Annotated in this window: 45 protein-coding genes, 1 tRNA gene, 1 other RNA gene and 1 pseudogene (1 of these 48 only partly in view); 43 read left to right on the forward strand and 5 right to left on the reverse strand. The window is 48.1% G+C overall.

What is annotated here, in order from left to right; translation table 11 throughout:
• The 4 genes in view from ACFO8Q_RS13310 to ACFO8Q_RS13325 are tightly spaced (each overlapping or abutting the next) and all read left to right on the forward strand, a layout consistent with a single transcriptional unit that may run on beyond the window.
• Nucleotides 1-2500: the 3' portion of a sigma-54-dependent transcriptional regulator gene (locus ACFO8Q_RS13310; RefSeq protein ID WP_380026300.1), read on the forward strand. 356 nt of this gene lie to the left of the window's left edge; only the last 2500 of its 2856 coding nucleotides appear in the window; its start codon lies off the left edge, out of view; it ends in the stop codon at nucleotides 2498-2500.
• The gene (locus tag ACFO8Q_RS13315; protein WP_380026301.1) at nucleotides 2490-2804 is read left to right on the forward strand and encodes a PTS sugar transporter subunit IIB; all 315 of its coding nucleotides are present in this window, start codon (nucleotides 2490-2492) and stop codon (nucleotides 2802-2804) included. Before ACFO8Q_RS13310 ends, ACFO8Q_RS13315 begins: the two co-directional genes overlap by 11 nt.
• Nucleotides 2801-4156 (forward strand): PTS sugar transporter subunit IIC, encoded by a 1356-nt coding sequence (locus ACFO8Q_RS13320; protein ID WP_380026302.1) that lies wholly within the window; start codon nucleotides 2801-2803, stop codon nucleotides 4154-4156. The genes ACFO8Q_RS13315 and ACFO8Q_RS13320 overlap by 4 nt, the downstream gene beginning before the upstream one ends.
• On the forward strand, nucleotides 4149-4475 hold the full coding sequence (locus ACFO8Q_RS13325; RefSeq protein WP_380026303.1) for a PTS sugar transporter subunit IIA: 327 nt from the start codon (nucleotides 4149-4151) through the stop codon (nucleotides 4473-4475). The genes ACFO8Q_RS13320 and ACFO8Q_RS13325 overlap by 8 nt, the downstream gene beginning before the upstream one ends.
• On the opposite strand, the gene ACFO8Q_RS13330 is transcribed toward ACFO8Q_RS13325, so the two are convergent.
• A complete protein-coding gene (locus ACFO8Q_RS13330; RefSeq protein ID WP_380026304.1) occupies nucleotides 4470-4934 on the reverse strand; it encodes a hypothetical protein in 465 nt (154 codons plus the stop codon). The genes ACFO8Q_RS13325 and ACFO8Q_RS13330 overlap by 6 nt on opposite strands.
• A gap of 188 nt (nucleotides 4935-5122) precedes the next feature.
• Between ACFO8Q_RS13330 and ACFO8Q_RS13335 the strand changes: the two genes are divergently transcribed.
• From ACFO8Q_RS13335 to ACFO8Q_RS13400, 14 genes are all read left to right on the forward strand, one after another.
• Nucleotides 5123-6775, forward strand: a complete 1653-nt coding sequence (locus tag ACFO8Q_RS13335) for a tetratricopeptide repeat protein (protein ID WP_380026305.1) — start codon at nucleotides 5123-5125, stop codon at nucleotides 6773-6775.
• A 206-nt stretch (nucleotides 6776-6981) separates the two neighbouring features.
• Nucleotides 6982-7932, forward strand: a complete 951-nt coding sequence (trxB, locus tag ACFO8Q_RS13340; protein ID WP_380026306.1) for a thioredoxin-disulfide reductase — start codon at nucleotides 6982-6984, stop codon at nucleotides 7930-7932.
• 29 nt (nucleotides 7933-7961) lie between these two features.
• Nucleotides 7962-9878: a selenocysteine-specific translation elongation factor gene (gene selB, locus ACFO8Q_RS13345; protein ID WP_380026307.1), complete on the forward strand. Its 1917-nt coding sequence runs from the start codon at nucleotides 7962-7964 to the stop codon at nucleotides 9876-9878.
• A 197-nt stretch (nucleotides 9879-10075) separates the two neighbouring features.
• Nucleotides 10076-10549, forward strand: coding sequence for an NUDIX hydrolase (locus ACFO8Q_RS13350; protein WP_380026308.1), 474 nt, complete (start codon nucleotides 10076-10078; stop codon nucleotides 10547-10549).
• A gap of 111 nt (nucleotides 10550-10660) precedes the next feature.
• Nucleotides 10661-11602 (forward strand): ROK family glucokinase, encoded by a 942-nt coding sequence (locus ACFO8Q_RS13355; RefSeq protein ID WP_380026309.1) that lies wholly within the window; start codon nucleotides 10661-10663, stop codon nucleotides 11600-11602.
• Between the two features lie 82 nt (nucleotides 11603-11684).
• On the forward strand, nucleotides 11685-12554 hold the full coding sequence (gene rapZ, locus ACFO8Q_RS13360; protein WP_380026310.1) for an RNase adapter RapZ: 870 nt from the start codon (nucleotides 11685-11687) through the stop codon (nucleotides 12552-12554).
• 3 nt (nucleotides 12555-12557) lie between these two features.
• Nucleotides 12558-13787 carry a gluconeogenesis factor YvcK family protein gene (locus ACFO8Q_RS13365; protein WP_380026311.1) on the forward strand — a complete coding sequence of 410 codons (1230 nt, stop codon included), beginning with the start codon at nucleotides 12558-12560 and terminating at the stop codon, nucleotides 13785-13787.
• The gene (whiA, locus tag ACFO8Q_RS13370) at nucleotides 13738-14691 is read left to right on the forward strand and encodes a DNA-binding protein WhiA (protein ID WP_380026312.1); all 954 of its coding nucleotides are present in this window, start codon (nucleotides 13738-13740) and stop codon (nucleotides 14689-14691) included. Before ACFO8Q_RS13365 ends, whiA begins: the two co-directional genes overlap by 50 nt.
• Nucleotides 14670-14927, forward strand: a complete 258-nt coding sequence (locus ACFO8Q_RS13375; protein WP_380026313.1) for an HPr family phosphocarrier protein — start codon at nucleotides 14670-14672, stop codon at nucleotides 14925-14927. Before whiA ends, ACFO8Q_RS13375 begins: the two co-directional genes overlap by 22 nt.
• Nucleotides 14928-14932: 5 nt before the next feature.
• Nucleotides 14933-15232: a hypothetical protein gene (locus ACFO8Q_RS13380; protein ID WP_380026314.1), complete on the forward strand. Its 300-nt coding sequence runs from the start codon at nucleotides 14933-14935 to the stop codon at nucleotides 15230-15232.
• A gap of 352 nt (nucleotides 15233-15584) precedes the next feature.
• Nucleotides 15585-17513 carry a glycoside hydrolase family 15 protein gene (locus tag ACFO8Q_RS13385; RefSeq protein ID WP_380026315.1) on the forward strand — a complete coding sequence of 643 codons (1929 nt, stop codon included), beginning with the start codon at nucleotides 15585-15587 and terminating at the stop codon, nucleotides 17511-17513.
• Between the two features lie 208 nt (nucleotides 17514-17721).
• Nucleotides 17722-18288, forward strand: a complete 567-nt coding sequence (locus ACFO8Q_RS13390; protein ID WP_380026316.1) for a PadR family transcriptional regulator — start codon at nucleotides 17722-17724, stop codon at nucleotides 18286-18288.
• 4 nt (nucleotides 18289-18292) lie between these two features.
• Nucleotides 18293-19141 (forward strand): SDR family oxidoreductase, encoded by an 849-nt coding sequence (locus ACFO8Q_RS13395; protein WP_380026317.1) that lies wholly within the window; start codon nucleotides 18293-18295, stop codon nucleotides 19139-19141.
• A gap of 128 nt (nucleotides 19142-19269) precedes the next feature.
• Nucleotides 19270-19575 carry a hypothetical protein gene (locus tag ACFO8Q_RS13400; RefSeq protein WP_380026318.1) on the forward strand — a complete coding sequence of 102 codons (306 nt, stop codon included), beginning with the start codon at nucleotides 19270-19272 and terminating at the stop codon, nucleotides 19573-19575.
• Between the two features lie 239 nt (nucleotides 19576-19814).
• Here ACFO8Q_RS13400 and ACFO8Q_RS13405 read toward each other — a convergent pair whose 3' ends face one another.
• The 3 genes from ACFO8Q_RS13405 to ACFO8Q_RS13415 all read right to left on the reverse strand — a co-directional run bounded on the left by ACFO8Q_RS13405 (nucleotide 19815) and on the right by ACFO8Q_RS13415 (nucleotide 21096).
• The gene (locus tag ACFO8Q_RS13405) at nucleotides 19815-20273 is read right to left on the reverse strand and encodes a TlpA family protein disulfide reductase (RefSeq protein ID WP_380026319.1); all 459 of its coding nucleotides are present in this window, start codon (nucleotides 20271-20273) and stop codon (nucleotides 19815-19817) included.
• Between the two features lie 32 nt (nucleotides 20274-20305).
• Entirely contained in the window at nucleotides 20306-20839 is a 534-nt protein-coding gene (locus ACFO8Q_RS13410) for a peroxiredoxin (protein ID WP_380026320.1), read from the reverse strand.
• Between the two features lie 182 nt (nucleotides 20840-21021).
• Nucleotides 21022-21096: transfer RNA gene (locus tag ACFO8Q_RS13415), tRNA-Arg, on the reverse strand.
• Between the two features lie 229 nt (nucleotides 21097-21325).
• Between ACFO8Q_RS13415 and thiD the strand changes: the two genes are divergently transcribed.
• A complete protein-coding gene (thiD, locus tag ACFO8Q_RS13420; protein WP_380026321.1) occupies nucleotides 21326-22126 on the forward strand; it encodes a bifunctional hydroxymethylpyrimidine kinase/phosphomethylpyrimidine kinase in 801 nt (266 codons plus the stop codon).
• 49 nt (nucleotides 22127-22175) lie between these two features.
• On the opposite strand, the gene ACFO8Q_RS13425 is transcribed toward thiD, so the two are convergent.
• Nucleotides 22176-22976 (reverse strand): pyrroline-5-carboxylate reductase dimerization domain-containing protein, encoded by an 801-nt coding sequence (locus ACFO8Q_RS13425; RefSeq protein ID WP_380026322.1) that lies wholly within the window; start codon nucleotides 22974-22976, stop codon nucleotides 22176-22178.
• A 104-nt stretch (nucleotides 22977-23080) separates the two neighbouring features.
• Here ACFO8Q_RS13425 and ACFO8Q_RS13430 point away from each other — a divergent pair, with 104 nt between their 5' ends.
• The 24 genes and pseudogenes from ACFO8Q_RS13430 (at nucleotide 23081) to ACFO8Q_RS13545 (ending at nucleotide 45313) form a co-directional block, all read left to right on the forward strand.
• A complete protein-coding gene (locus ACFO8Q_RS13430; protein ID WP_380026323.1) occupies nucleotides 23081-23269 on the forward strand; it encodes a YetF domain-containing protein in 189 nt (62 codons plus the stop codon).
• 68 nt (nucleotides 23270-23337) lie between these two features.
• Nucleotides 23338-24669 carry an RNA polymerase factor sigma-54 gene (rpoN, locus tag ACFO8Q_RS13435; protein ID WP_380026324.1) on the forward strand — a complete coding sequence of 444 codons (1332 nt, stop codon included), beginning with the start codon at nucleotides 23338-23340 and terminating at the stop codon, nucleotides 24667-24669.
• Between the two features lie 193 nt (nucleotides 24670-24862).
• Nucleotides 24863-25831: pseudogene (locus tag ACFO8Q_RS13440) on the forward strand (sugar-binding transcriptional regulator).
• 27 nt (nucleotides 25832-25858) lie between these two features.
• Nucleotides 25859-26869, forward strand: coding sequence for a type I glyceraldehyde-3-phosphate dehydrogenase (gene gap, locus ACFO8Q_RS13445; protein ID WP_380026325.1), 1011 nt, complete (start codon nucleotides 25859-25861; stop codon nucleotides 26867-26869).
• A 169-nt stretch (nucleotides 26870-27038) separates the two neighbouring features.
• Complete coding sequence (locus tag ACFO8Q_RS13450) at nucleotides 27039-28220, forward strand: phosphoglycerate kinase (RefSeq protein ID WP_380026326.1); 1182 nt, start codon at nucleotides 27039-27041, stop codon at nucleotides 28218-28220.
• A gap of 33 nt (nucleotides 28221-28253) precedes the next feature.
• Nucleotides 28254-29015 carry a triose-phosphate isomerase gene (tpiA, locus tag ACFO8Q_RS13455; protein WP_380026327.1) on the forward strand — a complete coding sequence of 254 codons (762 nt, stop codon included), beginning with the start codon at nucleotides 28254-28256 and terminating at the stop codon, nucleotides 29013-29015.
• Between the two features lie 13 nt (nucleotides 29016-29028).
• Complete coding sequence (gpmI, locus tag ACFO8Q_RS13460; RefSeq protein ID WP_380026328.1) at nucleotides 29029-30570, forward strand: 2,3-bisphosphoglycerate-independent phosphoglycerate mutase; 1542 nt, start codon at nucleotides 29029-29031, stop codon at nucleotides 30568-30570.
• 40 nt (nucleotides 30571-30610) lie between these two features.
• Nucleotides 30611-31897 (forward strand): phosphopyruvate hydratase, encoded by a 1287-nt coding sequence (gene eno / locus ACFO8Q_RS13465; protein ID WP_380026329.1) that lies wholly within the window; start codon nucleotides 30611-30613, stop codon nucleotides 31895-31897.
• A gap of 57 nt (nucleotides 31898-31954) precedes the next feature.
• Nucleotides 31955-32191 carry a preprotein translocase subunit SecG gene (secG, locus tag ACFO8Q_RS13470; protein WP_380026330.1) on the forward strand — a complete coding sequence of 79 codons (237 nt, stop codon included), beginning with the start codon at nucleotides 31955-31957 and terminating at the stop codon, nucleotides 32189-32191.
• Between the two features lie 158 nt (nucleotides 32192-32349).
• Nucleotides 32350-33096 carry an alpha/beta hydrolase gene (locus tag ACFO8Q_RS13475; RefSeq protein WP_380026331.1) on the forward strand — a complete coding sequence of 249 codons (747 nt, stop codon included), beginning with the start codon at nucleotides 32350-32352 and terminating at the stop codon, nucleotides 33094-33096.
• Nucleotides 33097-33190: 94 nt separating this feature from the next.
• Nucleotides 33191-35530, forward strand: a complete 2340-nt coding sequence (gene rnr, locus ACFO8Q_RS13480) for a ribonuclease R (protein ID WP_380026348.1) — start codon at nucleotides 33191-33193, stop codon at nucleotides 35528-35530.
• Nucleotides 35531-35665: 135 nt separating this feature from the next.
• Nucleotides 35666-36928 (forward strand): tetratricopeptide repeat protein, encoded by a 1263-nt coding sequence (locus ACFO8Q_RS13485; protein ID WP_380026332.1) that lies wholly within the window; start codon nucleotides 35666-35668, stop codon nucleotides 36926-36928.
• 14 nt (nucleotides 36929-36942) lie between these two features.
• A complete protein-coding gene (locus ACFO8Q_RS13490; protein WP_380026333.1) occupies nucleotides 36943-37128 on the forward strand; it encodes a hypothetical protein in 186 nt (61 codons plus the stop codon).
• A 139-nt stretch (nucleotides 37129-37267) separates the two neighbouring features.
• Nucleotides 37268-37741: an SsrA-binding protein SmpB gene (smpB, locus tag ACFO8Q_RS13495; RefSeq protein WP_380026334.1), complete on the forward strand. Its 474-nt coding sequence runs from the start codon at nucleotides 37268-37270 to the stop codon at nucleotides 37739-37741.
• 187 nt (nucleotides 37742-37928) lie between these two features.
• Nucleotides 37929-38290, forward strand: a transfer-messenger RNA (tmRNA) gene (ssrA, locus tag ACFO8Q_RS13500).
• Between the two features lie 183 nt (nucleotides 38291-38473).
• A complete protein-coding gene (locus ACFO8Q_RS13505; RefSeq protein ID WP_380026335.1) occupies nucleotides 38474-38731 on the forward strand; it encodes a hypothetical protein in 258 nt (85 codons plus the stop codon).
• Nucleotides 38718-39251: a Fic/DOC family protein gene (locus tag ACFO8Q_RS13510; protein ID WP_380026336.1), complete on the forward strand. Its 534-nt coding sequence runs from the start codon at nucleotides 38718-38720 to the stop codon at nucleotides 39249-39251. The genes ACFO8Q_RS13505 and ACFO8Q_RS13510 overlap by 14 nt, the downstream gene beginning before the upstream one ends.
• 286 nt (nucleotides 39252-39537) lie before the next feature.
• Nucleotides 39538-39678, forward strand: coding sequence for a hypothetical protein (locus tag ACFO8Q_RS13515; RefSeq protein ID WP_380026337.1), 141 nt, complete (start codon nucleotides 39538-39540; stop codon nucleotides 39676-39678).
• Between the two features lie 140 nt (nucleotides 39679-39818).
• Nucleotides 39819-40238, forward strand: a complete 420-nt coding sequence (locus tag ACFO8Q_RS13520; protein ID WP_380026338.1) for a MerR family transcriptional regulator — start codon at nucleotides 39819-39821, stop codon at nucleotides 40236-40238.
• Between the two features lie 56 nt (nucleotides 40239-40294).
• The gene (locus ACFO8Q_RS13525) at nucleotides 40295-41638 is read left to right on the forward strand and encodes a hemolysin family protein (protein ID WP_380026339.1); all 1344 of its coding nucleotides are present in this window, start codon (nucleotides 40295-40297) and stop codon (nucleotides 41636-41638) included.
• A gap of 148 nt (nucleotides 41639-41786) precedes the next feature.
• Entirely contained in the window at nucleotides 41787-42851 is a 1065-nt protein-coding gene (locus ACFO8Q_RS13530; protein WP_380026340.1) for a TolB-like translocation protein, read from the forward strand.
• Nucleotides 42852-43161: 310 nt separating this feature from the next.
• On the forward strand, nucleotides 43162-43614 hold the full coding sequence (locus ACFO8Q_RS13535) for a cupin domain-containing protein (RefSeq protein WP_380026341.1): 453 nt from the start codon (nucleotides 43162-43164) through the stop codon (nucleotides 43612-43614).
• Between the two features lie 130 nt (nucleotides 43615-43744).
• A complete protein-coding gene (locus ACFO8Q_RS13540) occupies nucleotides 43745-44830 on the forward strand; it encodes a tetraprenyl-beta-curcumene synthase family protein (protein WP_380026342.1) in 1086 nt (361 codons plus the stop codon).
• Between the two features lie 63 nt (nucleotides 44831-44893).
• Nucleotides 44894-45313 (forward strand): acyl-CoA thioesterase, encoded by a 420-nt coding sequence (locus ACFO8Q_RS13545; protein ID WP_380026343.1) that lies wholly within the window; start codon nucleotides 44894-44896, stop codon nucleotides 45311-45313.
• Nucleotides 45314-45683: the final 370 nt, after the last annotated feature.

Raw genomic sequence — 45683 nt, forward strand, 5'->3', positions numbered from 1 at the left:
CGCAGCTTCTGCTTTTGACTCGCTTCAAGGGAAAAGCCGGTCATTAAAAAAGCCGATCGAACTGGCAAAGGCGGCTATTTTATACCCGCCAAACGGACTTCATACACTGTTAGTGGGCCCGACCGGAGTTGGTAAGACCTTATTTGCGGACAGTATGTATCAATTTGCTGTGGAAACGGGGCAGTTGCCGCCGAATGCGCCATTTATTTCTTTCAATTGCGCCGATTACTCCAATAATCCGCAATTGCTGCTTGCCCAATTGTTTGGCGTCGAAAAAGGGGCCTACACAGGGGCAGAACGGGATCGTGTCGGAATGGTGGAAAAGGCAAACGGCGGAATTCTCTTTTTGGATGAGGTTCATCGTCTTCCTCCGGAAGGCCAGGAAATGTTATTTCAGCTTTTGGATAAAGGAATTTTCCGAAGACTTGGCGAGACGGATTCACAACGAACCGCGACCATCCGGTTGATTGCGGCTACTACCGAGAATCCGAAATCCAGCCTTCTCATGACATTTGTTCGCCGATTGCCAATGTTGATTCCGATTCCTTCCATAGCCGAAAGGACTCTGCAGGAACGGTTTTGCTTGATAGAGTATTTCTTTTCGGAGGAAAGTGCACGTGTTCAACGTCCTTTCCGGATTGCTCCGGAAGTTTTGAAAGCGCTTTTGTTGTTTGATTGTCCAGCCAACGTAGGGCAGCTAAAGAGTGAAATTCAATTGCTCTCAGCACGTGCGTTTCTGTCGCAAATTCACGATACTCATACGAATCGTCTTAAGGTAACGCTCGATCATGCCTCCGATCATGTACGTCAGGGACTGATGAGAATCCCCGAAAGGCGAAAGGAACTGGACCAGGTGCTGGAAAATCTTTCGACTGGACTGGATCTGAACAGAGAAGAGACAGAAGCGGCCCGCACGGAAGATCAGAGCTTGTACGAAATCCTGGAGCAGCAGGCCCAAGAGTTAAGGAAACGCGGGTTAAGCGAAGAAGAGATTACGAATGTGCTGTCAGTCGATATTGATGTTTACTTCCGCAAGTTTTTGCAGCGAGTCTCTGATCAATTTGAATCACGCAGGCAGGATATAATTCGGATCGTCGGGGAACAGTTCCTGGATACAATTGAAGAAATGTTTGATTTTGCTTCCCGGTACCTCCAACGGGTGTTTCCGTCACAAACAGTGTTTGGATGTGCTCTGCACATGCATGCCGCTGTGGATCGCATCCGGGCAGGAACTGCAATTCCGAATCCGGGACTGGCTGCCATTCAAAGACAGGCATCTTTGGAATACGAAACCGCACAGGAAATGGCGTCAATGTTTGCACAACGAACCAATGTGACACTTCCGGAAAATGAAATCGGGTTCCTCGCGACGATTTTGCTGTCTGTTCTAAATACCACTCCCTCTCCAAAAGTGGGAATCCTTGTGATCGCCCATGGGAGTTCGACCGCATCCTCCATGTTGGAGGTGGCTCATCAATTGCTTGGGACGGCCCATGGTCGGGCCCTGGACATGCCGTTGGACACGGACCCGGACCTGGTCTTGGAACAAGCAGTGTCAACAGCAGGCGAGTTGGATGAAGGGAAAGGGATTTTACTGTTGGTTGACATGGGTTCCCTCGTTTCGTTTGGGCAGCTGATACAGGAACGAACCGGCATCCAAGTTCGAACGATTCCCAATGTCACGACACTCGTTGTGATGGAAGCGGTTCGCAAAGCAGCGCTAAGTTCTTCTACACTTGAAATGGTTTATGAATCGGTTTTGAAGGGAAGCGCCTTCACGCAATCGAGGCGGCCGTATCCCCCCGTTCGAACAGGTGTACTTCCGGTTGTGTGCGTAACAGGACAAGGGTCTGCCATTCAACTCAAATCCATCTTGGAAGAAAGGTTGCAGTTGCCGGATGATTACGAACTCAATATAGTTCCGGTATCCATTTCCTCATTCGAGGAAACGCCGGAATGTCTGGAAAAATTGCTTGGCGGTGTAAAGCCGTTGGCAATAGCCGGGACATTAAATCCGCATATGGAAGGGATACCTTTTGTAAGCGCTCAAGAAATCCTGTCGGGAGAAGGAATTCACAGGATAGCACACTTGATACAAGCTTCCCTGGTTCCCGTTCATCGATCGGAGGAATCAAACTCCGTCTGGGATTCTTTATCCGGCACTCTCCGGAATTCGGTAAAAAGGGTGAACCCGTATTATGCGGTTCCGGCAATTATCAAAGCGTTTGATCGTCTTGAGGAAAAATTGGATATTCGGGTCGATACCGATATCCGTATCGGATTGACAATGCATCTGGTCCTGGCAATGGAAAAACGGCTGGTTACCGGGAGTTGGCCGACCGAAGCGGCTGGTGAAAACGCTTCCGCCTGTTTTTCGGGGGAATGTGGGGTAGTAGCAGACATTTTCAATGCTGTAATGGCTGATTTTGGACTTGCGATTCCGGAAAGTGAATCCAGCCATATCCTCAGGTTGCTGGGAGGTGTTCGGGTTGGCTCGTAAACAAATTGCATTAGTGTGCAGTTTTGGGCTTTCCACAAGTTTATTGGTGCAGGCGATGGAACGTTCGGCGATTGATAAAGCAGCGGATGTTGAGATAAGCGCAATCGGGACGAGCGAATTGGCGGAAAAAGCCGAATCTGTGGATGTATTTCTATTAGCGCCTCAGGTAAGATACATGCTTCCGACAGTCGCCAAATACGGGAAACCGGTCGGTGTGGTGGACGGTCTGGTCTATGCCACGGCTGACGGATCCAAAGTGCTGGAACAGGCGTTACGTCTTGGCGCGGAAGAGGAGATCAAATGAACAGGTTGCTGGAATGGTTGGAACGAATCCTGCTGCCTGCCACAATGCGCATCGTCGAAAATCGCTATATGCAAGCAATTCGTAACGCGTTTATCGGAAGTGCTTTGCCGATGATTATTGTAGGTTCCGTATTTTTGTTATTTGCGATCCCGCCCATTCCGGCTGACATAACGGAAGGCATAATCGGAGAAATTAACCGCTGGCTGACTGAATATCGTCAGATTCTGTTCATTCCTTATCAGTTTACCTTTGGCTTGATCGCCCTGTGGGTCTGCTACGGAATTGCCTATCATCTTTCACAATTTTACAAGCTTGATGCAAGCAGATTGGGCTTGACGGCTGTGTCCGCTCTGCTCGTGTTCTCCGTTCCGATCGGAATCCCTTCAGCCAGCGGAATGCTCGGATTGGAAGCAATCCGCGTGGATCAGTTAATGGAAAATCTCGGAGCATCGGGATTGTTTGTGGCGATTCTAACCGGAATCTGGGTAGTGGAACTGAATCGCTTCCTGTTTCGTTACGGGATTGTGATCAAACTTCCTCCATCCGTTCCGGGGAACGTGGCACGGTCTTTTGAAATGATGATCCCGACGTTCCTCGTGGTGGCAACCGCTTTCCTTATCGAGTGGTGGGTGACGAGGACATTTTCACCGCATCCGTTAAACCCGGACAATGCTTTGACTCTTCCAAAGCTGATAATGTTGAAGCTCAGTTTTCTGGTTCAGGCGTCCGACACTCTGCCATCTGCAATTTTGCAGATTGTACTGATGATGCTTTTATGGGCGGTGGGGATTCACGGAATGAATGTGGTATCCTCTGTCGCTTATCCATTGTGGCAGACCAACCTGCAGTCAAACATCGCAAGTTACAGTGCGGGGCAACCGGCTACACATATTGTTTCAGAACCTTTTTTCCATATGTACTCCCATTTGGGCGGTTCCGGTGCAACCTTGCCGTTAGTGATCATGCTATTGTGGTCGAGGTCGCAACAATTGAAGAGTGTCGGTCGTGTTTCCCTTATGCCGGGAATCTTCAACATCAACGAGCCGGTTACGTTTGGGGTCCCGATTGCGTTAAATCCTATTATGGTGATTCCGTTTCTGATAGCGCCAACCGTGATTGTAACGATTAATTATTTGGTGATGAAAATGGGCCTGGTGCCGGTGCCTGCCATTCAGCCGCCGTTGACGATGCCCGTATTCCTCGGCGGATTTCTTGCCAACGGAAGTTGGCGTGGGGCCGCCTTACAGGGGTTCGATTTGGTTGTCTCGGCTCTCATTTATTATCCGTTTTTCAAAATGTGGGAAAAACGGCTGCTGAATGATGCGGAAGGAGTGGCTAAGAACAATGTCTGAGATGGAGCAATTGCAATTTAAAATCATCCTTCATGCGGGACAGGCCAAAAACGAAGCAATGGAAGCGGTGGATCTGGCCATGAATGGCCGGATCGAAGAAGCGGAAGCAAAGCTGGTGACGGCACGAACTGAACTGGCCGCTGCACACAGTTTGCATAAAGAACTGCTTGGACAAGAGGCACGCGGGGAGCTGCAATTGCCTCCGTCTTTGCTGTTGGTCCATGCGGAGAATCATCTGATGAGCGGGGTTACGGAACTCCAATTAAGCAATACGATTGTAAAATTGTGCGGGAAGCTGGTGGCGAAGGGGAGCTTATAAAGGATCGGCCACGAGCCTATTGTCAGTCGATCGCAGAAAAGAAAGATGCCAGCGCAGAAAGAGAAAGATCAGCACATAGGCCGGCGCCGAATACCAAAGTGACCATCCTTTGTATGTTAACCAGTGAACACGTACCGACAGCCATTCAAATAGTACGGAAGAAGCTGCCCAGAACAGCAAATAGGCAAAAAAACGAGTCCGTTTTTCCGGCATGAAATTCAGAAATATCACACCAGCAGCAGGTGGCAGTGTAGAAAGGATAACTATATCGGACAATTGGATTCCAGGGGCTGGTCCAATATCAATCCAGTCCACTACATCCCCTAATATCAAGTCCGTTACGATTCCGAGACCGGATAAGGTGGTCCAAGTGACGTATATTTCTTTTCTGGTCAGCCGTTTCTTCATAAACAAGGCGACCAGAAGGGCAATTATTGTAGCGGCCGTCATAAATACCATGAAGGAACCCCTCTTTTCAAAAGTGTTGGATTTAACTAAAGTATTTCACAAAAAATGTTTGAAATATGCAAATTGATGGGAACCGGACAAGTTGATAAGATTTGCTTTTTTTTGTCAGCGAGGAGATCTATGCTATACTGAGACTTAAGGGAACATAATGTTCTCACCGACAGCGGGAGGTGACCTGATTGGACCAGCAACAGCAAATGAAGCGTCGACGCCCGGACAGCAATGTGATTCCGTTTCGTTTGGATGCCGCTTTTTTCTTTGAACGTGCTGTAAAACATTTGGACCGTCACAACCTGCAGAATGCCCTTAAGTATTTTCGCAAGGCGATGGAATACGAACCTGATAATCCTGTAAATCACTGCAATTTGGCGGGGGTTTTATCAGAGTTGGGGAAGTTCGAAGAGTCGAATGAGATTTTGGAGAATGTTCTTGAATCGATCGACCCGCAGATGTACGAGTGTTATTTTTACATGGCGAATAACTGGGCCAATATGGGCTTTTACGATAAAGCGGAAGAGTATGCCGCCCGTTACCTGGACTTGGAGCCGCAGGGCGAATTTGCGAAAGATGCGGAAGAAATGCTCGAAATTCTCATCGAAGAGTTTGGCGGGGGTGAAGTTCTTCGTCAGCGAGTGGAGGAAAAGGAGGCGGAGCGGAAAGAGCAGGATCTGGCCAGAAAACTGCTGGAACAAGGGAAGTTCATGGAGGCCACCACCTATCTTCAAAAAACGATAGATCAGCATCCGGATTTGATTGCGCCTCGCAATAACTTGTCTCTCGCATACTATTACCTCGGTCATCTTGAGACTGCAGTGGACATTGCACAGGAAGTGCTGGTTAAAGACCCAAACAATATTCATGCAAGATGCAACCTGGCTGTTTTTTATCAGCACCTGGGACGCAAAGAAGAGCTCGACAGTTTGTTGAACGGTCTGCGTAAGGTATATCCGCTGAATTTTGACCAAAGTTACAAGCTGGCCACCACAATGGGGATTTTGGGAGAACACCAGACGGCTTACCGGTTGTTTTTGCAGCTCTCGCGCTGGACGGAAAATCCGGATCCTTCGCTGCTGCATTGTGTGGCTGCCTCTGCTTGCAATACAGGTAATTTCCCGTTTGCCAGACGGATTTGGCAGGATATCCAGATTCTTGACCCGAAGGGTGAAGTGGCCCCCTTTTATTTGAAATTGCTGGATGAAGCTGAATCCGGTGGCACCTCGATCAGTCCGGTTTCTTACCACTATCAGATTCCGTTTCACGAACAGTTTAAGCAAATGCAGGAACAAATGAAAACAGGCAAAACAGGCAACTGGCGGAATGATCCATTGATCCGTTCTTCCCTGTTCTGGGCCCTTCAGCATGGAGAGATTGAAACCAAGATCCAAGTGATTCAAACGTTCGCCTTAATCGCGGATCAGGAAGTGGAACAAGCTCTTAGGGAATTTATTAACCGGCCTGACGAAATCGAGCAGCTGAAAATGCTGGCCGTGTACGTCCTACGCCACATTGGAGCTGAAGGAACATACACGGATATGGCCGGATTGAAGCAGGATTGGAAAGAGATTTTGGACACTGCCTGGACCGTGCTTGCAGTTCATGGCCATGAGCTGTACGATGTAACGCGGAGGATTTGGTCCGATTTTCTGGTGAAAAGCCTGGAACAGCCGCCGCGGATGACACAACCCAATACGTGGGCGGCCGGATTGGCTTATCTGGTTCTTCGACAGCAAGGAATTACGGTTACACAAAGTGAAGTTGCTGAGCAGTTTGGGGTATCGGTGGGTACCGTGTCCAAGATCTCGCGGCAAATTGCACAAAAGATTCGATCGTGATATGAATTACAGATTAATTGAATCGTTTCCTGTATACTGTAGAGCAGGGCCATTTGATCCTGCTCTTTTCCACATACTATCCAAGAAGAGCATATGTTTAGTCGATAGGAAATTGTGAATTTTATCCTATCGACATAAGGGCAACTAAGGCTCCACCTGCGCCAGAGTCTTGGTGAAGCCCAAGTTTTCTTTATGAGGTGATCTGAATGTACGACTTAATCATTATCGGAGCCGGCCCGGCTGGTCTTTCGGCAGCGGTTTACGCAGCACGTGCGAATTTGAAAGTTCTTCTGCTGGAGAAAGGACTGCCTGGCGGGCAGATGCAAAATACTACCGAAGTGGAAAACTATACAGGCTTCAAAATGATTATGGGGCCGGAATTATCTGAAGTTATGCATGAACATGCTCTGCATCTTGGCGTTGAATATAAAAACGGCGATGTGGAAAAAGTCGAACTGGAAGGCAGAATCAAGAAAATCTATACGGACAAAGAAGTGCTTGAAGGAAAAGCCGTTCTCATAGCAACAGGGGCGGAGCCGAAGATGCTCGGAGCAAAAGGGGAGGTTGAATTCCGCGGACGAGGGGTCAGCTACTGCGCTACCTGTGACGGGGCCTTCTTCAATGAAAAGAGGCCGGGAATGGACAAGGGACTTATTGTGGTCGGAGGCGGAGACTCCGCTGTGGAAGAGGGAGCCTTTCTTACACGATTCAACAAGGTTACATTGATTCATCGCCGGGATAAGCTGCGTGCACAACCGATTTTGCAAAAACGGGCGTTTGATAACCCGCGCATGAATTTCATCTGGGACAGCACCGTTGAAGAGATCATTGGGGAAGGTGCAGTGACCAAGGTTCGGGTGAAGAACCTGAAAACGGGTGAAATATCGGAGCTCCCGGCCAACGGTGTGTTTATCTATGTGGGCATGAAGCCGAACACCGATTTTCTCGCAGGATCGAAGATCTTGAACGAAGGTGGATATATCCCGACCGATGAGAATATGAAGACTTCAATTCCGGGAGTGTTTGCCGCAGGAGACGTAAGGGACAAAGGTCTTCGGCAAATTATTACGGCTGCATCAGACGGTGCGATTGCCGCGATGACTGCGTATCATTACATTGAGTCACTTGAAGATGCGGCGGAAGACGTGACGGTGTAAACAATGAGAAGAGTTTAGGGTGGTTGCTTGTGAAACAAGACCAATTTATTATTGTGGGAACGGCCGGGCATATTGATCACGGGAAAACAACATTGGTCAAGGCGTTAACCGGTCTTGACACGGATACACATAAGGAAGAAAAGGAGCGGGGCATCTCGATCGATATCGGGTTTGCTCCTTTAACCCTCCCCGATGGCAGGCGCATCGGGGTTATTGATGTTCCCGGGCACGAGCGTTTTATCAAAAACATGCTCGCAGGGGCTGCCGGGATCGATCTGATTCTGCTCGTAATTGATGCGAATGAAGGGATTATGCCCCAAACAAGGGAGCACCTGCATATTGTAGAGATGCTGCATGTTCAAAAAGGGATTGTAGTGCTTACAAAGATTGATACAGTGGATGAGGAGTGGCTGTCCCTCGTTACAGAAGAGGTCCGTGAGGGGTTGGGCAAAACCGTGTTGGCTGACGCTCCGATTGTCCCTGTATCCGCATACAGCGGACAAGGCATTGAAGAACTGCGAACCTTGATTTCGGATATGGCCAAAGAAGTGAAACCGCGGGAAATCAATGCGCCATTTCGGATGCCGGTGGACCGGGTGTTTTCAGTGCCCGGATTCGGGACCGTTGCGACAGGTACCATTTTAGCGGGAAATGTAAAGATTGGAGATGCAGTTGAAATTCAGCCAACCGGGGAAGCCGTCCGTGTCCGGTCGATACAGGTCCATGGCGAAACAACAGATAGAGCCCAGGCGGGGCAGCGAACCGCACTCAACCTGGTGGGTGTGGAAAGAAGTGAACTGTCGCGCGGATATGTTGTGGCAGCACCCAAAGTATTTAAAGCCTCCCGCTTGATTGATGCCCGTTTTCGACTATTGTCGGACAGTCCGAAAACATTGACCAATCGAATGCGTGTCCGTCTTTATGTTGGAACAAGTGAAGTTTTGGGACGTGTCATTTTGCTCGACCGGGATGAAATGGAGCCGGGAGAGGATGCTTTGATTCAAATCGACTTGGAGACACCTGTTGTGTGTGAGGCGAACGACCATTTTATCCTCCGGACCTATTCTCCGATGTACACGATCGGCGGAGGTGTGGTGATTGACCCGCACCCGAACCGCCTTTATCGCCGAAATCGTCAACATATCCTGGAGGATCTTGAAGCTCGGGAAAAAGGCGGACCACACGCCCGGGTCATTCAAATCTTGGAGGACGAAATCGGTTTGACTCTTTCGGAATTGGCGACCCGAATGAAAGCGACACAAGATCAAACAAAAATTTGGCTCGATGAATTGTCTCAAAAAGGGGAAGTGGTTCAACTCCCAACCTCCGGCGGATTCGTCACCCGTCAATCCCTGCACGATCTTTTGGATGAAATTGAGGAAAAAATTCGGGCTCACTATTCCCGTGAGCGCTATCATAGTTATGCAGCGAAGGCGCAGGTGCTTTCGCAATTATCCAAGAAACTCAAACCCAAAATCTATGATGCAATCCTGGAACTTGGCGCACGAATGAATCGAATTGAAGTGCAGCAGGATCGAATCAAGATTGCAGGATATGAAGTTTCGCTTTCTCTTAAGGAAAAACAAATGATGCAGGAGATTGTGAAAAAGTTTCGGGATCAGGCGTTTCAGCCGCCTACCTTGCAAGAGCTTACAGCCGCTTACAAAGGACAAGAAAAGATGCTGCAGGGGGTCATCGGTCTCTTGAAGGAACAGAATACCTTGGTGGAAGCAGAGGAAGGAATCCTGTTTTCGAGTGAGATTATAAACAAGACCCCTGCGATTCTCGCCGAACTGTCAGGAGAAGAAGGGTTTACAGTCGCGGAGTTCCGCGATCGTGTGGGTACCTCACGCAAATTTGCACTCGCTCTTCTTGAATATTTGGACCGCATCAAGTGGACCAAACGGATTGAAGACCGGCGTGTGGTAATTGTCACAAATTTTTAACCTGATCGTAATATAAACGCAATAATTTCTGGTTAGACTGAAGATGTAACACATTTGACCCCCTTTTTTTGATATACTTTTTCTTGGCGTGAGTGGAGAGACACGCCTCTTTTTTTTGCCTTTTTTTGCTTGAAAGCATTACATATTGTGTTGGGACACCCTGCATGATATTCTTATGACGGCAGGAGTTGATTTACATGCAAATAGTCGCAAACTGTATCTTGCGTAAGGGTGACCAGCTGCTGATGCTGCAAAAACCGCGGCGAGGTTGGTGGGTGGCCCCTGGAGGAAAAGTAGAAATCGGGGAATCACTGTTGGAAGCGGTTGTGAGGGAGTTTCAGGAAGAAACGGGGCTCGCACTGATCCGGCCTGAACTGCGTGGTGTCTTTACTGTACTGCTGCAGGAAGGTGAAGAACTTGTGGATCATTGGATGCTGTTCACTTTTTATACAGAATCTTTTACGGGTCAGCTTAATACAATTTGCGAAGAAGGCAACCTGGAATGGATCGGAATTGATACGCTTGAACATCGTCCGATGGCCGAAGGAGATCGGATTTTCCTGAAGCATATTGTGCATCATCCGACTGTTCTGACAGGCAAATTCACATATACACCAGACTATGAACTGCTTGGTTGGAAACCGGAAAGTATATTGCGCGCTCTAAGGTAAAGTGTTTTTAAACAGGACTGGCTGTCAAAAAGCTTCCTCTGCATCCCGGGAAATCTTCCCGCAGATGCTTCAGCTAGAAGCTTTTTTTACTCTATTGGGAGGACGAGGACAATGGATCGAAAAGTTGTTGCGATTGATGTCGGGGGAACGTTTTTGAAAGCGGCTGCGATCACGGAAGCAGGGGAGATTGTCGCCAAGGAAGAGTGGCCGACAGCTGTGGAACAGGGAACATCTGCCGTGCTTGACCGAATTGCCGCTGTTGCGAAAGCGGTTGCTGAAAAAGCCTGCTGGAACTGGGGAGAAGTGGCAGGTGTCGGATTGGGCGTTCCAGGATTTCATGATTTTGACAACCATCTGTGCGAAGAGTCGGTGAATCTCGGGTGGAAAAATGTTTACATCGTAAAGGAAATGGAAAGCCGATTGGGAGTACCGGTTCGATTCGACAACGATGCAAATGCTGCGGCTCTGGGGGAAACCTGGATAGGCGGCGGCAAAGGCCATCGTCATACGGTTATGGTAACTCTCGGCACGGGGATTGGCGGCGGAATTGTGATCGACAATAAAATTTACCGCGGTGCAAACGGCATGGGTGGAGAGATTGGCCATATGGTGATGGAACCGGTCCGGGGAGAACGCTGCAATTGCGGACAAATCGGCTGTTTGGAAACGATCGCCTCAGCGACCGGCATCCTGCGGGCGGCCCAGAAACGGGTTGCCGAAGGGCAAGAAACGTCCCTCCGAAATGTGGCGAATCTTACAACGAAAGACGTGTTCGAACATGCTGCAAATGGAGACCGGGTGGCCGCTGAAGTAATCGATTACGCAGTTCATAAACTTGGACTTGCTCTTGCATTGATTGGAAATACCTTAAATCCGGAAGTGATTGTGATCGGCGGGGGACCTTCAAGAGCTGGTGATGTTTTATACAAGCCGTTAAATGATTATTTTCGGAAATACGCTTTAAAACGGGTGGCGAAGGCAGCGAAAATCCGTCCTGCCGAACTCGGTAATGATGCAGGAGTGCTAGGGGCCGCAAAATTGGTACTATCCTAATAACCGTCGTCAATTCCACGGGTCGGGGATTTCGCTTTTCTGGTATAATGGAGGAAATGTATTCTAGCGGGATGTGGTACCTATGCATGGAGCTGTCAAAGTACTGATTTTGACAGGTTTATCCGGGGCAGGGAAGTCGGTTGCCCTTCAAAGTCTCGAAGATCTCGGATATTTTTGTATCGACAATTTGCCTCCTGCTTTGATTCCGAAGCTGGGAGAATTGGTTCTGCAGTCTGACGGGAAAGTCTCCAAGGTCGCTTTGGTTTGCGACTTGCGGGCCCGAGCTTTTGACAAAGAACTGTTTGAAGCTGTCAAGGAGCTGGAAGAACGGAGCGAACTGACCTGTCAGGTTCTTTATATGGAAGCTGATGACGAGACACTTGTCAATCGATATAAAGAAACCAGAAGACGCCATCCCTTGGCTCCTGAGGGCCGAATTACGGAAGGGATTGCAAAGGAACGTAAAAAGCTCGAGGAGATTCGCGGGCGAGCGGATTGGATCTTTAATACCAGCAAAATGAAGCCCTCCGAACTGCGAGCACAGATCATGGATCGATTCACCGACTTGGACGAACGAAAACTGCAGATTCATATCATCTCCTTTGGGTTCAAGCATGGAATGCCAATTGATGCCGATCTGGTTTTCGATGTTCGGTTCCTGCCAAATCCTCATTATGTGGAGTCGCTTAGACCGCTTACCGGCAAAAATCAGGAAGTATATGACTATGTGATGAAGTGGCCCGTAACTCAGCAGTTTGCAGAAAAGTTAATCGACATGGTGGATTTCCTGATCCCTCATTTTGAGAAAGAAGGCAAGCAGCAGGTTGTCATAGCAATTGGTTGTACAGGTGGCCAACATCGTTCCGTATCGATCGCAGAATTGCTTCGTCAACACCTGCAGCAGAACGAATCAGTCGTTGTTACCCATCGCGACTGTGCAAAGGAACGATAAACCATGGTGAAAAAATGGTGGTTGCTCGCCTGGACATTATGCGTGTTTGGACTTGGCCTGATTACGTCGGGAGCAGGTCTTCATTCGGTCACCGGGCAGGCGTCTGTTATCGGGCTGGCGTGTCTGCTTGTGGGATCCGGTCTGCTGGCACTTGGCTGGTGGCGGGACGAACAGATCGGACGGAAGGAGATGCTTGCGAAATTCGGGCGGCCGAAGCTTGTGGTGATCGGGGGTGGAACGGGCCTGTCGGTTCTGCTTCGGGGCCTTAAAGAATATGATGTGGATATTACAGCGGTTGTAACAGTTGCGGATGATGGCGGATCTTCCGGTCGTCTGCGATCCGATTTTGATATGCCGCCACCAGGTGACATTCGAAACTGCTTGGTAGCCTTGGCGGATACGGAACCGCTGTTGGAAAAATTGTGGCAGCACCGTTTCAAAACGGGAGAAGGGCTTGCGGGACACAGCTTTGGGAATCTGTTTATTGCAGCCATGACCGACGTTACAGGGGACTTTGAAACTGCAATTCGGGAAACATCGCGTGTTCTGGCGGTTCGGGGCCGTGTTCTGCCGGCGGTCGGCCGGGCGGTCATTCTGAAAGCTCATATGACTGACGGATCCGTTGTGGCGGGGGAGTCGCAGATTCCCAATGTCGGCAAGAAAATACGCCGGGTTGAGATCGAGCCTTCCGATGTCTCTCCGCTGCCGGAAGTCATTCAAGCGCTTCAGGAAGCAGACGGTATCATTATCGGACCGGGGAGCCTTTATACAAGCATTTTGCCGAATTTGCTAGTTCCCGGCATTGCAGATGCGATTCGGGCTTCTCAGGCCAAGAAGATCTATGTCTGCAATGTGATGACCCAACCGGGTGAAACGGACAATTACTCCGCATCGCAGCACGTGAAAGCGATCTATGATCACGTGGGGTTGGGATTGTTTCAGTACGTGCTGGTGAATTCCGCTTCGATTCCGCCGGCCGTGATTGAACAGTACAGGGAAAAGAAAGCGTCTCCCGTTGTAGCCGATACATGGAATTTGCAGCAAATGGGTCTTAACGTGATCGCCAGAAACTTTCTGCATTATGCCATTTATGCACGACATGATGCAAAGCGTATCAGCGAGCAGATTCTTTCCATTCTCGCAAAAGATCTGTCGAAAAGAAAAAGTTTCCAGGAGGCTGCCAATGTCATTCGCGTCACAGACGAAAAAAGAATTGACTCAACTGGAGACTAAGGGATGTTGTCAGAAAGCGGAATTATCCGGAATGGTCCGCATAAACGGTACTGTGGTGGAGGTGAATAATCGGCCGATTCTCGACGTTGCGACCGAGAATGCCGCGATCGCCCGAAGAATGTATTCGCTGCTTCGCAAGATATTTGGCGTTCATGCCGAGGTTCTTGTCAGAAAGAAAATGCGCCTGAAGAAAAACAATGTCTACATGGTGAGAGTGCCGTTTCAGGTTCCTGAGATTCTCACCCAATTGAAAATCGTGGAAATCGGTGTACAATATAAGCAGGGAATTGATTCGGAACTTGTTGCAAAATCATGCTGCAAAAGGGCTTACCTGAGGGGAGCTTTTCTTGCGGCAGGTTCGGTAAACGATCCGGAAAGCAATTCTTATCATCTGGAGATTGCGGTAAATTCAGACGAAATGGCGAAATCTTTACTGCTTCTTCTGAATGAGTTTTATCTGAATGCGAAACTTATTGAGAGAAAAAAAGTATTTGTCGTCTATTTGAAAGAAGGCGATAAAATAATCGAATTCTTGAACATCATCGGAGCTCATCAGGCTTTGCTCCATTTTGAGGATGTTCGCATTCTGAAGGGCATGCGCAATCAGGTGAACCGGTTAGTGAATTGTGAAACCGCTAACTTGAATAAAACCATTCATGCGGCTGTTCGGCAGATTGAAAATATCCGACTGGTGGAACAAATTGTCGGATTGGAAAACTTGCCGCCCCATTTGAAGGAAGTAGCGGAGCTTCGGTTGAAATATCCCGAAATCAACCTGAAAGAATTGGGGTCGATGTTAACAGGCAACGTCTCCAAATCGGGAGTCAATCACAGGCTGCGAAAGTTAGAAGAAATGGCTGACAAACTCAGGGAGGGAATCGTATGGCCGAAAAAACAATTGTAGTAAACCTGCGTTCGGGTCTGCATGCGCGCCCGGCAGCATTGTTTGTTCAACAAGCGAACAAATTTACAAGTGAGATTTTTGTTGAAAAAGCCGGTAAAACGGTAAATGCAAAAAGTATCATGGGCATCATGTCATTGGCAATCTCGAAAGGGTCTGAAATCACCATTAAGGCTGAAGGATCCGATGCTGAAAAAGCGGTGGAAACTCTGGCCGACATGGTTACACGGGAAGAATAGGATTTATGAATCCGTTAGATTGGACCCATCAATGGGATCAGTTTGAAATGATGATGTATGTAGGCAAGGATGACACCGGGCAGGAGAAAATTTTTATGCAGGTGTCAAAAGTGATTCGAATCGAACAGGCTACCGAGCAGGAAATTTTGTATGACCGCGAGATCGGACTCTTGAATCCGGAAATTATCCGCGGCGTAGATCGGGATGCCTGGGAGGAAAAGCAATTGAAATGGTTTTTGGATACACATCCCGATCTTGTTGAACGGGAGAAAGCATATGTGAAAGATTGGGAAAAGAGTCGGTAGACTCTTTTCTTTGTTTGTAGATCAACTGCCAACCATGTGTTTAGCAAAAAAGCGAAAAATGAAGAAATTCAGAGAGGAAAGGGGTAAATGCCGGAGAAGGAACTCTAGGACAAAATGCAAACGCTTGCATCAATAAATTTTGTGATTCTATAATTAATTTATTAATGAATGCATGTCTAATTTTTTCTTTTGTAGTGCAAACGATTGCATCATGTTCAATTCCGCACCTGATTGGCATCACATGTCCGCAGGTGCCATATGAATTACTTTGCCTGTTTTGATTTTCTTCATTTTTGCTCAACGCTGGCTGATTTCCGGTCTGACGGCGGGCGGAACGAAAGGTTGATGATTCATGACGCAAATGCAAAAACCGTATCTGGTCGATTCGATTATTGGAAATGGACGTATACTTGCTTCATTAACCAAAAACGGGGAACTGGTTCGAGCGTTTTGGCCAACAATCGACTATGCCCAACATGTAAACCAAACTCTTGCCGGGATCCGTGTCAATGGGGGACCCATCATCTGGATCAGCGGAGTGGATTTTACCCACGAACAGAATTATCTTCCCGACACCAATATTGTTGTGACTCGGTCCATAGGTCGGAATGTTCCGGTGGAAGTGGTGGGTACCGACTATGCAGTGCCTGATGTTGACGTGATCGTCCGTCATTACCAGGTAACAAATACAGGAAATCAAGAAATTGAAATAGATGTTATCTATTTTACAGATTTCCATATGGAAGAGAGTCCTATCTATCAATCGGTATTGTTTGATGATTCTGCGGAAGCGATCGGTCATTACCGGCGTTCCTATTGGGCATTTATCGGGGGGCAAACGAAACCGTTCGGATTTCAGGTTGCCAACGTAAAAGATCATTTGCACGAACGCCGATTCCAGGGCGGTGACATTTCGTTGGGGTCTGATGGAGCACAAGTTTGGACCTCGCCGGTTGCACCGGGTGCCGCTGCCGAATTTACGATTTTTATCGCGTTTGGCAAGAACCGGGATGAAGTCTTCGCGAATCTTGCACAAGTCAGACAGGCCGGACACGACCAGCTGTTGGCCCAAACCAGGCAGTATGCGCAAGAGTACCTGGCCACAGGCCGCAAAATTGAAACCGGGGATGAGCGCCTCGACACTCTGTATCGCCGGTCACTTCTGATGTTCAATCTGATGGCGGATGCGGTTTATGGCGGATTGATCGCCGCACCGGAATTTGACCCCTTTTATTCGCGATGCGGAGGATACGGGTATTGTTGGGGCCGGGACGCGGCCTATATCACAACTGCAATCGACAAAGCAGGCTATACGGATGTTGGCCGGAATTTCTATCGGTGGGCGATGCGGGTTCAGGAGGCCGATGGCTCATGGGATCACCGCCACTATATGAATGGCGATCTGGCTCCGGCCTGGGGGTATCAGGCGGATGAACCGGCGTCCATTCTCTGGGGAATGTGGCAGCACTATCTGATTTCCAAGGACGAAGAGTTTTTGCGGGAATGTTGGCCTTCCATGCAAAAAGGGGCCGATCATCTGGTTGCAACAATTGATCCGGATACCGATTGCCCCAAGCCCAGCAGGGACCTTTGGGAAGAAAGATTTGCTCAGCATACGTATTCGTCTGCTGCGGTAGCGGCTGCATTGCTTGCGGCAGCGGACGCCGCCCGACATCTGGACAAAGAGGAACAGGCCAAAGTTTACGCTGCAGCAGGGGAGAGAATCCGCAAGGCTGTCGAGAAGCTCTACAACCCCGAGAAGAAAAGCTGGTATCGAGGCATCAACCTTTATGTTCGAGAAGAAATCTACGAGATGAAAAAAGCGGCCGGCCAACGTGTCCACACGATTGTGGATGACCACGGATATGAACGTCATGTGGTCGATTATGATCCGATTGTGGACGCTTCGCTGCTCGGAATTTCCTATCCGTTTGAATTGTTTGAGGCGAACCATCCGGCGGTAGTCAGCACATCCGATGCCGTCAAGGAGTTGTGCACCCAGCCGGGCATCGGTGGGATTCGTCGGTATGAAGATGACCATTATGCGGGAGGAAATCCGTGGGTACTCTGCACATTATGGCATGGACTTGAAGCCAACCGCCGCGGGGAATCGCATAAAGTGAAGGAAGCGTTGGAGTGGGTGCTGCAGCATCAGACATCGACAGGGCTGCTTCCTGAGCAGGTTGACAAAGAGAAAGGCGGACCCGGATGGGTGGTGCCGCTCACGTGGTCGCACGCGATGTTTGTGCTTTTGATACTTGAATACTATGGAAAAGAGTGAAAGAAATGCGGTGTGTCTCGGTAACGAGACACACCGTTTTTTGGCTCTGTTAACGTGCACAGTGGAAAATTTGAGTAGCTCGGTTAACCACAAAAAGGGATGCTGACGAACATCAGAAAAAATCAACACTTTTAAATTGACACTTGCAGATCCGATGATTAAACTATATCTAAAAGATATATATGTATAACATATAGGAGGCGTTTAGGTGCCGAGGGAAAACAAAAGCAGATATGCTGTGCTGGGAATGTTAAGCCTCGAACCAATGTCGGGTTATGACATCAAGAAAAAAATCCATCGGGGAATCGGGGAATTCTGGAGTGAAAGCTTTGCACAGATTTACCCGATTTTAAAACAGCTTGTGGAAGAGGGATACGCGGTCTGTCAGATTGAAGACCAGGAAGGAAAACCGGATCGAAAAGTTTACAGCATCACGGAAGCCGGGCGTGATGAGTTGATGAAATGGCTGTCAGAGCCGGTCACTTATTATCCGCTGCGCATCGAGTTGTTGTTAAAGCTGTTTTTTGCGCACAATGCCTCCCCTGACGTCAGTATTCACCATGTAGAACAGTTTCAAAAGCGAATGCAGGACGTACTCGAAGAATATAAAAACGTGGAAGAACGAATGGTATCCGCGATGAAAAGTCGCGGGAACTGGTTGAGATATCGTTTGATGACGCTTCGGTATGGCATCTATTCCGTGGAAGCCGCTTTGAAATGGTGTGAAGAAACCCTGCAAGAATTGAATGGAATCAAATCTGGAAAAGGGGTGTAAGTATATGTTTGAAAAGGATTTGCTCAAGGACAAGGTAGTTCTTATTACAGGGGGCGGTACAGGACTTGGCCGCGCGATGGGGGAAAGGTTTCTGGAGTTGGGAGCCAAATTGGCCATCACCGGTCGACGTGAGGAAGTTTTGCAAACGGCCGCGCAAGAAATGAGCGGTGAAGGAAAAGAAGTATTCTATAAAAGCTGTGATGTGCGTGATCCTGCGCAAATACAAGAATTGGTCGATGCGGTGGAACAACGCTTCGGTCATATTGACGTTCTGGTCAATAACGCGGCAGGAAACTTTATCAGTCCTACTGAACGTCTTTCTCCGCGGGCGGTGGATGCCGTATTGAACATCGTGTTGCATGGAACGTTCTATGCAACCTTAGAGGTAGGAAAGAGGTGGATTAAACAGGGCAAGGGCGGGACGATGTTAAATATCGTAACTTCCTACGCATCCACCGGGTCGGGGTTTGTAGTGCCGTCAGCGGCGGCCAAAGCGGGAGTGTTGGCAATGACCCGCTCTCTTGCGGTTGAATGGGCGAGATACGGCATCCGTCAGGTAGCCATCGCACCCGGACCTTTTCCCACAGAAGGTGCATGGTCTAGGCTTTCACCAACGCCTGAACTGGCGGAACATGCAATCAAACGGGTTCCCTTGCGTCGTGCAGGCGATAAACAGGAGCTTGCGAATCTTGCTTCCTATCTGATTTCCGATTATGCGGGTTACATCAATGGCGAAGTCGTAACCATTGACGGAGGAGAATGGCTGCAGGGGGCCGGCGAATTTAACAATCTGACTGAAGTTACGGAAGAGCAATGGGATATGCTGGCCGAGATGACACGCAAAGGGAAGTAATGAAGGAGTGAGAGCCCTTTTCCATTGCCGTTATTGTAGTAGGGGCTGGGATTGGGCCAGTTTCATATTTTGTGGGCATCTACAGGAATTGGAAGGAGTTTAAACGAAGTATGTAATAGAAAGGAGCGATGGGATTGAAAACGTCCAAACTTTTGAAGTGGATTTCGGGCGGGCTGGAAGCCCTCTTGGGAATTCCGGTTATCGGCGGCACAATTGTGATCGGGATGTTGTGGACTCCGCTGGTTGTTATGTTGGCCTTACATATTGTGACTCTCATTTTCAGCAACAAAGAAGGGGGCGCAAAGCACGGCAGCATTCTCGGAATTATCACCTCTTGTATAGCATGGATTCCTTTTGTGGGAATGATCATGCATATTCTAACGGCGATTTTCCTTTTGCTCGACGCCGCAAAAAAAGAACAGGAACTTGCGTGACAACTCGCTTCTGCATGTGGATTTTCCTTCAAAGAGGGCGCATCTTAATCAAGGGATTAAGAGCGTCTTTTGATTTTTCAAACGCTGGATTGTGACATATCCCAGATGCCAAACGGTATCTGCAGATCAACGGCGTTTGGGAGGACCACAACATCTTTGCGATTACCCGAGAGGAATGGGGGGCTTAAACAACAATGACCACTCAAAGGTGGCCGTTGCTGTTTTTTATGTAGTTGTCGTCAGCCTTGAGTGATTCCCAACAGCTGCTCAATCTTCGGTTTCAGGTTTTGAAAGCCTTTATCGCCTGCGGCCCGGTAATAGAGTTTTCCTTCTGCATCGAACAGGAAGAAAGCGGGCACAAACTGGTTTTGAAAGGCTTCAGTGATTTTGTGCAAGTTATCGATAGCCATAGGTTGCGTGATGCCGTAATCCGAGATGTCTTTCTTCACTTTCTCGAGATCGGTATCACTTTCCTGTTTCGGCATGTGTACACCTACCAACTGCAAATCGTATTCCTTGTACTGATCCCGATAGGATACAACTTCCGGCATGACTTCATGGCAAATGTGACAGGAGACAGCCCAGAAATGCACAAGTAAGGGGCGATTTTTCAAATCATTGGGACTAACCCCTTCTCCGTTTACCCATTCAGTTGCCCCTTCCAATGAAGGTAGCGGAGTGCCAAGTCGCATTGGCATAAAACCGCCTCCATTTCGAATGCCGAGTGATCTTAGAGGGTTTTCTGACCGGGTTTCCAATCGGCTGGGCAGAGTCCGCCAGCTTGCAGAGCTTCCAAGGTGCGCAGGGTTTCATCTACGCTGCGGCCAATGTTATTGTCATTGACTACCTGGTAGCGAACGATTCCTTCGGGGTCGATAATAAAGAGACCGCGCAGGGCAATGCCTTTGTCTTCAATCAGCACGTCATAAGCACGGGCTACTTCCTTGGTGATGTCGGAAGCCAGCGGGTAGTTAATCTCGCCCAATCCGTTTTTCTCACGTGGTGTGTTAATCCATGCACGGTGGGTGTACACACTGTCAACGGAGACACCCAGAATTTCCGCATCAAGGTCGAAGAACTCTTGAGCCCGGTCACTGATCGCCGTAATTTCCGTTGGGCATACGAATGTAAAGTCAAGCGGATAGAAGAACAGGACCAGCCATTTTCCTGCATAATCTTGAAGGGTTACAGTGTGATCAAGTGTTTCCAGATTTTTTGTAGTCAGCATTTTGAAGTCCGGTGCTTTTTGTCCAACAAATGGCATGTGAATACCTCCTCTTTAAGATAACCCGAGAGGCGCAGGAACAGGCACCGCTCCTGCGCTTGGGTATTAGCGTAGACATTTCGAATCATATCACTATAACAATAAATAATCAATACGATAACTAAAAGTTTACAGAAGACAATAAAAAAATCTCTCACCGAATGAGAGACCGCTTATCTATATGGTGCACCCGAAGAGGATCGAACTCCTACCTCAGGCTCCGGAGGCCTGCGTCCTATCCATTGGACCACGGGTGCATATCGAATATTTTCAGAAGCGACGTTTCTTATCTTACACGAACACGAATGTTTTTGCAACCGCCAAAATTAGGCTGGATTCCCGGGTTTTTTGCACTTGTAAGAAAATGCTGCCCGTTGACCGGCCATTTTTTGCGGCTTACAATGGAACAGTAGCAGATTAACACAGCCTTGGAGTGGCACCCAAAGGTGCCGGGTCGTGCTGCGAGGGCTTAGGAGGAAATCGGGTATGACAATCGCACGGGCGTTAACGATCGCCGGATCTGACAGCGGCGGCGGAGCGGGGATCCAGGCTGACCTGAAAACCTTTACGGTACTCGGTGTTTACGGCATGTCTGCTCTCACCGCGATTACGGTGCAAAATACATTAGGCGTGCACGGCATCTACAATCTTCCGTTAGAAGCAATTGAAAAGCAAATTGACGCAGTGGTAACCGATATTGGCGTCGATGCGGTCAAAACAGGCATGTTATCTCAGGTTCCGATTATCGAACTTGCGGCAGCAAAAATTCGACAGCACCGGATCCGAAATCTCGTTGTGGACCCGGTCATGGTCGCAAAGGGCGGAGCCCGTTTATTGGAAGCGTCCGCGCAAAATGCTTTGATTGAACATCTGCTTCCGGTTGCGCAAGTGGTTACACCGAATTTGCCGGAAACGGAAGTCCTGATCGAACGGGAGATCCGAACTGTTGATGACATGCGGGAAGCCGCCAAGCGGATTCTTGAGTTCGGACCGAGAACGGTGGTTGTAAAAGGCGGTCATCTTGCAGGCGATGCGGTCGATATTGTTTATGACGGTGAGAATTTTTATGAACTTGCCTCGCCGCGGATTGAAACACGTCATACACATGGTACCGGATGCACTTTTTCTGCGGCTGTTACCGCGGAGTTGGCAAAAGGCAAGAACGTGTTGGAGGCAGTATCAGTCGCCAAAGAGTTCATCACATGTGCGATTTCGGATTCCCTGGAGCTTGGAGGAGGTCATGGACCGACCAACCACTGGGCATACGGGAAAAGAAAACAAATGTAAACTTCAAAAAAGCCCCTTGCAGAAGATGACTGCAAAGGGCTGTTCTTTATCACTTGTCTTTTGTGTGTTGGCCTTGGAAATGTTTCGTTGTCGTAAGAACGTCATCGAACACGCCTTCCATAGCGGGTTTCAGTACTTTGAGTCCTGCCTCCGTCACTCCGCCCGGAAGCGACACCCGCGAGATGATTTCTTCAAACTCATATCCTTCTTTCACAAATAGTTTGCCTAACCCATAAATCATATATTTAACCAATTGATCCGCTTGCTGCGGCGGAATGCCGCCTTGACGAACAGCAGCGGAAGCGAAGGACTGCAAAACAAATGCGAGAAATGCGGGACCGCAGCTTGTGAGATCCGAACAAACGCGAACATCGTTTTCTTTGATCACGACCGGGAAGGAGATTCCCCGGCAGGTGGCCTCAAACAATTGCCTGTCAGTCGGGGTTGCTCGAGATCCATACATGGTTAACATCACGCCTGATAACGCTTCTTGCGTGATGGAAGGAATGATTTTGATCACTTTCGATGAGACTTCGGATTCCAGTTCCGATAAAGACCAAGCCGAATTAATGGAGATCAAAAATTTGTCGGGAGACATCGAGGTGCGAATCTCCTTTAACACGGTCAGTACATCAGCCGGTTTGACACAGAGAAATATAAAATCGCTGAACTTTGCAAGTGAGGAGGCACTGTCCATCTTGCGGACGTTTGGATTTTCCACTATGATCCGATCGAGTTTCCATGCGGTCCGATTATAGGCTGCGACCTCAACATCCGGCAGGCCTGAACGAACGAACGCCCTGACCAGCATACCCCCCATGCTTCCCGTGCCGACAAATCCCAAACGCAAGGCAGTCTCCTCCCTCTCTCGGTACCTAATTGCAGTGTATTCTTCATCTGGGAAGGGCATGACTAAAAAAAGAAAATCATGTGCAGCAAAAGGGGAGAAATGCAATGGATTCCTCATCGCCGTTATATCTGATCAGGCGTGGAGAAATTTTACACGAGAATTTGATCCGGATCGGCCGAAATGAACCTTGGATGCGGGAACGACTGCAGGATCTGGAGGTTTACGACATGCGGCAAGTGCGTTATGCCCACCTGGATCACAAAGGGGATTTGCATGTTCATTTGAAGGTATAGTGACGGAGTGGGGGCGGATGAGGTAAGATAAGAGAAACATCTGACCCATGGCCGAGGGGGGTGCTCGCATGAAAATGGGGTATGGCCTATGGCAGGAACAAACTCAAAAACTTGTGATGACGCCTGAGCTTCGACAGGCTATCACCGTACTGCAATTTTCTTCGCATGAATTGCTTGAATATCTGGAATCTGAAGTTTCGCAAAATCCGGTCATGGAGTTGGAAGTTCCCGATTGGACCCAAGTGGCCCGGGAACTCCGGGATGATAAACACAGAAAAATCAACCGTGAGCAAAAGGAATTTCCGATCGAATCGGTAGTTCGAACCAATCATTCGTTAGAGGAGCATTTAAAGCGCCAATTGAATTTGGTCAAAGCTTCGAACAAGGAAAGGCAACTGGCCTCCTTTATTATCGGGAACCTGGATCCAAACGGGTATCTTTCTTTGCCCGTAGAGGAAATTGCCTCAATGAAAAAATGCACTGTTGAGGAAGCCGAAATGGCATTGCGATTGGTGCAATCACTGGAACCGGCAGGGGTGGGCGCACGAACGCTTGAAGAATGTCTCCTGCTGCAAGCTCTGGAAATTAAGGGTGTCAGCGCGGCGGTGTGTGATATTATCGAGCAGTATCTTCCGGACGTGGCTCAAGGACGTATCAGCAGGATCGCTTCAGCCCTTGGCATCACAACGAAGCAAACCCAGGAAGCGATCGATTTCATTCGGACACTGGATCCAAAACCGGGACGTTGGTATACCAATGAACGCCCCGCTTATATCGTTCCTGATGTAATTGTCGAACGGGTCGCGGGCGACTATGTGGTGATTGTAAACGATCGCTCCATGCCGCGTCTTCACATTAACGATTTTTACAGAAAAGTTTTGGAGCAAAATGAAGACGGAGTTTCCAAAGAAGCAAAGGAATATATCTCAGGCAAACTGAATTCGGCGCTCTGGCTGTTGAAAAGCATCGAGCAGCGTCGTCAGACTCTTTATAAGGTGACAGAGGCAATTGTTGAATTCCAAAAGGATTTTCTGGATCATGGGGTACGCAGGCTGCGACCGCTCACCTTGAAACAAGTGGCGGAAAAAATTGGCATGCACGAATCAACAGTCTCTCGTGCAACCGCCGGTAAATATGTTCAAACTCCAAGGGGAGTGTATGAATTAAAATATTTCTTTACCTCCGGTTTGTCCACGTCGGTGGGCGAAAGCGCTTCCGCGGAAAGCATCAAAGCGAAACTGAAATCGTTAATTGAAGGAGAAGATCCCAAGCAACCGCTCAGCGATCAGAGAATCAGCGAATTGTTGCAAGAAGATGGGATCCAAATTTCTCGTCGGACAGTCGCAAAGTACCGGGAGGAGATCGGGATTCAATCCTCCATGCAGCGTAAGAGATATTAACATTTGGTTCTTGCGTTTTCAATCGACATCCCATACAATTAAGAAGATGGCATTGTGCCATTTTCTTTTGGAGTAGATGGGACAAAAAAAGTATTAGTGGGACGAATTGAGTCCCTTCATCTGGGAGGTCCCCTTTGAAATGAAGGAGTTAATTAAGATTCAGCAAAAGCTCGTCCCGGATCTGCTGCAGGAGATGAAGCGCAGGTACCGCATCCTTCAACAGATCAACCTGACGCAGCCGATAGGCAGGCGCAGTCTGGCTCAGAACCTTGCCACAACCGAGCGGATTTTGCGGGGAGAGGTTGAGTTTTTGAAAGATCAGGGCTTGATTTACGCAGAAACGATTGGTATGAGCCTAACTGATGCGGGCCGACAGATCCTGAACAGCTTGGACGAAGTCATTCGGGAAATTGAAGGGTTTCAGGAACTGGAAGAACAACTGTCGAAGGCTTTGCAGATTCCTCAAGTCTTTATCGTTCCCGGTGATTCGCAAAACGATTCGCTGGTGAAGCGGGAAATGGGGTATCTGGCCGCTCGGTTGATCAAGGATCGGCTGACGAATGGAGTCCTGGCTGTTACCGGTGGAAGCACCATTGCGATTGTGGCGGAAATGATGCCGCAGCTGCAGAACGCGCATTCTGTAGAAGTGCTTCCGGCACGGGGGGGAGTAGGGGAGAACGTGGAAGTGCAAGCGAACACGATTGCCTCCAAGTTTGCCTCCAAACTGGGTGGAACTTATCGGATGCTGCATGTCCCGGACAATCTTTCGGAAGATGCGTATCACTTACTGCTTGAAGAACCGCATGCGCAGGATTATCTCCACCGTATTCAGAAAACTCGGATGTTGGTTCACGGAATCGGGCAAGCTATCGTTATGGCAAAAAGGCGCGGAGCATCAGATGAGATTCTGTCCCTCCTTGCAAGAGAATCGGCAATGGGTGAAGCTCTCGGGTACTACTTCGACGGTGATGGACGCATCGTTTACGGAATGAATTCGATTGGACTGCGAATGAAAGACTTGGATCAAGTCTAAACCATTATTGCTGTAGCGGGCGGAGCTGACAAAGCGGCAGCGGTAACCGCAGTTGCACGGGGCAGCAGGCAGGACATTTTGGTGACTGATGAGGCTTGTGCAGAAGCAATATTGGCTTCGTTGAAATAAAAACACAAATCTGGGGAGGAATTTAAAATGACAATTCGTGTGGGGATTAACGGTTTTGGTCGAATTGGTAGAAACGTGTTTCGTGCAGCTATGAGCAATCCTGGGGTTGAAGTTGTTGCGGTCAATGACCTGACCGATGCAGAAACACTTGCTCATTTGCTGAAATATGACTCTGTGCACGGAATCCTGGACGCAGAAATCGAGGGTCGCGAAGGTTCATTGTTTGTAAACGGCAAAGAGATCAAAGTACTGGCTGAGCGTGAACCCGGCAACCTGCCGTGGGCTCAACTTGGAGTTGACGTGGTTGTCGAATCAACCGGACGCTTTACGGATAAAGCAAAAGCAGAAGCGCATATTACGGGTGGCGGAGCAAAGAAAGTGATTATTTCTGCACCTGCAAGCAACGAAGACATCACGATTGTGATGGGAGTTAACGAAGATAAATACGATCCGAAGGCTCACAACGTGATTTCGAATGCTTCCTGTACAACGAACTGCCTGGCTCCTTTTGCGAAAGTGCTGCATGAAAAGTTCGGGATCAAGCATGGTCTTATGACCACCGTCCATTCCTACACAAACGACCAGCAAATCCTTGATTTGCCGCATAAGGATCTGCGTCGTTCCCGTGCTGCGGCGGTGAATATCATCCCAACTTCAACCGGGGCGGCAAAAGCTGTCGCATTGGTTCTGCCGGAGTTGAAGGGCAAACTGAACGGTTTTGCAATGCGTGTTCCGACACCAAACGTTTCGGTGGTTGATCTCAACGTGGAAGTAGAAAAAGCTGCTACCGTGGAAGAAGTAAATGCAGTTTTGAAAGCGGCCGCGGAAGGTCCGCTGAAAGGAATCCTTGGGTATACGGAAAAGCCGTTAGTGTCCAGCGATTTTAATGGAAATTCCCATTCCTCCTACATCGATGCACTGTCGACCATGGTAATCGACGGCACAATGGTGAAAGTTGTGTCCTGGTATGACAACGAGTGGGGCTACTCAAACCGAGTGGTTGATCTGATCGAATATATTGCCAAGAAATCGTTTTAATGTCCGGTCGGGACAGAAATAGTCCCCCGGTGACATGAGACGGGACGATTTACGTCCCGTCTCAACTTTGGTAAAATGAGACGCTGAGGAGAATGATGGATTCTCCTTTTTGCGTATGGATGGAACCCCTAATAGAAAAAGTTTTATTTTTGGGTCGGAGGGAACCAAAGTGGAAAAGAAGACTCTGCGTGACATTGATGTTAAAGGCAAGCGAGTGTTTGTTCGAGTGGATTTTAATGTCCCGTTGGAAGACGGAAAAATTACGGACGATACACGGATTCAGGCAGCGCTTCCAACCATCAGATACTTGATGGATCGGGGGGCCAAAGTGATTTTGGCGAGCCATTTGGGACGTCCGAAGGGCGAGGTAAACCCTAAATTCAGCCTTGATCCCGTTGCTGTACGGTTATCGGAGCTATTGAGCGTAAATGTTGAAAAAACAAGTGATTCAGTGGGGCCGCATGTCAAAGAACGCATTTCTTTAATGAATGAAGGGGACGTTTTATTATTAGAGAATGTCCGCTTTCATAAAGGCGAGGAGAAAAACGATCCCGAACTTGCCCGCCAGTTTTCTGAACTTGCGGATATTTACATAAACGATGCGTTTGGAGCTGCCCATCGGGCGCATGCTTCTACGGCAGGGATCGCCGATCACCTGCCCGCAGTCGCCGGCTTCCTGATGGAAAAAGAAATTTCGATTATGGGCAGAGCATTGTCGAACCCTGAACGTCCTTTTACCGCAATTATCGGGGGAGCGAAGGTCAGTGATAAAATTACGGTGATCGAGAACCTGCTGACGAAAGTGGATTGTCTGATTATCGGCGGCGGCATGGCGAATACATTCTTGGCCGGTCTTGGTTATCAGCTTGGCAAGTCGCTGATTGAGCCCGAGAAGCTTGAGGATGCAAAAGCGTTGGTTGAACGCGCCAAAGAAAAGGGAGTCGATCTTCTCTTGCCGGTTGATCTTGTGGCAGCTTCCGGTTTTGCCGCAGACGCAGAACACAAAGTCGTTGAGTTAAATGAGGTTCCTCACGATTGGATGGCGCTCGATATTGGACCGAAAACGTCAGCCAAGTACCAAGAGGCCATTCGTTCCTCAAAAACCGTGATCTGGAACGGTCCGATGGGCGTGTTCGAGTTTGAAGCGTTTGCAAAAGGGACCAACGCAATTGCGCAGGCTGTAGCGGAAGTGAAAGGCACAACCATTGTCGGTGGCGGAGATTCTGTAGCGGCAGTTGAAAAAAGTGGACTGGCTGATCGAATGACCCACATTTCAACCGGCGGAGGCGCGTCTTTGGAGTTCCTGGAGGGCAAGATCCTTCCGGGAGTAGCAGCCCTGAACGATAAGTAGAAACGATAAGCAGAGAGGAGACAGGAGAAGAAGATGTCACGGACTCCGGTTATAGCAGGGAATTGGAAAATGTATAAAACCACAGCGGAAGCAAGGGAGTTTGCTGCTGCCGTTAAGAACGAGCTGCAGAACGTTTCCGGTGTGGAGATGGTTGTATGCGCCCCTTTTACCACACTGAGTGTGCTGCAAGAGGCGTTAGCAGGATCGAAAATTGCTGTAGGCGCACAGAATATTCATTTTGCGGAAGAAGGAGCTTACACGGGGGAAGTTGCACCCCGGATGCTGACCGACTTGGGGGTCCGCTATGTAATTATCGGTCACTCGGAGCGTCGGGCCTATTTTAACGAAACGAATGAAACGGTGAACAAAAAAGTACAGGCGGCTCTCAAGCATGATTTGGTGCCCATCGTATGTGTAGGAGAGGATCTTTCCGAGCGGGAAGCAGGTCAGACATTCTCGATTGTGGAGACACAAACACGTGCCGCATTGGCAGGCATCGAAGCAGGGCAAGCTGCCGGACTGACCATCGCCTACGAACCGATCTGGGCGATTGGTACAGGCAAGTCCTCAACAGCTGCCGATGCAAATGAAGTGATTGCCCATATCCGCAAGACAGTGGCCGAATTGTATGATGGAGAAACTGCAAGCCGGATTCGAATTCAGTATGGCGGATCGGTGAAGCCTGAGAATATCGGAGAATATTTGGCGCAGCCGGACATTGACGGCGCGCTTGTCGGCGGTGCGAGCCTGGCTCCTGACTCCTATGTGGGACTCATTCGCGGAGCTGTGAAGTAAGGAGGGCAACGAAATGACAAGACCTAAACCTGTCGCACTGATTATCCTCGATGGCTTTGGCTTGCGTGATGGCGTTGAGGGAAACGCGGTTGCGCTTGCAAAGAAACCGAACTTCGACCGCTACTGGGAAACGTATCCCCATACTCAACTTACCGCATCCGGCGAAGCGGTTGGCTTGCCGGAGGGCCAGATGGGAAACTCCGAAGTCGGGCATCTCAATATTGGAGCAGGGCGCATCGTGTATCAGGACTTAACGCGAATCAGCAAGTCGATCCGGGAAGGCGAGTTCTTTGATAACCCCGTATTTTTGAATGCAATCAAACACGTGAAAGAAAAAGGGACTCAATTGCATATGTACGGGTTGGTGTCAGACGGCGGTGTACACAGCCATATTAAGCATCTGTTCGCGCTGCTGGAATTGATGAAAAAGGAACAAGTCGACAAAGTGTTCGTGCATGCGTTCTTGGATGGACGGGACGTTATGCCTCATACAGCGGTAAACTACATTCGTGATTTGCAAAACAAAATGAATGAACTCGGAGTCGGGAAACTGGCTACTGTTCAAGGGCGCTATTACGCTATGGATCGTGACAAGCGCTGGGAACGAACGGAAAAGGCCTACCGGGCAATGGTGTACGGAGAAGGACCGCAGTATACGGACCCGATTCTTGCACTGAAAGAAAGCTACGACAAATCGGTAACGGATGAGTTTGTAATGCCGACGGTGATTGTGAACCCGGACGGTTCTCCTGTAGGGCAGATCAAAGACGAAGATGCGGTGATTATGTTTAATTTCCGGCCGGATCGTGCGATCCAGATTTCGCAGGCGTTCACAAACAAAGATTTTCGCGGATTTGACCGTGGCCCGAAATGTCCGAAAGAATTATACTATGTCTGTCTGACTCATTTTTCAGAATCGGTGGACGGATATGTTGCGTACAAGCCGACCGACTTGGACAACACGTTGGGCGAAGTGCTTACTCAGAATGGGCTCAAACAGCTGAGGATTGCCGAAACGGAGAAATTCCCGCATGTGACTTCGTTTTTCTCCGGGGGCCGGGAAGAACAGTTTGAGGGAGAAGAGCGCATCTTGATCCCTTCACCAAAAGTGGCGACGTATGACCTCAAGCCGGAAATGAGTGCCTACGAAGTGACAGATGCAGTGGTCAAAGAGATCGAAGCCGACAAATTTGACGCGATCATCCTCAACTTTGCGAACCCGGATATGGTGGGCCATACCGGTGTACTCGAAGCGGCCATCAAAGCGGTGGAAGTTGTTGATGAGTGTTTGGGACGAGTTGTCGACAAGATCCTTGAAAAAGGCGGAGTTGCCGTGATCATCGCGGACCATGGGAACGCAGACATCATGATTGATGAGGCAACGGGAAAACCTTGGACGGCTCACACTACACAACCGGTGCCTTGTATTGTTACCAAAAATGGGCTTTCGCTCCGGGAAGGCGGCATTCTGGCGGATGTGGCGCCTACTCTGTTAACGCTGCTTGAACTGCAGCAGCCTTCGGAAATGACAGGCAAGTCATTGATTGTTCAATAAGGCAGTTACCCAATTATTTTCATGCAAAGGATGATGAGGAATGAGTATTATTTATGACGTACGAGCAAGAGAAGTTTTGGATTCCCGCGGAAATCCGACCGTTGAAGTGGAAATCGAACTGGAAAGCGGTGCGATCGGCCGGGCAATCGTACCGTCGGGTGCTTCGACCGGTGCCTATGAAGCTGTGGAGCTTCGTGATGGCGATAAGGGTCGTTACCTTGGTAAAGGCGTTCTGCAGGCAGTAGAGAACGTAAATGAAGTGATCGGTCCGGAGATCGTTGGCATGGATGCATTGGATCAGGTCGGAATCGACAAATTGATGATCGAGCTGGATGGCACTCCGAATAAGGGGAAATTCGGAGCAAATGCAATTCTCGGTGTATCGATGGCCGTTGCACATGCTGCAGCCGATTTTCTTGGATTGCCGCTGTACGTATACTTGGGCGGATTCAATTCAAAAACTCTGCCGGTTCCGATGATGAACATCTTGAACGGCGGAGCTCACGCGGATAACAATGTCGACATTCAGGAGTTCATGGTCATGCCGGTTGGCGCAGACAGCTTCCGCGAAGCGCTGCGGATGGGTGCTGAAGTATTCCACAGCCTGAAGTCGGTTCTCAAAGAACAAGGATTGAACACCGCAGTTGGCGATGAGGGCGGATTTGCTCCGAACCTGAAGTCCAACGAAGAAGCGTTAAAAGTGATTATCACCGCTATTGAACGTGCAGGGTATAAGCCGGGCGAGCAGATTTTCCTGGCGCTTGACGTGGCATCCACCGAGATGTACAAAGACGGCAAATACCATTTGGAAGGCGAAGGCGTAACCAGAACCTCCGAGGAAATGGTTGCCTGGTATGAAGAACTGACCGGCAAATATCCGATTCTCTCAATCGAAGACGGTTTGTCGGAAGACGATTGGGATGGCTGGAAGAAACTGACCGAACGTCTGGGCTCCAAGGTGCAGCTGGTAGGAGACGACCTCTTCGTTACAAATACAGAGCGTCTTGCGCAAGGAATTGAACAGGGTGTCGGCAACTCGATTCTCGTAAAAGTAAATCAGATCGGTACACTCACTGAAACATTCGACGCGATTGAAATGGCAAAGCGTGCGGGTTATACTGCCGTGATCTCTCACCGTTCCGGGGAGTCGGAAGATGTAACCATTGCGGACATTGCCGTAGCGACCAACGCTGGTCAAATCAAGACGGGAGCTCCGTCTCGTACCGACCGGGTCGCCAAGTACAACCAACTGCTGCGCATTGAAGATATGCTCGACTACACAAGTCAGTACGGTGGCCAAAAAGCGTTCTATAATCTCAAAAAATAGGATTCTTGCCACTTGCCAGGACCTGTGTTACAATAGTACAGGCCGGGAGGTGATCGTATGATTGCATTTGCAAAAATCCTGCTTGTAGTCGTCAGTGTTCTGCTCATTCTCACTGTACTGCTTCAGTCTGGACGCAGTGCAGGTTTGTCTGGTGCTATTACGGGCGGTGCGGAACAAATGATTGGTCGCAAAGCGCGTGGGATGGATGCTGTTTTTGCAAAGATCACTGCCGGATTGGCAACTGCGTTTATTCTATTGTCTGTATGGGTAGCTTGGCTTGTGACACATTCTTAAATTTAAATTGGGAAACTATACAAGTACCGCTCCGTTGGGGCGGTACTTTTTAATAGCGGGGCATAGAAGATTCATTTTTTGCCCGTGTCCCGTCATATGATGGGTCTGTGCTGGAATCGTGAATGGATAGTTTGGAATAGAATTGGGAGGGTCAGGCAATGACTTTGAAGAGACCGGAAGCGTTTGAATTTCCAGGCGGCAAAACGGGGGTATTGCTGATTCACGGCTTTACCGGGACTCCGTCCGAGCTGCGGCCAATGGGGGAATATCTTGCGAGCAAGGGGGTCACCGTGAAAGCGCCTTTGTTGGCCGGACACGGTACAACTCCCGAACAGATGATGAAAACCGGAATGAAGGATTGGATAAAATCGGCGGGGGATGCCTTTTTTGAATTGCAGCGGAAGTGCGATCAAGTGTATGTAGCCGGTCTGTCCATGGGGGGAGCACTGGCGCTTCATATCGCGGCAAGGTTGCCTGTTGCAGGAGTAATTCCCATGTGTGCGCCGGTTTTCCTCACGGATCGTCGTGCCAAATTTTCGCGATTTGTCGTACCTTTTAAAAAGTTTCACGTACACAGAGGTGCTCATCCGGAACATATCGACATGTATTTGGCAGGCTATAAAAAGACTCCAATTCGCTGTGTGACCGAACTGTTAAAGCTGATTCGGACAGTTCGAAACGAATTGCGGGAGATTAAAGCGCCGGCTTTTATTCTTCAGGCAGAACAGGATACGACGGTGCGGCCGGAAAGTGCGGAGTATATTTATAAACACATCGGTTCTCGGCAAAAACAAATAAAGTGGTATCCAAATTCGGGACATATTTTAACCGTCGACCATGACAGGGAGCAGGTGTTTGAGGACGTGGCGGCGTTCTTGAGTAGCAAGGAATTGATTCGTTTATAATATTGGCACAGGCAACATCAACACATATGTTACTTTTGTGGGTTAATTGTCGCGCCAGGAGGTGGGAAGTTTGGAGAATAGAATCGTTGATTTTATGAAGGCAAAATTATATAAACCGATGAACGTGCAAGAATTGAAAGAAGCTTTGGGCATCCACGACGGTGACGAACTGGAAGATTTCGTTAAGTTGTTGAACCGCATGGAAGACGAAGGGATAGTCGTACGGACCCGGACACACCGCTACGGTCTGCCTTCCAAGATGAATCTGGTGGTTGGAAGGCTGCAGGGAAAGGCGAAAGGCTTTGGCTTCGTGATCCCGACCGATCCGGAGGAGATCCCTAACGGAGACGTGTTTGTCAATGCGGGAGATATGAATGGTGCCATGCACGGCGATAAAGTGATTGCACGCGTACATAAGAAGGCTGGCGCCAACGGCCGCAGGGAAGGCGAGATTATACGCATCCTTGAACGGGTACACAAGACGGTAGTGGGAACGTTTATTTCTCACCAGCATTACGCGTTCATCATTCCGGACGATCAACGTTTAGGGATTGAACTTTTCATACCGGAGGCGGACTTTAATGGTGCGGCTGACGGCATGAAGGTCGTCGCCGAAATTACTCATTTTCCCGAGGGCTGGAAGTCTATTCAAGGCAAAGTCATTGAGGTTCTTGGATATCCGGATGAACCTGGCGTTGACATTCTGGCTGTGATCCGCAAACACGGGCTGCCGGAATCTTTTCCGGAAGAAGTCCTTCAAGCGGCGGAAGCGGTTCCGGATACGATTTCGGAAGAAGATCTCAAAGGGAGACGGGATTTGAGGGATCGCAGGATGGTCACGATCGACGGTGAGGATGCGAAGGACCTGGACGATGCGGTGTCGGTTGAACGTCTGCCAAACGGGAATATCCTGCTGGGTGTCCATATTGCGGATGTCGGGTACTACGTTAAGGAAAATTCACCACTCGACATTGAAGCTTACAATCGCGGGACATCCGTGTACCTTGTGGATCGGGTTATTCCGATGCTTCCGCATCGTTTGTCAAACGGAATTTGTTCCCTGAATCCGAAAGTGGATCGTCTGACACTTACCTGCGACATGGAGTGGTCACCCGATTTGGAATTGGTGCGCCATGATATTTATCCCAGTGTGATCAAAACCAATGAACGCATGACCTATACAAACGTCCGCAAGATCCTGGTGGGCAAGGATCCGGAATTAATCGAAAGATACAAAGAACTTGTGCCCGACTTTGAGTTAATGGAAGATCTGGCGATGAAGCTCCGCGCCCGCCGAATGCACCGGGGCGCGATCGATTTTGACTTCGTTGAAACGAAAATCATTGTGGATCGGGAAGGAAAACCTGTCGAGATCCGGAAACGGGAACGTTCTGTTGCAGAACAGATTATTGAAGAGTTTATGCTGGCCGCTAACGAGACGGTATCCGAACATTTCCACTGGCTGAACGTGCCGTTTTTGTATCGGATCCATGAAGAGCCGGACGGTGAGAGAATCGGTGATTTTAACGATTTTATTTATAACTTTGGGTACAGCTTGAAAGGGATCGGCAAAAAAGTTCACCCGAGAGCTTTGCAAAGATTGTTGGAGGAAATCAAGGACAAGCCGGAGGAGCGCATTATTTCAACTGTGATGCTGCGTTCAATGAAGCAAGCAAAATATTCTTATGAACCGCTTGGACATTTTGGATTGGCCGCCGAGTACTACAGCCATTTTACTTCTCCTATCCGTCGATATCCGGACTTGGTGATTCACCGAATTATCCGGGAAGCGATTGACAACGGAGGCAGCTTGACGCCTGAACGAATGGAATATCTGCGTTCCAAACTGCCTGAGACCGCCCAACATTCATCCGAACGGGAGCGTTTGGCAGTTGACGCGGAAAGGGAAACCGATCTTGTGAAAAAGGTTCAATTTATGGAAAATAAGGTCGGGGAAGAGTTCGATGGATTTATATCCGGCGTAACGGCGTTTGGAATCTTTGTCGAGTTGGATAACTCAATTGAAGGGCTGGTTCATGTTTCCTATCTGGAAGATGATTATTATCATCATGATGAAAAACAGTATATGCTCGTTGGTGAGCGGACCGGCAGAACGTTTCGGATCGGTGATCAGGTCAAGGTTCGGGTGGAAGCGGTCAATAAAGAATCGAGAACGATTGATTTCCGTATGCTTGAAGGCGGCGAGTACCGTGGTACAGGCCGAGGAGGTCGAGCCGGCAAAGAAGGAAAACGGACTGAGAAAAGAGGCGGAGAGGCCAAAGCCGTGAACGAGCGAAACGGTAAACCGCAGCGCAAACGAAAGCGGCACCGGGGGGACTCCGCCAGGAGCGGCGCCGCTGAAAAAAAAGCGGGATTAAAGGCGGTCGCCAAAAAGGCGGCCAAGGTAAAAAAGAAAAAACGAGCGAAAGTTTAGTTAAGAACCCTTGTTGGGTTCTTTTTTACTGTTGGGAGGGGTGGGTAAAAATTATTTTTATTTACAAATTGTAAAATTTCGTCTGTTATGATAGTTTAACTTATATAGAGATTGAGTCCAAATGGGGGGCAGAGAATGATTTCGCTCGGAGACAAGATACAAAGGCTTCGTGTATGGAGAGGCATTACACAGACAGAATTGGCCTCAGGTTTGGTTACACCAAGCATGATTTCACAAATAGAGGGCAATAAAGCGAACCCCTCAACAGAACTGCTTTTGCAAATCATTGAACGGCTTGGAGTTTCTGTTGAGACCTTTCTGAAGGACGTTTATCTGGATTTGGGCGGCAGAGCTCTGTACCGGTTCGCTGTGGATCTCATGGAGTTTCAGCAATATGGGGCTGCTCTCAAGTTTCTCAAACAGTTGGAGGAGCGTCCGAATGTGGTGGAACCACATGAACTGGAGTATCAGGTCGCCATTTGTTTGCAGAACACCGGCAAAGTCCAGGAAGCTATTGAGAAGTTGGACGAGGTCTTAAATGCGGTTCAGGTAGGGGACGATCGGGAATTTGTCGCAAAAGTGTACTATCAGTTAGGCGACGCTTACTATAAACTGCACAATCTGAGTCTCGCGGTATTTTACGGACAAAAAGCGGACCTCGTATTAGAAGATCTGCCGGAAGCGGAACGTTTTCTGAAAGCAAGGGTCAAGAATCTGCTTGGTGTGGCCAATTCCCGTTTCGGACAATATGAAAAGAGCGTCAAGTACCATCAAGCCGCTTACGAGTATTACCTGCCGGATCATTTGTCACGGGCTGCCACAATGCTGATGAACCTCGGGATCGAATATAAGAACCTTGGAGATTATGAGAAATCAAAGGATTATTATGAGAAATCTCTAGAAATGTTCAGCAAGCTGCCTGTGGAAAAAAATAGTATTGCTGCCAAGTATAACTATGGGGTATTATTAGGAGTGACAGCCAAGTATGAATTGGCACTTAAAATGCTCGAAGAGTGTTTAGCTGAGTACCAGGAGCATAAATATAGAGAAATGCTGCCTGGTGTCTACAGCGAAATGGCTCAAATCGAAGTGCATCGAGGCAATCTGGACAAAGCCGCCGAATATGCCCAAAAAGGCATTGAGAGCTGTGACGAAGAACATCATTCACGAGCGTATTTGTATAAGGTGATGGCGCAAATCAGCTATCAAAAGAAAAATTACGAAGAGGCCATCGTGTTTCTGGAGCGATCGATCCCCATTTACCACAAATACTCCCGGATTGCCGACTTGGTGAAGGTACTGCCAATGCTCAGCAAGTGCTATCAAGAACTTGGCGATGTCGAGAAAGCTATGTCCACCATGGAAAGATCCAAGGTGTACATGAAAAATCTTTTGTAAAAGAGGGGATTGCTATGAAAAAGATTTGGCTGGCTCTGTTTGTATTGACGACTCTTGCTTTTGGAACTGCGGCATTGACAGTAGCGACCGACGAGCATGGGTATTCACCTGTTGCAACTGACGAACATGGCTACATGCTTGCAACCGATGAGCACGGTTATATTCTCGCAACTGATGAACACGGTTATAGCGTTGCCTAAGGTTTCGAACTACGATAACAGTTTGACCCCACCGCTTTGGTGGGTTTTTTGTTCAACGGCGAATCTCAGCCGACAGTTGACTGAGCTGTCCCGGACTTGTTATAGTATAGTTTGCTACTGCACAAGGAGGTGGACTTGCATGGCGAAAAAAGACGAAGGGCCGAAAGCATTGGCGCAAAATAAAAAAGCATCGCACGATTATTTTATTGAAGACACCTATGAAGCGGGAATTGTGCTGACCGGAACCGAGATTAAGTCGATTCGTCAGGGTAAGGCCAACCTGCAGGACAGTTTCGCACGGATCTCCAACGGAGAGGCATGGCTGATTAACATGCATGTGTCACCCTTTGAACAGGGCAACCGATTCAATGTCGATCCTACACGCAGCCGCAAGCTCCTTTTACACAAAGGAGAAATTATGAAGCTGTTGGGGCAAACTAAAGAAAGAGGGTATTCCCTGATTCCGCTGAAGCTTTATGTGAAAAATGGTTTCTGCAAAGTATTGCTGGGTCTTGCCAAAGGGAAGAAGCACTATGACAAGCGGGAATCGGAAGCGAAACGGGATGCTCAGCGGGAAATGCAAAGAGCGCTCCGCGAACGGCAGAAATACTAAGCAAGTCAGTCACAATCTGCCATCGATTTGAGACCGATTTTATGGTATGCTAAGAGTTGCTGGATCAAATTCTGTTTGATTTTTTCGGGTTCACATGAGTACTCGGATCCTGTTGCATTTACGGGGTCCCCGCAAAGTACTCGGTGTTTCTGCAACGCTTCACGTCACTTTGTGGGGTGTTTCATTTGGGGGCGTTTTTGGATTCGACGGGGATTGTTCGAGCATGAGTAGCGGGTCGTGGGGCTGCGGACACGTTAAAAACGCGGGCGTAAATATAAACGCAAACAAAAACAACAACCTCGCTTACGCTGCTTAATTGCAGCTAGCCGTTCTATCCTCTATCGCCGGTGTAGAGGCTAGGACGTCATCTTAGCCGGATAGTCTGGACGCATCGGTCTGTGTGCGCCAGGTGAAATTCAGCAGACTAGCCTCACACCAGCCTGTCCCTCGGCGGGTGTGAGGCGAAACTTCAAGTAGAGCGGACTGCACCCGGAGAAGCTTATGTAGCGAGGTCTTCGGACAGGGGTTCGATTCCCCTCGCCTCCACCAACCAAAAACCACCAAAGAAGCCAACTTTCGAAGATGAAGTTGGCTTCTTTGGTGGTTTCATCGTTTTATACTACAATATAGGGGATAGTGTATGTAAAAATGCTTCCTTATGTGTATAAGCTTCCTTATGTGTATAATAAAATAAGAGGGGTCGGTTTACTTTGGATAGGATGAGGTGCTTTCATGCCTAAATTTCTCAAAGTTCAATTGTACAATGAACACTTGAACCAAACGAGAAGGTTTATTCGTGTGCGTGTAAATAAATATTCTGAAAAACAACTTCGGGATGCTTTTCGAAATGCAAAAGCATCGTTACAAATTGAGGGATTTACATTTTCTCCTGAAGAGGAACATTTCTTGTTAGAGAAATCTAGAGGTAAAATATCCCAGTCTGAATTCTTGAAAAGAGCTAAGGAATTTGCAATGAATGTACCAGAGTAAACAGTCAAGATATTGTTATCCGGAAACCGATGTTTTAATTAATAAAGCTAACTTAAGAGAACTGGATCAACTTGAACGGTTTGAAAAGTACGCTACCACTGCAAGGCTCCATCAACTTAATCTGAAACCGATTAATGGTAATTTTGATTTCAAACATTTGTCTAAAATTCACTGGTTTATATTCCAAGACGTATACCCTTTTGCTGGGAAGGTTAGAGACGAAGACATTTCAAAAGGCAATTTCAGATTTGCTTTACCACAATATATTTACTCAGAGGCAGATCGTATTATTGGCGAACTGAAGCAGGACAATTACTTAAAAGGTTTATCATTGGTGAAACACGTTGAACGACTGGCGTATTATATGGCAGAGTTGAATGTTCTCCATCCGTTTCGAGAAGGTAACGGAAGAACCCTAACGAGAATTTATTCGGTGTTTAGCACTTTTATCTGGGCACGTTTTGGACTGGAGTCAAGTGGATCCAAAAAATATACTGAATGCGACCATTCGTTCCGCTAGTGATCATAAGGAGTTAATTCCTGTTCTTGAAATGTCCATCATAGAACGGAAATAGTAGTAAAATATAAGTCAAGAATTCAACCTAATGCCAACTCCCGAAAAGGGGGGCGGTTTTTTTTTATTGGGGCTTGCTGAATATTGAATTTCTTTTTGATCAGAAAAAACCGGGAGGAAGTCAATTAAAATACTTATTGTCTTCCGTACATGAGATGGCCGAAAAAAATTTCCACATCTCGTCCAATGGGAAAGAGAAACGGCTGCAGCCACGGAAGAAGTAACCGCTACGGTGGATGAGTTGAATCTGACAGCAGGCCGCTTGACTGGCCGGGCCAAAGCGCTGCAAGAACTTTTGAAGAAAATGGAGTTAAGGTTGAGAATTGAGAAGACTGCAATAACGCGCTTTCACGAGAAAAGCCCCCATGGGTAAAACTGTGGGGGCTACAATGGTCTCCAGACCCAAATTTCGGTTTAAGGACCCGAATATATGACACCATCACGTTTGACTGTACATTTTTAAAATTCTACAATGAATTTAAGTTCAATCGAGAGGATGAATCAAATGGGAAATTGTATCGAATAGGAGAACTGGCGGCAGCTGCCAACTTGTCGAAACGAACAATTGATTACTACACTCAGCTCGGGTTGCTCACTTTTGAACGGACGGAATCAAGCTATCGATATTACCCGGAAGAAGCGCTGCAACAGTTAAAGCTGATTGAATTATACAAGAAGGAAAAACTGTCGCTGGAGGAAATTCGCGAGAGACTAAGAGTTCTCCACGGAGAAAGTATTCCGGCTGAGGACTTTTCCGAAAAAATGCACGAAATATGCGAACAACTCCACAAGTTGGAGGATCGTCTGCTGGAACTAAAACCGCTGTTGTCGAAATTGAACGAACATCAGTTACGGGTCCTCACTAAACAGATGTCGGTTCAGTGTACTTCTTTGGCGCACACTCTGCACATCCTTTTTGGCGAGAACCGTTAATTTAAAAACACACAAATAATCAGGAGGTGGAGTCCCTCGCTAGAAGGGACGAATAATTGGACGATCCGGGTTCTACGTTGTTGAACTTGTTCTTGGTGCTGTTTCTCGTTTTCTTGAATGGTTTCTTCGTCGCAGCGGAGTTTGCGATGGTGAAAATTCGCTCCAGCCGATTGACGCAGCTGGTTGAGGAAGGAAATCGCAGAGCGAAAGTGGCACAGAAAATTACAGGCAATTTGGACGCGTATCTTTCCGCCTGCCAACTTGGGATCACCCTCGCATCTTTGGGGCTTGGTTGGATTGGTGAACCGGCGATTGCTCGCTTGATTGAAAAACCCCTTACGGCGTTTGGTGTCCCTGGGATAGCCATTCACACTATCGCGTTTGTGGTTGCGTTCGCCGTTATTACGTTCCTTCACATTGTATTGGGTGAACTCGCTCCGAAGTCTCTTGCGATTCAGCGTGCTGAAGGAACCGTATTAAATATCGCTCGTCCTCTAATCTGGTTCCACAAGCTGATGTATCCGTTTATCTGGATGTTAAACGGGACGGCTAATACCCTGCTCAAGTGGATGGGGATCGAACCGGCAAAAGAAGGGGAACTTGCTCACACCGAAGAAGAGATTCGGATTCTGATGAACCAAAGCCATAGAAGCGGCTTAATCGACAACACGGAAATGGCTTTGTTTGACAACATATTCGAATTCTCCGATCGAATCGCGAGGGAAATCATGGTTCCGCGAGTCGATATGGCGACGATCGATATTGACGACACACGCGATGAGATACTGCGTAAAATCCAACAAGAGCACCATACCCGCTATCCGGTTTCGCAGGGGGACAAGGACCACATTATCGGATTTGTTCATATCAAAGACCTGTATTTGCAACTAAATCGGAATGAAGGTTTCTCCTTAAAGAAAATTTTGCGGAACATTATTATGGTATCCGAAGCGGCCGAAATCAGTTCGGTCTTGAAACAAATGCAGAAAAACCGGATGCAAATCGCAGTCGTTTTGGACGAATACGGTGGAACTGCGGGTCTTATCACCATGGAAGATATTATCGAAGAACTTGTTGGAGATATTCGGGATGAATTTGACAGTGAAGAACTTCCTGAGGTTCAAAAAACAGTGGATGGGTACTCCGTGGAAGGCCGCGTTCTTCTTGAAGAAGTCAACGATTTGTTAGGGACGGAAATCGACGATGTCGACGTTGATACATTGGGCGGGTGGATGTACTCCGTTCTATCCAAAAAACCTGAAAAAGGAGATACGGTAAAAAAAGACGGTTTCCTGTTTGAGATCGAAGAAGTCAATGAGAACCGAATTGAAAGAATTCGGATTCAGCGATTGCCCGAAGAACAATTCGAATTGCCGGTGAAAATCGAAGAAGCTCATTAAACCTGTTAAAAATAGACTTGAGAGTCCGGGCGTGTTTGCCCGGACTTTTATTTGCCGTAAGCGTACAGATCTTTGGTTTTAGGCAGGGAATTAAAAGATAAACATCGAATTGTAAGGATAACAATATTTTACAGTTCGGAGGCCCTGGATGAAAAGAAAAATAACGGCTCTGATTCCCCTGGTGACACTTGCGTTGGTTCGGATCACTGTACCGATCCTGCGCTTTCAAGAAGCGGAAAAAGCTGAAAAGTCGGTTCGCAATTTCTTTGAGCATCTGATCAAAGAAGAATATGAAAAAGCTTTTGAATACGTTGGGTATTTTGACACCTATTTCGACGTGGAGCCAACAATGTCACGGGAAGAAGCGAAAGAGACATGGGTGAATCGAGTCAAGAGGCTTAAGGAGAAAGGCTTCTATGTCAAGTCGTTGGAAGAAGTTTCTGTTCGGAAGAAAGACGGACATCCTAGGGGGACGGTCACGTTTAGAGTGGCAGAAAACGGAATTGAAAAAGCATTCTGGCGGGGCATCAATTTTGATCAGAGATGGTTGAAATGGAAAATTGTAAACTTCGTTCCCGGAGAGCCTCATTTAACTTTGCTCGACGGGGCGTTGAGCGGAAGAATGAGAAACAAAGAAACTGACGAGCGGACGGCAGCGTTTGAAGTCAACGCGTACGAATTCATGAATCCCCGGGATCAGAGAAAATTGTCCACGGGTGAAAGAATTGTCACGACTCCGGATTTTTCCAACGTGTACTTACACGCTCCCGACGGAAAGCAGCGGCCTTTATTTGAGCAGGCCGATTATGAAGCATTCAGAAAGAAAGTTCTCGAACAAAGTAAAGGTACTTTTCCCGAGTTATATTGGGCTGAAGGTGCGCGCCCTGTTGCCCACGAAAAAATCGCATTTGCCTCAAACCGAGCAACAGCCCTTTCAAATGGAAAATTCGACATCTACCTGATCAAGGCGGACGGCTCGGAAGAAAACATGCTGATTAATAGCTCTCAGCACGGGAATCTTCGCCTTGTAGATACATTGAACCATCGAATATTTGCGGCAGCCACCGAAAAAAACACCCTGCTGGTCGCCGACATCTTCATGCCCGAGACCAAGGAATTTTTGATTTCCGGCATACCTGATGCGGTTTCCAAGGACGGATACCATGTCCTGTTCCGGAAAGTCAAAGAGAAGCGGCTGGAAAACGAGCTTTGAATGTTGGATCTGCACACCGGCGAAGAAATCAGAATCGGTCCCAAGCCAGAAGACTACTTTTTTGATTCAAGTAAGAATTAGGGCCATCGTGTTAATGTAATCAAAGTGACCTCTCCCTGCGAGTATGAAGCCAAATCGCTTTGTCGCGATTGGAAAAATTTGTTGACAAAGGGACTTATGGCGAAGTATATTGTTCATGAATGAGACCGATCGGTCCGTAATAGTCGGGTGATAAATGGTCGAGGGGAATTCAGGAAATTTTTTTAAGGTAAAAAGAGACTGATCGGTCCAAAAACAGGAGGGGTGACTTATGGCGGAAATCACCAAAACGGAAGGCCACAACTACACCGCGGTTGAAACTGGCAGATTGGAAAACTGGGATCAACATGTAATTGAAATGAGTGGGGGCCGGAAAGCCCGCGGAAAGCTTTTTCTAAAGGAGGTCCTCGCTCTTAACGGAATGGAAGTATCATTGAACAAGCTTCCGGCGGGTGCGGCGGTTCCCTTTTATCATCAGCATAGGGAGAATGAAGAACTGTATATTTTCATAAAAGGTACAGGGCAATTTCAGGTGGACGGACAGGTTCTTGAAGTTCAGGAGGGTACCGTGATTCGGGTTGTTCCGAAAGGTATCAGGACGTGGCGCAATAATTCAACGGAGGATCTCTATTATATTGTGATCCAAGCTGCTGAAAACAGTCTCAATGCATGGACGCGTACGGATGGGGTTATATCGGATCAGCCCGTGGTATGGCCGGAATAACACACTTTGATCGATTCTGCTAGTTATAAAGCATAAAGTTTGTTGGAAACGGCAGACTTATGCTTATTTTTTTTGTTATGATAAGGAGAATAAGGCATTGCGACAGAGGGGGGAAGGGGAAGCCCATCGGATGAATACTTGGACCTTCTTATATAGAACGTATCGATATGTGCTGCCAGAAGTGCATCAACAATTGAACTATTGGCATGAAAATGCGCTGGCGATTCCGGATAGCGAACTTCGTCAGCAAGCATTAGCCAGTATTCGGGATAAAACCTTCCATTGTGAAGGGGGCTGTGTTTATGCTGCAGCCGATTTTGCTGCTCGGCATATTTTGATTCCGTTGGTTGTAGCGTTTCAAACCATCAGCGATTATTTGGATAATCTGTGTGACCGAAGCAGTTCATTTGATCCGGAAGACTTTCGCAGTCTGCATGAATCGATGTTGGATGCCGTTTCGTTAACACGACCGGTGCATGATTATTATCGGGTACGCAGGTTGAATGGTGAGCCAAGCGAAGACGGTGGATACTTGGAAAAATTGGTCCGCACCTGCCGGGAACACGTCAAGATGCTGCCGGGCTATCCGATCGTTGAAGAACAGGTTTTGATCTGGGTGGGATTATACTGTGATTTGCAGGTACATAAGCACGTGAGTCCGGATGAGCGGGAAGCTCTGCTGTTGAACTGGTGGAAACAGCATGAAGTAAAGTATCCGGAACTGTTTTGGAATGAATTTGCGGCAGCAACCGGTTCGACTTTAGGAGTTTTTTCTCTGTTTTTGGCCGCTTGTCAGCCTTCTTGCTCGGAGCAGCAGGTCAAACAAACTGCGGGGGCCTATTTTCCGTGGATCAGTGCCATACATATTTTGCTCGATTATTTGATTGATTTGGAAGAAGACGCAATTGGTGGCGATCTCAATTTTATTTCCTATTACAGCGATCCTCAAGAAATCGTATCCAGACTGAAGTGGATTGCAAACCGGGCAAGACGAGAGGCAGAACAGCTTGTTCCCCTTTCTCCGGTTCACTTGATGGCGGTTGATGGATTGCTTGGTTTTTATTTGTCTGACGGAAAAGTAAAAAGACAACCACTGGTATCAAAGGTCTCAAAAACTCTGTTGCAACCGTCTCCGTGGAGAATTTGGCTGTTTTATCTTTACAGTAAATGGTACCGTGGTGACAAAGTTCAAATTCAGGCTCCTCCGAACCGTTAGCTTTAAATTTCGATAGGCGGCAGCGGTCGGGGAATGTTAGGTAACAAATTGGGAGGGATATGAATGTTTTTGCGAGAGATTCTTGTTCGTTTCAATGATTGTGATGGATTGGGGCACGTCAATAACGGAACATATTTTACATACATGGAAGACGGCCGGACAGATATTTTTCGTTTATTTAATCCTACGTTGGATCTGCATTCCTGGAATTTGATTGTGGCTTCGACACGCTGTGATTTTCTGCAGCAAGTCGCCTATGGGGAAAAACTGACCGTATTCACATGGATAAGCCGTTTGGGAAACTCCAGCTTTACTGTGGAGCACGCCATCCAAAACGAAGCAGGAGCTTGGGTTGCCAGAGGACAGGCCACGATGATTGCCTATAATTATGAACAGGAAAAATCAGTTTCCTTATGGCCGGAGGTTCGGCAGGCACTGTCCGCTCACATGGAACATCCTGCAGAAGCACCGGAATTGCGCTAGATCACATCAAGGCACTCTTCTACTTAAATTAGTATGTTCCTCGCGGCGTTACAAAATGCATAACGAAAACAAAAGAAAAATAAAGTATGGCGATTTGCTTGTATGGTCAGTGAGCGACAAATGGTTTTTTGTTCTGGTTTGTTCAAAGTATACTATTGAAATGATTGCAGCCAACATGATAAGATAGCTCTTGTCGCCGCGCGAGAGCGGTAACGAAAAATAAAAAGATCTAAAGAACATCGCCATGTTGGGCGGCGTAATCTGGATCAGAAACAACAATCGTTCTTTGCATCGAGGGTGCAAGTAACGCTAAGGTTTTTGGAACAGGAAACCCCGCTAAGAGCGTTGACGTCCATGTCAAGTCGAATAG

The sequence above is a fragment of the Effusibacillus consociatus genome (assembly GCF_042652925.1).
GTDB lineage: Bacteria > Bacillota > Bacilli > Tumebacillales > Effusibacillaceae > Effusibacillus > Effusibacillus consociatus.

Excerpts from the sequence above, each read along its gene's own strand:
- ACFO8Q_RS13320 (WP_380026302.1), top strand. The coding sequence starts at position 2,801 with ATGAACAGGTTGCTGGAATGGTTGGAACGAATCCTGCTGCCTGCCACA.
- ACFO8Q_RS13325 (WP_380026303.1), top strand. The coding sequence starts at position 4,149 with ATGTCTGAGATGGAGCAATTGCAATTTAAAATCATCCTTCATGCGGGA.
- ACFO8Q_RS13330 (WP_380026304.1), bottom strand. The coding sequence starts at position 4,934 with ATGGTATTTATGACGGCCGCTACAATAATTGCCCTTCTGGTCGCCTTG.
- trxB (WP_380026306.1), top strand. The coding sequence starts at position 6,982 with ATGTACGACTTAATCATTATCGGAGCCGGCCCGGCTGGTCTTTCGGCA.
- ACFO8Q_RS13350 (WP_380026308.1), top strand. The coding sequence starts at position 10,076 with ATGCAAATAGTCGCAAACTGTATCTTGCGTAAGGGTGACCAGCTGCTG.
- ACFO8Q_RS13355 (WP_380026309.1), top strand. The coding sequence starts at position 10,661 with ATGGATCGAAAAGTTGTTGCGATTGATGTCGGGGGAACGTTTTTGAAA.
- rapZ (WP_380026310.1), top strand. The coding sequence starts at position 11,685 with ATGCATGGAGCTGTCAAAGTACTGATTTTGACAGGTTTATCCGGGGCA.
- ACFO8Q_RS13365 (WP_380026311.1), top strand. The coding sequence starts at position 12,558 with ATGGTGAAAAAATGGTGGTTGCTCGCCTGGACATTATGCGTGTTTGGA.
- whiA (WP_380026312.1), top strand. The coding sequence starts at position 13,738 with ATGTCATTCGCGTCACAGACGAAAAAAGAATTGACTCAACTGGAGACT.
- ACFO8Q_RS13375 (WP_380026313.1), top strand. The coding sequence starts at position 14,670 with ATGGCCGAAAAAACAATTGTAGTAAACCTGCGTTCGGGTCTGCATGCG.
- ACFO8Q_RS13380 (WP_380026314.1), top strand. The coding sequence starts at position 14,933 with ATGAATCCGTTAGATTGGACCCATCAATGGGATCAGTTTGAAATGATG.
- ACFO8Q_RS13385 (WP_380026315.1), top strand. The coding sequence starts at position 15,585 with ATGACGCAAATGCAAAAACCGTATCTGGTCGATTCGATTATTGGAAAT.
- ACFO8Q_RS13395 (WP_380026317.1), top strand. The coding sequence starts at position 18,293 with ATGTTTGAAAAGGATTTGCTCAAGGACAAGGTAGTTCTTATTACAGGG.
- ACFO8Q_RS13400 (WP_380026318.1), top strand. The coding sequence starts at position 19,270 with ATGGGATTGAAAACGTCCAAACTTTTGAAGTGGATTTCGGGCGGGCTG.
- ACFO8Q_RS13405 (WP_380026319.1), bottom strand. The coding sequence starts at position 20,273 with ATGCCAATGCGACTTGGCACTCCGCTACCTTCATTGGAAGGGGCAACT.
- ACFO8Q_RS13410 (WP_380026320.1), bottom strand. The coding sequence starts at position 20,839 with ATGCCATTTGTTGGACAAAAAGCACCGGACTTCAAAATGCTGACTACA.
- thiD (WP_380026321.1), top strand. The coding sequence starts at position 21,326 with ATGACAATCGCACGGGCGTTAACGATCGCCGGATCTGACAGCGGCGGC.
- ACFO8Q_RS13430 (WP_380026323.1), top strand. The coding sequence starts at position 23,081 with ATGGATTCCTCATCGCCGTTATATCTGATCAGGCGTGGAGAAATTTTA.
- rpoN (WP_380026324.1), top strand. The coding sequence starts at position 23,338 with ATGAAAATGGGGTATGGCCTATGGCAGGAACAAACTCAAAAACTTGTG.
- gap (WP_380026325.1), top strand. The coding sequence starts at position 25,859 with ATGACAATTCGTGTGGGGATTAACGGTTTTGGTCGAATTGGTAGAAAC.
- tpiA (WP_380026327.1), top strand. The coding sequence starts at position 28,254 with ATGTCACGGACTCCGGTTATAGCAGGGAATTGGAAAATGTATAAAACC.
- gpmI (WP_380026328.1), top strand. The coding sequence starts at position 29,029 with ATGACAAGACCTAAACCTGTCGCACTGATTATCCTCGATGGCTTTGGC.
- eno (WP_380026329.1), top strand. The coding sequence starts at position 30,611 with ATGAGTATTATTTATGACGTACGAGCAAGAGAAGTTTTGGATTCCCGC.
- secG (WP_380026330.1), top strand. The coding sequence starts at position 31,955 with ATGATTGCATTTGCAAAAATCCTGCTTGTAGTCGTCAGTGTTCTGCTC.
- ACFO8Q_RS13475 (WP_380026331.1), top strand. The coding sequence starts at position 32,350 with ATGACTTTGAAGAGACCGGAAGCGTTTGAATTTCCAGGCGGCAAAACG.
- rnr (WP_380026348.1), top strand. The coding sequence starts at position 33,191 with ATGAAGGCAAAATTATATAAACCGATGAACGTGCAAGAATTGAAAGAA.
- ACFO8Q_RS13485 (WP_380026332.1), top strand. The coding sequence starts at position 35,666 with ATGATTTCGCTCGGAGACAAGATACAAAGGCTTCGTGTATGGAGAGGC.
- ACFO8Q_RS13490 (WP_380026333.1), top strand. The coding sequence starts at position 36,943 with ATGAAAAAGATTTGGCTGGCTCTGTTTGTATTGACGACTCTTGCTTTT.
- smpB (WP_380026334.1), top strand. The coding sequence starts at position 37,268 with ATGGCGAAAAAAGACGAAGGGCCGAAAGCATTGGCGCAAAATAAAAAA.
- ACFO8Q_RS13505 (WP_380026335.1), top strand. The coding sequence starts at position 38,474 with ATGCCTAAATTTCTCAAAGTTCAATTGTACAATGAACACTTGAACCAA.
- ACFO8Q_RS13510 (WP_380026336.1), top strand. The coding sequence starts at position 38,718 with ATGTACCAGAGTAAACAGTCAAGATATTGTTATCCGGAAACCGATGTT.
- ACFO8Q_RS13530 (WP_380026340.1), top strand. The coding sequence starts at position 41,787 with ATGAAAAGAAAAATAACGGCTCTGATTCCCCTGGTGACACTTGCGTTG.
- ACFO8Q_RS13535 (WP_380026341.1), top strand. The coding sequence starts at position 43,162 with ATGGCGGAAATCACCAAAACGGAAGGCCACAACTACACCGCGGTTGAA.
- ACFO8Q_RS13540 (WP_380026342.1), top strand. The coding sequence starts at position 43,745 with ATGAATACTTGGACCTTCTTATATAGAACGTATCGATATGTGCTGCCA.
- ACFO8Q_RS13545 (WP_380026343.1), top strand. The coding sequence starts at position 44,894 with ATGTTTTTGCGAGAGATTCTTGTTCGTTTCAATGATTGTGATGGATTG.